At 62.8% G+C, this 55,519-nt stretch carries 54 protein-coding genes, 1 tRNA gene and 1 pseudogene (2 of these 56 only partly in view); 25 read left to right on the top strand and 31 right to left on the bottom strand.

The window, feature by feature from the left end; genetic code table 11:
- Both gltB and NKG60_RS15380 read left to right on the top strand, forming a co-directional pair.
- Positions 1-896, top strand: partial view of a glutamate synthase large subunit gene (gene gltB, locus NKG60_RS15385; protein WP_352975095.1) — the final stretch only. 3,835 nt of this gene lie to the left of the window's left edge; only the last 896 of its 4,731 coding nucleotides appear in the window; the start codon falls outside the window, past its left edge; its stop codon occupies positions 894-896.
- Positions 897-1,038: 142 nt separating this feature from the next.
- A complete protein-coding gene (locus NKG60_RS15380; RefSeq protein ID WP_352975094.1) occupies positions 1,039-2,493 on the top strand; it encodes a glutamate synthase subunit beta in 1,455 nt (484 codons plus the stop codon).
- Positions 2,494-2,515: 22 nt separating this feature from the next.
- Here the strand turns inward: NKG60_RS15380 and NKG60_RS15375 are convergent, their stop codons facing one another.
- Positions 2,516-3,763 carry an SGNH/GDSL hydrolase family protein gene (locus tag NKG60_RS15375; RefSeq protein ID WP_352975093.1) on the bottom strand — a complete coding sequence of 416 codons (1,248 nt, stop codon included), beginning with the start codon at positions 3,761-3,763 and terminating at the stop codon, positions 2,516-2,518.
- Positions 3,764-3,789: 26 nt separating this feature from the next.
- A complete protein-coding gene (locus NKG60_RS15370) occupies positions 3,790-5,016 on the bottom strand; it encodes a lytic murein transglycosylase (RefSeq protein ID WP_352975091.1) in 1,227 nt (408 codons plus the stop codon).
- Positions 5,017-5,223: 207 nt separating this feature from the next.
- Between NKG60_RS15370 and galU the strand changes: the two genes are divergently transcribed.
- On the top strand, positions 5,224-6,129 hold the full coding sequence (galU, locus tag NKG60_RS15365) for a UTP--glucose-1-phosphate uridylyltransferase GalU (RefSeq protein WP_352975090.1): 906 nt from the start codon (positions 5,224-5,226) through the stop codon (positions 6,127-6,129).
- 147 nt (positions 6,130-6,276) lie between these two features.
- Here galU and NKG60_RS15360 read toward each other — a convergent pair whose 3' ends face one another.
- On the bottom strand, positions 6,277-8,043 hold the full coding sequence (locus NKG60_RS15360; protein WP_352975089.1) for an outer membrane beta-barrel protein: 1,767 nt from the start codon (positions 8,041-8,043) through the stop codon (positions 6,277-6,279).
- A gap of 150 nt (positions 8,044-8,193) precedes the next feature.
- Here NKG60_RS15360 and NKG60_RS15355 point away from each other — a divergent pair, with 150 nt between their 5' ends.
- Entirely contained in the window at positions 8,194-9,195 is a 1,002-nt protein-coding gene (locus tag NKG60_RS15355; protein ID WP_352489108.1) for a KpsF/GutQ family sugar-phosphate isomerase, read from the top strand.
- Positions 9,196-9,303: 108 nt separating this feature from the next.
- Here the strand turns inward: NKG60_RS15355 and NKG60_RS15350 are convergent, their stop codons facing one another.
- The 12 genes from NKG60_RS15350 to NKG60_RS15295 all read right to left on the bottom strand — a co-directional run bounded on the left by NKG60_RS15350 (position 9,304) and on the right by NKG60_RS15295 (position 21,591).
- Positions 9,304-9,768: an NfeD family protein gene (locus NKG60_RS15350; protein WP_352975087.1), complete on the bottom strand. Its 465-nt coding sequence runs from the start codon at positions 9,766-9,768 to the stop codon at positions 9,304-9,306.
- A gap of 10 nt (positions 9,769-9,778) precedes the next feature.
- The gene (locus tag NKG60_RS15345) at positions 9,779-10,729 is read right to left on the bottom strand and encodes an SPFH domain-containing protein (protein WP_352975086.1); all 951 of its coding nucleotides are present in this window, start codon (positions 10,727-10,729) and stop codon (positions 9,779-9,781) included.
- Between the two features lie 130 nt (positions 10,730-10,859).
- On the bottom strand, positions 10,860-11,924 hold the full coding sequence (hemH, locus tag NKG60_RS15340) for a ferrochelatase (RefSeq protein WP_352975085.1): 1,065 nt from the start codon (positions 11,922-11,924) through the stop codon (positions 10,860-10,862).
- Between the two features lie 150 nt (positions 11,925-12,074).
- Entirely contained in the window at positions 12,075-14,186 is a 2,112-nt protein-coding gene (locus NKG60_RS15335) for a 5'-nucleotidase C-terminal domain-containing protein (RefSeq protein ID WP_352975084.1), read from the bottom strand.
- A gap of 189 nt (positions 14,187-14,375) precedes the next feature.
- Complete coding sequence (gene omp10 / locus NKG60_RS15330; protein WP_352665656.1) at positions 14,376-14,750, bottom strand: outer membrane lipoprotein Omp10; 375 nt, start codon at positions 14,748-14,750, stop codon at positions 14,376-14,378.
- 85 nt (positions 14,751-14,835) lie between these two features.
- Entirely contained in the window at positions 14,836-16,281 is a 1,446-nt protein-coding gene (locus NKG60_RS15325) for a homospermidine synthase (RefSeq protein ID WP_352665511.1), read from the bottom strand.
- A gap of 122 nt (positions 16,282-16,403) precedes the next feature.
- Positions 16,404-17,642 (bottom strand): hypothetical protein, encoded by a 1,239-nt coding sequence (locus NKG60_RS15320; RefSeq protein WP_352975083.1) that lies wholly within the window; start codon positions 17,640-17,642, stop codon positions 16,404-16,406.
- Positions 17,626-18,582 (bottom strand): heme-dependent oxidative N-demethylase family protein, encoded by a 957-nt coding sequence (locus NKG60_RS15315; RefSeq protein WP_352665507.1) that lies wholly within the window; start codon positions 18,580-18,582, stop codon positions 17,626-17,628. The genes NKG60_RS15320 and NKG60_RS15315 overlap by 17 nt, the downstream gene beginning before the upstream one ends.
- A complete protein-coding gene (locus tag NKG60_RS15310; RefSeq protein ID WP_352665505.1) occupies positions 18,579-18,866 on the bottom strand; it encodes a YciI family protein in 288 nt (95 codons plus the stop codon). The genes NKG60_RS15315 and NKG60_RS15310 overlap by 4 nt, the downstream gene beginning before the upstream one ends.
- Positions 18,867-18,882: 16 nt before the next feature.
- Positions 18,883-19,545 (bottom strand): aminotransferase class IV family protein, encoded by a 663-nt coding sequence (locus tag NKG60_RS15305; RefSeq protein WP_352975082.1) that lies wholly within the window; start codon positions 19,543-19,545, stop codon positions 18,883-18,885.
- The gene (locus NKG60_RS15300; RefSeq protein WP_352975080.1) at positions 19,494-20,645 is read right to left on the bottom strand and encodes an aminodeoxychorismate synthase component I; all 1,152 of its coding nucleotides are present in this window, start codon (positions 20,643-20,645) and stop codon (positions 19,494-19,496) included. Before NKG60_RS15300 ends, NKG60_RS15305 begins: the two co-directional genes overlap by 52 nt.
- Positions 20,646-20,802: 157 nt before the next feature.
- Entirely contained in the window at positions 20,803-21,591 is a 789-nt protein-coding gene (locus tag NKG60_RS15295) for a helix-hairpin-helix domain-containing protein (RefSeq protein ID WP_352975079.1), read from the bottom strand.
- 69 nt (positions 21,592-21,660) lie between these two features.
- On the opposite strand from NKG60_RS15295, the gene NKG60_RS15290 reads away from it, so the two are divergent.
- Entirely contained in the window at positions 21,661-21,900 is a 240-nt protein-coding gene (locus NKG60_RS15290; RefSeq protein WP_352975078.1) for a hypothetical protein, read from the top strand.
- An 81-nt stretch (positions 21,901-21,981) separates the two neighbouring features.
- Here NKG60_RS15290 and NKG60_RS15285 read toward each other — a convergent pair whose 3' ends face one another.
- Positions 21,982-23,817 (bottom strand): M3 family oligoendopeptidase, encoded by a 1,836-nt coding sequence (locus NKG60_RS15285; RefSeq protein ID WP_352975077.1) that lies wholly within the window; start codon positions 23,815-23,817, stop codon positions 21,982-21,984.
- Positions 23,818-23,969: 152 nt separating this feature from the next.
- Between NKG60_RS15285 and NKG60_RS15280 the strand changes: the two genes are divergently transcribed.
- The 3 genes from NKG60_RS15280 (at position 23,970) to NKG60_RS15270 (ending at position 27,929) form a co-directional block, all read left to right on the top strand.
- On the top strand, positions 23,970-25,544 hold the full coding sequence (locus NKG60_RS15280) for a sigma-54-dependent transcriptional regulator (RefSeq protein WP_352975076.1): 1,575 nt from the start codon (positions 23,970-23,972) through the stop codon (positions 25,542-25,544).
- A gap of 360 nt (positions 25,545-25,904) precedes the next feature.
- Positions 25,905-27,773: a peptidoglycan L,D-endopeptidase MepK gene (gene mepK, locus NKG60_RS15275; RefSeq protein WP_352975075.1), complete on the top strand. Its 1,869-nt coding sequence runs from the start codon at positions 25,905-25,907 to the stop codon at positions 27,771-27,773.
- An 82-nt stretch (positions 27,774-27,855) separates the two neighbouring features.
- Positions 27,856-27,929: transfer RNA gene (locus NKG60_RS15270), tRNA-Gln, on the top strand.
- A 42-nt stretch (positions 27,930-27,971) separates the two neighbouring features.
- Here NKG60_RS15270 and NKG60_RS15265 read toward each other — a convergent pair.
- Entirely contained in the window at positions 27,972-28,610 is a 639-nt protein-coding gene (locus NKG60_RS15265) for a 2-dehydro-3-deoxy-phosphogluconate aldolase (RefSeq protein WP_352975074.1), read from the bottom strand.
- 170 nt (positions 28,611-28,780) lie between these two features.
- Between NKG60_RS15265 and trhO the strand changes: the two genes are divergently transcribed.
- The gene (gene trhO / locus NKG60_RS15260; protein WP_502912304.1) at positions 28,781-29,701 is read left to right on the top strand and encodes an oxygen-dependent tRNA uridine(34) hydroxylase TrhO; all 921 of its coding nucleotides are present in this window, start codon (positions 28,781-28,783) and stop codon (positions 29,699-29,701) included.
- A 21-nt stretch (positions 29,702-29,722) separates the two neighbouring features.
- Here the strand turns inward: trhO and NKG60_RS15255 are convergent, their stop codons facing one another.
- Positions 29,723-30,082: a YybH family protein gene (locus tag NKG60_RS15255; protein WP_352975072.1), complete on the bottom strand. Its 360-nt coding sequence runs from the start codon at positions 30,080-30,082 to the stop codon at positions 29,723-29,725.
- A 276-nt stretch (positions 30,083-30,358) separates the two neighbouring features.
- On the opposite strand from NKG60_RS15255, the gene NKG60_RS15250 reads away from it, so the two are divergent.
- Positions 30,359-31,111 carry a tellurite resistance TerB family protein gene (locus NKG60_RS15250; protein WP_352975071.1) on the top strand — a complete coding sequence of 251 codons (753 nt, stop codon included), beginning with the start codon at positions 30,359-30,361 and terminating at the stop codon, positions 31,109-31,111.
- Positions 31,112-31,323: 212 nt separating this feature from the next.
- The gene (locus NKG60_RS15245) at positions 31,324-32,079 is read left to right on the top strand and encodes an SDR family oxidoreductase (protein WP_352665487.1); all 756 of its coding nucleotides are present in this window, start codon (positions 31,324-31,326) and stop codon (positions 32,077-32,079) included.
- A gap of 23 nt (positions 32,080-32,102) precedes the next feature.
- Here the strand turns inward: NKG60_RS15245 and NKG60_RS15240 are convergent, their stop codons facing one another.
- Together NKG60_RS15240 and NKG60_RS15235 are read right to left on the bottom strand one after the other, a co-directional pair.
- Positions 32,103-32,483, bottom strand: a complete 381-nt coding sequence (locus tag NKG60_RS15240) for a YciI family protein (RefSeq protein WP_352975070.1) — start codon at positions 32,481-32,483, stop codon at positions 32,103-32,105.
- Between the two features lie 35 nt (positions 32,484-32,518).
- Positions 32,519-33,703: a pyridoxal phosphate-dependent aminotransferase gene (locus NKG60_RS15235; protein ID WP_352664364.1), complete on the bottom strand. Its 1,185-nt coding sequence runs from the start codon at positions 33,701-33,703 to the stop codon at positions 32,519-32,521.
- Positions 33,704-33,786: 83 nt separating this feature from the next.
- Between NKG60_RS15235 and NKG60_RS15230 the strand changes: the two genes are divergently transcribed.
- The 4 genes from NKG60_RS15230 (at position 33,787) to denD (ending at position 36,819) form a co-directional block, all read left to right on the top strand.
- A complete protein-coding gene (locus tag NKG60_RS15230; protein WP_352975069.1) occupies positions 33,787-34,473 on the top strand; it encodes a GNAT family N-acetyltransferase in 687 nt (228 codons plus the stop codon).
- Between the two features lie 114 nt (positions 34,474-34,587).
- Positions 34,588-35,571: a cation diffusion facilitator family transporter gene (locus NKG60_RS15225; RefSeq protein ID WP_352664367.1), complete on the top strand. Its 984-nt coding sequence runs from the start codon at positions 34,588-34,590 to the stop codon at positions 35,569-35,571.
- Positions 35,572-35,633: 62 nt separating this feature from the next.
- Entirely contained in the window at positions 35,634-35,840 is a 207-nt protein-coding gene (locus tag NKG60_RS15220) for a hypothetical protein (RefSeq protein ID WP_352448198.1), read from the top strand.
- A 1-nt stretch (position 35,841) separates the two neighbouring features.
- Complete coding sequence (denD, locus tag NKG60_RS15215) at positions 35,842-36,819, top strand: D-erythronate dehydrogenase (protein WP_352975068.1); 978 nt, start codon at positions 35,842-35,844, stop codon at positions 36,817-36,819.
- A gap of 24 nt (positions 36,820-36,843) precedes the next feature.
- On the opposite strand, the gene NKG60_RS15210 is transcribed toward denD, so the two are convergent.
- From NKG60_RS15210 to NKG60_RS15195, 4 genes are all read right to left on the bottom strand, one after another.
- A complete protein-coding gene (locus NKG60_RS15210) occupies positions 36,844-37,998 on the bottom strand; it encodes a nickel/cobalt transporter (protein ID WP_352664756.1) in 1,155 nt (384 codons plus the stop codon).
- On the bottom strand, positions 37,995-38,663 hold the full coding sequence (locus NKG60_RS15205; RefSeq protein WP_352664371.1) for a DUF1007 family protein: 669 nt from the start codon (positions 38,661-38,663) through the stop codon (positions 37,995-37,997). Before NKG60_RS15205 ends, NKG60_RS15210 begins: the two co-directional genes overlap by 4 nt.
- Positions 38,664-38,749: 86 nt before the next feature.
- Positions 38,750-39,649 (bottom strand): LysR family transcriptional regulator, encoded by a 900-nt coding sequence (locus NKG60_RS15200; RefSeq protein ID WP_352975067.1) that lies wholly within the window; start codon positions 39,647-39,649, stop codon positions 38,750-38,752.
- A gap of 1 nt (position 39,650) precedes the next feature.
- Positions 39,651-40,850 (bottom strand): amidase, encoded by a 1,200-nt coding sequence (locus NKG60_RS15195; protein ID WP_352975066.1) that lies wholly within the window; start codon positions 40,848-40,850, stop codon positions 39,651-39,653.
- A gap of 563 nt (positions 40,851-41,413) precedes the next feature.
- Here NKG60_RS15195 and odc2 point away from each other — a divergent pair.
- On the top strand, positions 41,414-42,547 hold the full coding sequence (gene odc2 / locus NKG60_RS15190; protein WP_352975065.1) for an ornithine/lysine decarboxylase: 1,134 nt from the start codon (positions 41,414-41,416) through the stop codon (positions 42,545-42,547).
- A gap of 154 nt (positions 42,548-42,701) precedes the next feature.
- Complete coding sequence (locus NKG60_RS15185) at positions 42,702-43,370, top strand: GNAT family N-acetyltransferase (RefSeq protein ID WP_352975064.1); 669 nt, start codon at positions 42,702-42,704, stop codon at positions 43,368-43,370.
- 50 nt (positions 43,371-43,420) lie between these two features.
- Here NKG60_RS15185 and NKG60_RS15180 read toward each other — a convergent pair whose 3' ends face one another.
- A complete protein-coding gene (locus NKG60_RS15180) occupies positions 43,421-43,705 on the bottom strand; it encodes an SCP2 sterol-binding domain-containing protein (RefSeq protein WP_352664381.1) in 285 nt (94 codons plus the stop codon).
- A 339-nt stretch (positions 43,706-44,044) separates the two neighbouring features.
- Here NKG60_RS15180 and NKG60_RS15175 point away from each other — a divergent pair, with 339 nt between their 5' ends.
- Complete coding sequence (locus NKG60_RS15175; protein WP_502912305.1) at positions 44,045-45,787, top strand: chloride channel protein; 1,743 nt, start codon at positions 44,045-44,047, stop codon at positions 45,785-45,787.
- Positions 45,788-45,839: 52 nt separating this feature from the next.
- Here NKG60_RS15175 and NKG60_RS15170 read toward each other — a convergent pair whose 3' ends face one another.
- Positions 45,840-46,850 (bottom strand): nucleoside recognition domain-containing protein, encoded by a 1,011-nt coding sequence (locus NKG60_RS15170; RefSeq protein WP_352975062.1) that lies wholly within the window; start codon positions 46,848-46,850, stop codon positions 45,840-45,842.
- 118 nt (positions 46,851-46,968) lie between these two features.
- On the opposite strand from NKG60_RS15170, the gene NKG60_RS15165 reads away from it, so the two are divergent.
- Entirely contained in the window at positions 46,969-47,421 is a 453-nt protein-coding gene (locus NKG60_RS15165) for an Lrp/AsnC family transcriptional regulator (protein ID WP_352664387.1), read from the top strand.
- A gap of 128 nt (positions 47,422-47,549) precedes the next feature.
- On the opposite strand, the pseudogene NKG60_RS15160 reads toward NKG60_RS15165, so the two are convergent.
- Positions 47,550-47,738 (bottom strand): annotated as a pseudogene (locus tag NKG60_RS15160) (VOC family protein); the annotation flags it as partial.
- 191 nt (positions 47,739-47,929) lie between these two features.
- Between NKG60_RS15160 and NKG60_RS32255 the strand changes: the two are divergent.
- A complete protein-coding gene (locus NKG60_RS32255; RefSeq protein WP_502903378.1) occupies positions 47,930-48,148 on the top strand; it encodes a hypothetical protein in 219 nt (72 codons plus the stop codon).
- A gap of 160 nt (positions 48,149-48,308) precedes the next feature.
- Here NKG60_RS32255 and NKG60_RS15150 read toward each other — a convergent pair whose 3' ends face one another.
- The 3 genes from NKG60_RS15150 to NKG60_RS15140 form a co-directional block, all read right to left on the bottom strand.
- The gene (locus tag NKG60_RS15150; RefSeq protein ID WP_352975121.1) at positions 48,309-49,046 is read right to left on the bottom strand and encodes a GlxA family transcriptional regulator; all 738 of its coding nucleotides are present in this window, start codon (positions 49,044-49,046) and stop codon (positions 48,309-48,311) included.
- A 455-nt stretch (positions 49,047-49,501) separates the two neighbouring features.
- Positions 49,502-50,215 (bottom strand): HAD-IA family hydrolase, encoded by a 714-nt coding sequence (locus NKG60_RS15145; RefSeq protein ID WP_352975061.1) that lies wholly within the window; start codon positions 50,213-50,215, stop codon positions 49,502-49,504.
- A gap of 28 nt (positions 50,216-50,243) precedes the next feature.
- Positions 50,244-51,005: a class II aldolase/adducin family protein gene (locus NKG60_RS15140; RefSeq protein WP_352664393.1), complete on the bottom strand. Its 762-nt coding sequence runs from the start codon at positions 51,003-51,005 to the stop codon at positions 50,244-50,246.
- 131 nt (positions 51,006-51,136) lie between these two features.
- Between NKG60_RS15140 and NKG60_RS15135 the strand changes: the two genes are divergently transcribed.
- Entirely contained in the window at positions 51,137-52,036 is a 900-nt protein-coding gene (locus tag NKG60_RS15135; protein WP_352975060.1) for a LysR substrate-binding domain-containing protein, read from the top strand.
- Between the two features lie 161 nt (positions 52,037-52,197).
- On the opposite strand, the gene NKG60_RS15130 is transcribed toward NKG60_RS15135, so the two are convergent.
- Positions 52,198-52,626, bottom strand: coding sequence for a YybH family protein (locus NKG60_RS15130; RefSeq protein WP_352664397.1), 429 nt, complete (start codon positions 52,624-52,626; stop codon positions 52,198-52,200).
- A 192-nt stretch (positions 52,627-52,818) separates the two neighbouring features.
- Here NKG60_RS15130 and NKG60_RS15125 point away from each other — a divergent pair, with 192 nt between their 5' ends.
- From NKG60_RS15125 to NKG60_RS15110, 4 genes are all read left to right on the top strand, one after another.
- A complete protein-coding gene (locus NKG60_RS15125; protein WP_352664399.1) occupies positions 52,819-53,478 on the top strand; it encodes a L,D-transpeptidase in 660 nt (219 codons plus the stop codon).
- 10 nt (positions 53,479-53,488) lie between these two features.
- Complete coding sequence (locus NKG60_RS15120) at positions 53,489-54,001, top strand: OmpA family protein (protein ID WP_352664401.1); 513 nt, start codon at positions 53,489-53,491, stop codon at positions 53,999-54,001.
- 382 nt (positions 54,002-54,383) lie between these two features.
- Positions 54,384-54,806: a DOPA 4,5-dioxygenase family protein gene (locus NKG60_RS15115; protein WP_352664403.1), complete on the top strand. Its 423-nt coding sequence runs from the start codon at positions 54,384-54,386 to the stop codon at positions 54,804-54,806.
- Positions 54,807-55,008: 202 nt separating this feature from the next.
- Positions 55,009-55,519: the 5' portion of an aminopeptidase gene (locus NKG60_RS15110; RefSeq protein ID WP_352664758.1), read on the top strand. The gene runs 506 nt beyond the window's last position; 511 of the gene's 1,017 nt are visible here — the first part of the coding sequence; its start codon is at positions 55,009-55,011; its stop codon lies beyond the right edge, outside the window.

Below are 55,519 nucleotides of genomic sequence, written 5' to 3'. Positions count from 1 at the left end.
TGCTCGACCGCAAGCTGATCGAACTGGCAAAGCCGGCGCTCGAAGCCAGGCAGCCGGTCAGCATCGAACTGCCGATCCGCAACGTCGACCGTTCGACGGGCGCCATGCTGTCGGGCGAGGTGGCAAAGCGCTTCAAGCACAAAGGCCTGCGCGAGGACACGATCTCGGTCAAGCTCACCGGCACGGCCGGCCAGTCCTTTGGCGCCTTCCTGGCGCGCGGCGTCTCGTTCGAACTGGTGGGCGCTGCCAATGACTATGTCGGCAAGGGCCTGTCGGGCGGCCGCATTGTCATCCGTCCGCCGGAGAACACGAAAATCGTTGCTGCCGAGTCCATTATCGTCGGCAATACCGTGCTCTACGGCGCAACCGAGGGCGAGGCCTATTTCTGCGGCGTTGCCGGCGAGCGTTTTGCCGTGCGCAATTCGGGTGTCGCCGCCGTCGTTGAAGGCGTCGGCGACCATGGCTGCGAATACATGACCGGCGGGATCGTCGTCGTCATCGGCCAGACCGGCCGCAACTTCGCCGCCGGCATGTCGGGCGGCGTCGCCTATGTGCTCGACGAGGCGGGCGATTTCGCCGAGCGCTGCAACATGGCGATGGTCGAGCTGGAGCCCGTTCCGGAAGAGGACGATCTGATGGAAAAGCTGCTTCACCATGGCGGCGATCTCGACCATAAGGGCCGTGTCGACGTATCCGGCGATATGACCAGCCATGACGAGGAGCGGCTCTACCAGCTGATCTCCAACCACGTCCACTACACGGGCTCGGTACGAGGTCGCGAAATCCTCGACGATTGGGCGACTTTCCGGCCGAAATTCCGGAAGATCATGCCGGTCGAATACCGCCGCGCGCTGATCGAGATGGAACGTATGCGCATGAACGTGGCGGCGGAATAGATTGGAAATTGCCGGGAGGCCGTGCGTCCCGGCAACCATCTTCATCAGCAATCCTGACCTCGGACTGAAGGTTGCCACGGCTGCCTTATGAGGTTAACGGGTGCGTCGCCAGGCGTGCCTTCCGGACAGCAGGGACTGGACTATGGGCAAGGTAACAGGGTTTCTCGAGATCGACCGGCAGGTGCACAAGTACCAGCCGGCTTCCGACCGCATCCGGCATTTCCGCGAGTTCACGCTGCCGATGTCGGACAAAGAGGTCGAGAAACAGGCGGCGCGCTGCATGGATTGCGGCATTCCGTATTGCCATGGACCGACCGGCTGCCCGATCCACAACCAGATCCCGGACTGGAACGACCTCGTCTACAATGGCGACTGGGACAACGCGATCCGCAACCTGCATTCGACCAACAATTTTCCGGAATTCACCGGCCGCATCTGTCCGGCACCTTGCGAGGAAGCCTGCACGCTGAACCTCGAGGACATTCCGGTCGCCATCAAGACGATCGAGCAGGCGATTGCCGACAAGGCCTATGAAACCGGCCATATCCGGCCCTATCCGCCGGAACGGAAGACCGGCAAGCGCGTCGCGGTCATCGGCTCGGGGCCGGCGGGAATGGCCGCTGCCCAGCAACTCGGCCGCGCCGGCCATGACGTTCACGTCTATGAGCGCGAGAGCCGGCCGGGCGGGCTGATGCGCTACGGCATCCCCGACTTCAAGATCGAGAAGCATTATATCGACCGACGCATCGAGCAGATGCAGGGCGAGGGTGTCAGCTTCCATTGCGGCGTCAATGTCGGCGTCGACAAGCCGATCGCCGAACTGCTCGCCGAATATGATGCGGTGCTCTATTGCGGCGGTTCCGAAACGCCGCGCCCGGCCAACATCCCGGGCGACGATCTCGACGGCGTGCACGACGCCATGCCCTATCTGGTGCAGCAGAACAAGCGTATCGGCGGCGAGCCGATCCAGTCGGTCGCATGGCCGTCGCGCCCGATCGTCGCCGGCGGCCAGCACGTTGTCGTCGTCGGCGGCGGCGACACTGCCTCAGACTGCGTCGGCACCGCCTTCCGCCAGGGCGCGGTGCGCGTCACCCAGCTCGACATCCGCCCGCAGCCGCCGGAAAAGGAAGACAAGCTGTCGGTCTGGCCCTACTGGGCGACCAAGATGCGCACCTCATCCTCGCAGGCCGAAGGTGCCGAGCGCGAATTCCAGGTGGCGACGCTTGAATTCATCGGCGAAGACGGCCAGCTGACCGGGGTCAAATGCTGCGAAGTCGACGAAAAGCGCAAGCCGATCGCCGGCACCGAATTCGTCATCCGCGCCGATCTCGCGTTCATCGCCATCGGCTTTGCCGGGCCACCCGCTCGCGGGCCGGTGTCGGAACTCGACGGGCAGATGACGATCGTCACCGACAGCCGCCGCTCGAAGAACGTCGAGGCCAATGACCGGGACTACAGGACCACTGTCGAAAAGCTCTATGCGGCTGGCGACGTGCGGCGCGGCCAGTCGCTGGTCGTCTGGGCGATCCGCGAGGGACGCCAGGCGGCGCGCGCCATCGATGAGGCTCTGATGGGATCGAGCGTGCTGCCGCGCTGAGCCGGTTCCGATGAGGTTCTGTTTACTGCCGGATCGCCGTCGTCGTATCGGATGCAGCCGCCGTCGCCGGCTGTGTCTTGGGTGGCCACGAGAAATCGTCGGCGCGGCCCGGTGAGGCGTCGGGCGCCTTGCCCTCCACGACAAGCCTTTCGCCCGGCAAATGCTTGTCCGCTTTTGCCGGCGGGGCGGCGCCGAGAAGTTCCGAGCCGCCGTCCAGCGCCGGATCGCTGAGCAGCATCGGCACGGTGCGATCGACAGCTATCGGTGCGGCAGCAGGTGCCGGCGCCTCGACGGGAGCGCCGGCCGGGGCGGAAGCTGTCACCACGCTTCCCGGCGCGGCCAGCCCAAGGATCTTCATCAGCGGCTTTTCGGTATAGAAGGCGAGCTTGCGCTTGCCGGCCTTCGACATGTTGATGCCGTCGTCGGAGCGCAGGCGCACCGATTGGCCGTTGATGTCCGGACCGCTGGTGATGAAGGCGCCGTTCTCGTCGACGAACCCGTCCCAGACGTCGACGAATTCGCCGCCGTGGCTTTCGGCGGACGAGCGGAAGATGTCGTTGAAGGCCAGCATGTCGGAGGTCATTTTCGAGACCCGGATGGCCGGCATGCCGACCCATAGATACGGCACCTTGGTTGCCGCGATGGCCTTGCCGAACGCTTCGGTCCGGCGCTCGTATTCCTTGGTCCAGTTCTCGGATCGCGGCTGCTCGCGCACATCGCCGACGCGCATCTGCTGCCGGTCGTTGGATCCGAGCATGACGACGACGGCCGCCGGTTTTTCGGCAGCGATCAGCGACTTGACCTGTTCTGGCCAGTTGTAGACATCATCACGCACGAAGCCGGACGATCCGTTGGCACGGACGACGATCCTGACGCCGGTGTTTTCGGCAAAGGCGGCGTCGAGCCCCTCAGCCAGCCCAGATGCCATGAAATCGCCGACCACCAGAACGACGCGTGCATCCGGCGCCTTCTCGGCCACCGGGGTTGTCGGCTCGGCCGGCGGCGGCCGGCGAACTGACCGGGGCTTTCTCAGCTTGGCCCTGGGCTTTGTTCTCTGGAATTCTCTCTGGAATTCGGGCGGCGGCTGCTCAAACCGCTCGCTTCTGCGCGGAAACAACAGGTCGCGCAGCGACCAGCCACGACTTTCCGGCTCCTGCGCCATGGCCGAGGTATGAAAGGCACTGGCGGCGCCGACTGCCAGAACGGCGATCGCCAGAACGAGGATCGGCACGCGACGAACGATTAACCGGATGCGCGCAGCCGAAACCAATCACCCTCTCCATCCCGTAACCGGCCCTAGTTCTGCCTGAGCCATTTGAGCACTTCCTTGCTCGGATACCCGTCCTGGGTCAAGCCGGCCTTTGCCTGGAAGGCCATGATGGCGGTTTTCGATCCGTCACCGATCTTGCCGTCGAACTTGCCGTCGTAATAGCCGTGCTCGGAAAGTCGCTTCTGAAGCTCCTGCCTTTCCTCGAAGGAGAGCTTGGTAAACGGTCGCTTCCAGTCCTGCACAAGCCCGCCATAGCCGGCGATTTCGTCGGCAAGAAGGCCCACGGCGAGCGCATATTTGTCGGCATTGTTGTAACGCTTGATGACCGAGAAATTCTTGATCATCAGGAAGGCTGGCCCGCCGCGGCCGCCGGGCAGCTTCAACGTCGCCTTGTCCGCACCGTTCTTGAACGGCTTGCCGTTGGCACGGCTGACGCCCAGTGCCTGCCATTGCGACAGCGACTTCGAGCCCCCAGGCAGCTTCTTGCCGTCCGGAAGGCTGACTTCATAACCCCAGGTCTTGCCTGCCTGCCAGCCGTTCTTCCGCAGCAAATTGGCGGCTGTCGCCAGTGCATCGGGAATCGAATTCCAGATGTCGCGCTTGCCGTTGCCGTCCATATCGACCGCATAGGACTGGTAGCTGGTGGGGATGAACTGGGTATGGCCCATCGCGCCGGCCCATGAGCCGCTGAGATGGCTTTCGTCGATGTCGCCGGTCTGCAGGATCTTCAGCGCGGCGATCAACTGGGTGCGGGCAAATTTCGCTCGCTTCGGATCGGCATAACCAAGCGTCGCCAGCGAGCGCACGACACTGCGCATGATATCATCGCGCTTGAGGGTTTCGCCATAGTTCGATTCCATCGACCAGATGGCCAGCAGGATGTAGCGGTCGACGCCGTATCTTGCCTCGATCCTGTCCAGCCAAGGCTTCCATTTCCTTGCCATCTGCTGGCCGACGGCGACCGACTGGTCATGGACGCGGTTGTCGAAATAATCCCAGGCGGGTGCGGTGAATTCGGGTTGAGTACGGGCCTTTTCCAGCACCACCGGGTCAGCATCGTTGATGCCCTTGAATGCCTGGTCGTAGACGGAGCCGGAAACGCCGCTCGCCACAGCGGTAGCACGGAAGCTGGCGACCCATTGGCGGAAGCCGGCATCGGCAAAAGCCGGCCCGCTGGGCATGAGCAAGGCAAGCGAGAGGCTGGCGGCCGTCAGGACGCTGGTGAAGCGCCTTGCGGCGTTGCGAACGGACATCTTTTCCTCCTTCTTCATCTCAGGAAGACTATTCATCGCCGAACCCGGTTAGCATTTGGTTTACCATAGGTGCCGTCCGGGGTGAAAAGATGCGTCAATGCTTTACCAGCTGAGATTTCTGACCCGCCGTTCAGTAATCCTCGATTTCGGCATGAAAATGTCTCGAATCGGGATTGCCGAACAGGCATGCAAATGGATAATTGGCACATGAAGAGAGTTCGCAAGGCAGTGTTCCCGGTTGCCGGTCTCGGCACGCGCTTTCTCCCCGCCACCAAGGCCATTCCCAAGGAAATGCTGACGGTCGTCGACAGGCCGGTCATCCAGTATGTGGTCGATGAGGCGCGCGAAGCGGGGATCGAGCATTTCATCTTCGTGACCGGCCGCAACAAGGCGGTCATCGAGGATCACTTCGACGTCCAGTTCGAGCTCTACGACACGCTTGCGCAACGCGGCAAGGACGACCAGCTCGCCCGCCTGCAGCGGCTGCAGCCGGCGCCGGGGCAGACCAGCTTCACCCGCCAGCAGGTACCGCTCGGCCTTGGTCACGCCGTCTGGTGCGCGCGCGAGCTCGTCGGCGACGAGCCCTTTGCGCTGCTGTTGCCTGACATGATCATGCAGTCGGAAAAAAGCTGCATGAAGGATATGGTCGAGCTTTACGCCGAGACCGGCAACAACATCGTCGCCGTGCAGGAATGCGATCCGGCCGAGGCGCACAAATACGGCATTGTCGGCCGCGGCGAGGACGCACATCACGGTTTCCGCATCACCGGCATGGTGGAAAAGCCGAAGACCGGCACGGCGCCGTCGAACCTCTACATCAACGGGCGCTACATCCTGCAGCCCGAGATATTCAAGATACTCGAAGGTCAGGAAAAAGGCGCCGGCAACGAGATCCAGCTCACCGATGCAATGCTGAAGCTGCAGAAGCAACAGCCCTTCTACGGCTACCACTACCGCGGGCGGACGTTCGACTGCGGCTCGCCCGAAGGCTTCGTCGAGGCCAACGTTGCCTTCGCACTGTGGCGCAGAGACATGAATGCCAGCATGGCCGGTGTCATTCGCACACTTCTGGACGAACTCGCGCCGTCAGAACGCCGCGGCGCAGCCTTGTAGTTTCAACACCGGTTGCCGCGCTGATCGGCTAAAGCGCGCCGCGTTCGACCGGCCTTATGCGACGCCCTTCAGGTTGTTGTTTTATGCAAGTCGTTATCGCAAAATCGCTGGACACCCTCGGGTCAAGCCCGAGGGCGCGACATGCATTTAGCGCTGCAACTTCAAGCCGACGAAGATACTGTTGGCCGTGTAGTCGCGCCCAACCAGGTTGCTGGTCAGTTTTTCAGTCCTGGCGCGGGTGGTGAGCCCGGTGTAGCGGTTCAGCCACCACGTCAGCCCAGCCTCGGCGCTCAGCGTCAAATCGTGATCGTCGGAGCCGGTATAGTCGCGCCATTCAAGGCCGAGAGCGGCATTTCCGGTCAGGTTGGCGCGGATCTGCCGCTCGCCGGTGAGGCTGCCGGAATAGAGCATGTCGCCGCTTTTGCCCGCGTTGGTCGTGTTCTCGGCGGTCGTCTGTGCGGTGAGCCCGATCGTGGTGCCGCGTTCCGGCGACCATTTGAGATCGGCATTGATCGTCGCGCCCGAAATCGCCGGCAGGCGGTCGTCGTCGATGGCCTCGCGCAGCCAGCCGACCGAGAACTCGCCGCTAAGCTTCTCGCGGAGATCGAGCTCGACGCCGGCCCGTGCGCCAAGCCTGCTGGAGGAGCGCTGGAAGCCGTTTGGATCGACGCGCAAATCATAAGCGCGCCGGCCGATCTCGATTTCGGTGAACGGAGTGATGGCAGGCGAGATCTCGTAACCAGTGCGCAAAATGGCCGTGTAGAGCGTCGAGTCGCGGCCCTTCTGCGACAGCGATCCGCCCGACGAAAGCTTGGCGTCGCCAAAGATGTCGTGCTCGACCGCGCCGGTCAGCGCGAAGCGCATCTTGCCGGCATCCTTCTCGACGGCGAGACTGCCGTTCACGGTCTGGCGCAGTGGCTGGCCAACGGCGCCGACGATGGCGTCGGGCGCCGAGGCCGATTCGGGCACGGCCTCATAGCCCAGCTTGGCGATGGCGCGCAGATCATTGTCGAGATCGATGTTGAGTGTGCCGTCGACGCGGCCTTGCGCCTCGTGAATGTCATAGCCGGACAAGGTTTCGCGGAAGATGCCATAGCCCTCAACGGTCGCCGAATTCTCCCGCCAGTCGGAGACGGCGTTGAAGCGCAGCGTCGTTTCCGACAGCAAGGCCGGCTTGCCGAGGCTGCTCGAATCGGCGTTTGTTGAAGACGTCAGGCCTTGCTCGAGCGTCGGCCTGATCACGAAGGAACCGAGCTTGATGCCGGTGGCGGCGAACGGGTCGTCCTCGTTCTTTTTGTTCTGGCCTTCGATGGCTTCGGTGCGCTCGGCGCCGGGGTCGAGCTTGAGCCTCTCGGCGGAATCGATGGTGACGGCGCGGCGGTTGGTCGTATCCTGCTCGTCTATGGCGGCGGTGTCGGTGTCATCGGTCGTCGCCGCGGCTGCAGTCGCGGTTTTCCTGCGCTTCTGGCTGTCCGCGGTCTCGTCTTCGGCATTGGCCGCATTGGCGGCGCGTTGCGTTGCGCTCGGCCGCCGTCGTGGGGGCGGAGCAGGGTTGTCGGGAAATGGGTCGCCGCTGGCCGCTGGTGGATCGAAAGTGCCGCCGGTTGTGGCCGCCTTGCCCGTGCCGTCGTCAGGCAACGCCCCTTGGCTGGCCGGACGATAGGTAGGCAGCGGCGTATTGTCGTTGGCGGTCGCAGCAGCCTGCGCGGCTTGGGTTCCGGCTATGCTCGACTGCCTGATCTTGTACTGCTGGTCGTCCAGGATTGTCGATTCCGCAACCTCGCCGCGCAGTTCGGTTTCCTGGGCGCAAAGCAGTGCCGGCCGCGACAACGCAAAGACACTGGTTGCCAGCAGCAAAGCGCAAACCGCCTTGCCCTTTCGTCCCATTTTGTTTTGAGGCTGAAACCCGGACATCGGCACCACTGCTTGCGCGGCGCACGCGCGCCATACTTACGAAACCGTAAATGGGGATGGTTAACGGAGCGTTGAGGGATGGCCCGTCAGGAGGTTCGGGACGGCAATTCCGTTGGACAGGCGCGCGCCGAAGCGCTAATCGCATCGTCCATGGACGTGAAATCCCCAGACAGGAAGCGGCACGACGGGCAGGCCGCGATTGCCTCGGCGCTGAGAACGGTGGCGACGGAGCAGGCCGGCGTCGCGGCACTGGCAGACGCTCTCGAAAACGGGCTGGCCGAGCCGTTCGCACGAGCCGTCGGCATGGTGTCGCAGATCGATGGCCGCGTCATCGTCACCGGGGTAGGCAAAAGCGGCCATATCGGCTCGAAGATTGCCGCAACGCTCGCCTCGACCGGCACGCCGGCCTTCTTCGTCCACCCTGCCGAAGCCAATCACGGCGACCTCGGCATGATCGCCAGGAACGACGCCATAGTCGCGCTGTCGTGGTCGGGGGAAAGCCTCGAGCTCAAAGGCATCATCGCCTATTCGAGGCGCTTCTCGATCCCGCTGGTCGCGGTCACTGCGGGCGAAAAATCGGCTCTGGCGCGCGCGGCCGACGTCGTGCTTCTGCTGCCGCGAGCCCCGGAAGCCTGTCCGCACGGCCTTGCGCCGACGACCTCGACGCTGCTGCAAATGGTGATGGGCGATGCGCTGGCCATCGCGCTGCTCGAGGCACGCGGCTTCACCCCGGACCATTTCCGCACGTTCCATCCCGGCGGCCAGCTCGGAGCCAACCTGACGCAGATCCGCGAGATCATGCATGTCGGCGACAGGCTGCCGCTGGTGTCGTCGGGCACCGGCATGCGCGAGGCGATCCTCGAATTGTCGCGCAAGGGGTTTGGCTGCGTGGCGGTGACTGCCGCGGACGGCAAGCTGATCGGCATCATCACCGACGGTGACATCAGGCGCCATATCGGCAGCGATCTCCTGGCCATGAGCGTCGATCAGGTAATGACCAGAGAGCCGAAAATGGCCGCGCCCGACACGCTTGTTGCGACGGCGCTGCAGACGATCAACGACTCGGCCATCACCAGCCTGATGGTGGTCGAAGGCAGGCGGCCGATCGGGCTCGTCCATCTGCACGACCTGCTGCGCATCGGTGCTGCCTAGAGCGGTTAATCGTTTCACGGAACGCCGAACCGCTCTATCTCTTTGTTTTTGCGCAATTCCGGTCGGAAAACCGTTTCACACTTTTCCTGGAATTGCTTTAGCGGGCTTCTAGACCGCCTCGACCGTCAGTTCCAGGTCGGTATCAGCGCCACCTGTCACGCGCACTTGCGTGCCGGCCGGTAGGTCAGGGCCGGAGACGCGCCACAACGTGTCGCCCAGCTTGATACGGCCGCGCCCGTCCTTGATCGGCTCGGCAAGGGTCGCCGTCCGGCCGACCATCTGCGCGCCGCGACGGTTGAGCAGGGGCTGGTCGGTTTCATCGTGGCGCCCGCCCACCAGCCGCTTGCCGACATAAGCCGAGACCAGCGACAGCGCGAGGAAGGCGAGGACCTGGACTTGCCAGGTCCAGAAAGCGGCATCCCAGATGAGAAGTGAGACGACGCCGATCAACAGCGCGGCAATGCCGATCCACAGCATGAAAATGCCCGGCGCGATGACCTCCATTACCAGCAGGACGAAGCCGAGGACCATCCAGGTCCACGGGCCGAGTTCGGAAACAATACGGTCGAACATGGCGGCGGCCTCAGGTTTCGCTCGGGCGAACCACCGGCGGGCGGGCGGCCTGTCGTGCGGCGCCGGCGGTGCCTTCGCTCCGGAAAACCTCCTTGGCGATTTCACCAATGCCGCCGAGCGTGCCGATCAGCGATGAGGCCTCCATCGGCATCAGAACGAGCTTGCTGTTTGTCGCTGAGCCGATCTTGGTCAGCGCTTCGGTGTATTTCAGCGCGACGAAGTAGTTGAGCGCCTGCACGTCGCCCTTGGAGATCGCCTCCGACACCACCTGCGTGGCACGTGCTTCAGCCTCGGCCGATCGCTCGCGCGCCTCGGCGTCGCGGAAGGCGGCTTCCTTGCGGCCCTCGGCCTCCAGAATCTGCGACTGTTTGAGGCCTTCGGCGGCGAGGATCTGGGCGCGCTTATTGCGCTCGGCCATCATCTGGCGGCCCATCGATTCGACGAGATTGGCCGGCGGGTTGATGTCCTTGATCTCGACACGGGTGATCTTGATACCCCAGGGGTGCGCCGCCTCGTCAACGACGCGCAGCAGGCGCTCGTTGATGGCGTCACGGTTCGACAATAGTTCGTCGAGGTCCATCGAGCCCATCACGGTGCGGATGTTGGTCATCGTGAGATTGAGAATGGCGTTCTGCAGGCCGGAGACCTGGTAGGCGGCCTGCGCCGCATTGAGTACTTGATAGAAGGCGATGCCATCGACGGCAACGGTGGCGTTGTCGCGGGTGATGATCTCCTGCGTCGGAACGTCGAGCACCTGCTCCATCATGTTCATCTTGGCGCCGATACGGTCGATGAATGGAACGATGAGGTTCAGGCCAGGGTTCAAGGTCTTGGTGTAACGGCCGAAGCGTTCGACCGTATAATTATAGCCTTGCGGAATTGTCCGGATGCCCTTGAACAGCACCAGCACGACAAGGGCGACAAGAACAAGAAGCGCGATATCAAAACCACTGAAACCCATTTGGCTCTCCCCTCAAAAGCCGGCCATGTTGGACATTCCACGCGGCCGACTTGACCAAACACTTAAGTGTGTTTCAGCAACGTGACAATCAGGTGATCACGGATTGCCGGTGCATGGACGGGTGATCTGTTCAGGCCCAGCCGGACAACTCGCGCCGCACCATCGCCTCGATCACCGCCATGCCCTCGGCGCTGTCGTTGAGGCAAGGGATGTGTGCGAACTTTTCACCGCCGGCATGGTGGAAGCTCTCGGCCGCTTCCCTGCCGATTTCGTCCAGCGTCTCGATGCAGTCGACGGAAAATCCCGGATTGACGATGGCGATCGATTTCACGCCTTCGCGCCCTAGTCTTTCGACCGTCTTGTCGGTGTAGGGCTGCAGCCATTCCTGCGCGCCGAAGCGCGACTGGAAGGTGGTAATCAGCTTCTTTTCATCCCAGCCGAGCTTTTCGCGCAGCAGCCGCGTCGTCTCGAGGCAATGGGCTTGGTAGGGGTCGCCCTTGTCGGAATAGGGTTTCGGAATGCCGTGATAGGAAGCGATGACAATTTCCGGTTCGAAGTCGAGGCTCGCCAGATGCTTTTCGATCGAACGGGCGAGCGCCTCGATATAGGCCGGCTCGTTGTAATAGGGCGGCACGCTGCGAATGGCCGGGGCGCGGCGCATCTTCATCAGCGCGCGAAACAGTTGGTCGTTGGCAGTCGCAGTCGTCGTCGCCGAATATTGCGGATAGAGCGGGAAAGACAGGACGCGGTCGCAGCCTTGCTCGACCAGTCTGTTGGCCACGCTCTCGGTCGAAGGGTTGCCGTAGCGCATCGCCCAGTCGACGACGACGTTGGGTAAATCGCCGAGCGCAAGCCCGAGCTTCTCGGCCTGGGCACGGGTGTAGGTTCGCAGCGGCGACTCGTTGCGCTCCCGGTTCCATATCCTGGCATAGTTGGCGCCCGATTTCTTCGGCCGGGTGGTGAGGACCACGCCATAGAGGATCGGATACCAGATCGCCTTGTTGAGCTCGATGACGCGCGGATCGGACAGGAACTCCCGGAGGTAGCGCCACATCGGCTTGAAGCCGGTGCCGTCCGGGGTGCCGAGATTGATCAGCATGACACCGACCTTGCCGGTCCTGACCAGAGGGCGCCCTGCCGACGGCGAGGCGGTGGTCCTCTCGGCTTTGATTTCAGCAGGGCTGGCACGCGTCATGAGGTTCTCCAACACCGCGAACCAACGGTGCCGCGGCGAAAGTAGCGATGCCGCGCCGGTTTTCAAATGCAGCGTCTGGCCGCAGCTAATCCCAGAAACGCAACACCCGCCCGGTTTGCCGGGCGGGTGCATTGCGTTCATGCGGCCGGATTACTTCGAGGCCGCCGGGATAGTCAAGGTTGCGCCGACCGGCAGCCGGCGTGGCTCGTAGGCTTTGTTGGCATCGTAGATCATTTTCCATTTGGTGCCGTCGCCATAGGCCTTCACCGCGAGATCCCAATAGGTATCGCCGGCGACGATTACATGGCTGCTTTCGGCTGGTGCCGTCGCAGCCGGCTCGGCAGGTTTTGCCGGCTCACTTGGGGCTGGCTGACTCGGGGCAGGCGCTGTCTCGGCGGGCTTGGCCGGTTCGGCCGGAGCAGGGGTCGCCGGAGCCGGTGTGGCCGGAGCCGCAGGTGCCGCCGGCTGGGCCGGCTCGGCGGGTGCGGGTGTTGCCGGCGCGGTTTCCGCCGGGACGGCCGGCGGCGTTTTGGAAATGTCGCCGGAGCCGGCCGGCATTTCGGGCATTGCCGGCTCAGCAGGCTTTATCGGCGCTGCCTCAGCAGGTTTTGGCGGTTCGGCCGGGTTGGCAGGTTCTGCGGTCGGGGCTCCGGTCGCGGCGATCTCGGTGATGCGGCCATCGAGCTTCGGCGTATAGGGCCGGTGCGCGCCGAGGTAATCGGCAACGACCTGTTCCAGCCCCGGGCCGTAATCATAGGCGTTCTTGGCCTTCTCGGCGAACACCTTGTAGCCGTCGCCGCCCTGGCGGACATAGTTGTTGGTGGCGACCAGGTAGTCCTTCTCCGGTTTGATCGGCGTCCAGGCGCCGCCTTCCATCACCTCGACCGATTTGACGCGTCCGTTAGGCGGCGCCGATTTGTCGAACGCATATTTCAGGCCGGCAACCTGCGGGAAGCGCCCGGCGCCGTCCTCGACCTGGCTGAGGCCGCTTTCGAGGCCGGCAACCAGATCCTTACCGGAGATCTGGAAGGTCGCCAGCGTGTTCTGAAACGGCAGGACGGTGAGAACCTCGCCCATGGTGACGGTGCCCTGGTCGATCGAGGCGCGCAAGCCGCCACCATTCGAGATGACGATCTCTACACCCTGGCCCTTGACCCGGTCGAGGACGGCGTCGGAGACCAGATTGCCCATCTCGCATTCGCGGGCGCGGCAGTTTTCGCGGCTGCCGTCGATCGCCTTGGTGGTCTCGGCGACTTCCTTGTTCTTCAAAGCCTCGATCGGCGCGCCGAGTTCCTTGATACGGGCAAGCACGGCGGGGTCGGGAATGATCGATTTGTCGAGATGGATAGGATCGCCGCTGGCCTCCTTGACGACGCCGTTGTCGTCGAACACGACCTTGAACTCGCCGAGATATTTCGAATAGGACGCCGCCTGCACGACCGGCACTTTGTAGCCGTCCGGATTGTCGACCATCGTCGGATAAGGGCCTTCCGCCTTGGGGTCGGTGTTGGAAAGCAGCGAATGGCTGTGGCCGCCGACCACCACGTCGACGCCCGGGATCTTGGCGATCACGTCGCGCTCGCGCTTGTAGCCGATATGGGTGACCGCGATGATTTTGTTGACGCCCTCTCCCTTCAGTTTCTCGACCTCAGCGGTGATCGACTTGACGTCGTCTTCAATGGCGATGTTCGGGCCAGGGGAGGCAAGCCCCGGCGTGTCGTTGGTGACCGCGCCGACGATGCCGATCTTCTGGCCGCCGACCTCGACCACGATCGACGGCTTGACGCGGTCGCCGAGCTTGGATTGCGCATTGGCCTTCACGTTGGCGCCGAGCACCGGAAACTGGATCATGTCGAGAAACGGCGCCAGCGCCGACTCGCCATCGTCGAACTCATGGTTGCCGACCACCTCGGCATCGAATTTCATCTGGTTGAGGAATTCGCCTTCGGTCTTACCCTTGTAGGTCGTGTAGAAGAGCGAGCCCTGGAAATTGTCGCCGGCGCTGAGCAGCAGCACGTTCTGGCCTTGCAGCTTCTTGCGCTCCTGGGCGATCGCGGTGACCAGGCGGCCGGCGCCGCCGACGCATTCGCCCTTGGTCTCCTCCTCGGCCGAGCAGGTCGATTCATACTTGTTGTTGCTCTCGATGCGGCTGTGCCAGTCGTTGATGTGCAGGATGTTCAGCGTGTAGTCGGCAAAGGATACCCCTGCCGACAGGCCAAGCGCCGATGCCGACAGCGCGGCGATGGCAGCGATCTTCTTCATTCTCGTCTCCCGGATAACTGGACCAGACGCGTTTAACGCTCTTGTTTGACTGGGACGTAACAGCCCTCTCGGGCCATGTTCACATCGCGTTTCAGTCGATGCAAGCGGAAATCGGCATCAGCTTTGCCGGCGCAAGAAGACGGCGGCTTGAAGCCGCCGCCCTTTGCAAAGTCAAGTCGGAATCGAATTTCAGGTGCGCCTGGTCAGCACAAAATTCTGCCCGCTCGCGCTGGTGCAATTGAGCTGGCTGGTGGAGACCATCAAGCAGTTGAAGCTGATCGGCGTCTGGCGGATCAGCGAAGTGCCATGGATCTCGACTGAGGTGCCGCCGGTCATGGTGTAGCTGCCATCGGCAAGCTTCTGGCCGGTATCGGTGGCGACGGTCGCGAAGCTGCCGCCCCTGAAGGTGGACAAGCCCGTGCCCTGCGCGTCGATCCAGGAGCCTTCGACCCCTTTGGCCGTGATCACCGGCGGCTCGCCTGGGCCGGTGGTGGTGCAGGCCGCCAACGTGACGGCAGCGGCTGCGGCAACGCCAGCCGAAAGCAACCTTTGCACAATCGTCATCATCAAATTCCTCTCCTCGGTCCGCCCTCTTCAATCGCCCGATTTCCGGGCGATTGCAAGCTGGCGGAGTGTCGAGGCAACGCTGCTATCGAACGAGGATGTTGCGGAATTGCCACGGGTCTTTGGTGTCGAGGTCCTCGGAAAACAGACCAGGCCGATTGTCGAGCGGTGTCCAGTCCGTATAATAGCTCCTGACCGGCCCGAGATATGGGTTCTGCACGTCGAGGCAGCGCTTGTAATCCATCTCGTCGGCTTCGACGATGCCGGCCTCGGGATTTTCCAGCGCCCAGACCATGCCGGCCAGCACCGCCGACGTGACCTGCATGCCGGTGGCGTTCTGGTAGGGCGCCAGCTTGCGCGCCTCGGCCAGCGACAGCTGCGAGCCGTACCAGTAGGCGTTCTTGGCGTGGCCGTAGAGCAGCACGCCGAGTTCGTCGATGCCATCGACCAGTTCGTTTTCGTCGAGCACGTGATGTACGGGCTGAGCCTCGCCGGCGGCACCGAACATCTCGTGCAGTGACAGCACGGCGTCGTTGCAGGGATGATAGGCGTAATGGCAGGTCGGCCGGTACTGCACCTTGCCCTTCTTGCTGTACAAAGTGAAGAAATCGGCAATCGAAATCGCCTCATTATGCGTCACCAGGAAGCCGTATTGCGGACCGGACGTCGGGCACCATGTGCGCACGCGCGTGTTGGCGCCGGGCTGCTCCAGAAAGATCGCGGCCTTCGAGCCGTTCTTGTGCTTTTTGGCGTTCTTCGGCATCCACGTCTCATGCGTGCCCCAACCGAGCTCGGCCGGCTGCAGGCCTTCCGAAATGAAGCCTTCGACCGACCAGGTGTTCCAGAACACGTTCATCGGCTTGGGTTTCTTGGTGCGCTGGGTGTCGCGCTCGGCGATATGGATGCCCTTGACGCCGGCCTTCTTCATCAGCCTGGCCCAGCCTTCGCGATCGTGCTGCGCGGGTTCCGAGAAGTCGAGGCCAAGATCTGTGGCGAGGTTGACCAGTGCCTGCTTGACGAACCACGAGACCATGCCGGGATTGGCGCCGCAGCACGAGATCGCCGTGGTGCCGCCCGGGTTCTTCGCGATTTCAGTACGCACCGTCTCGCGCAGCGCATAGTTGGTGCGTGAGGCATTGTCGGCCTTTTCGTCGAAATAGAAGCCGAGCCAAGGCTCGACCACCGTGTCGACGTAGAGGACGCCAAGCTTGCGGCAGAGCTTCATCAGCTCGAGCGAGGAAGTGTCGACCGACAGGTTGACGCAAAAGCCCTGGCCGCCGCCATTGGTCAAAAGCGGTGTCAGCAGCTTCTTGTAGTTCTTTTTGGTCACCGCATCCTGCATGAAGGTGATGCCGCGCTCGTCGAGCAATTTGCGGTCGGCGTCGCGCGGGTCGATGACCGTCATGCGCGACTTGTCGAATTTGAAATGGCGCTCGATCAGCGGCAGCGTTCCCCGTCCGATCGAGCCGAAGCCGATCATCACGACAGGGCCGGTGATCTCACCGTAAACGGGCCAGTTTTCATTCGCCATTTATCGATTACTCCCTCAAAAAACGCTTCGGAACAGCGGCTTGGCCGCGGCGCGACAAACCATAGATCATTGTCACAATAAAGCGAAAAGCGGACGGCCGGCCTCACGCCGCGCCATCCCGGCTACGGCTCGACCAGTCTTGCGAATTCAGGCTTGAAGAGGTCACGTGCCTCGGAGACCGGTAGTTCCAGCAGATCGTCGGCGCAGGCCTGGATGGCATGCGGAAGGGTCTGGAGCCCGAACACCAGAACCTGCTTGTCGCCCTCCCGCCAGAGGCTGACCGCCAGATATTCGCCGATGAGATCGTCCATGCCGCATTCGGCTTCGTGATCGATGTCGGTCTGATCGGTCGGTTTCTTGCGCCGCTGCTTGACCAAGGAGGCGAGGGAAGGACCGGGCTTGCCATCCACCGTATCCGAGAAAATGTCCTGAAGGCCAAGCAGGACGCCGCGCCGCACATCCATGATGTAGGCGTCCGAATAGTTGGTCGGATGCGCTCCGCCGCAGAAGATGCTGCCGGACTCCCGCCAGCTCATCAGCCGCGGCGTCAGCGAGCTCACTTCGAATGTGCTGTCCTCACAGCCGCCGAGCGTGCCGTCGTTCACACCGTCAATCGGCCCGCCTTCGTTGAAACCGGCGTATTGCGCAGCCACGCAGCCCAGTGCGCCGATGTTTGCGCGCCAGTGCCTGTCTTGCAGCAGAGCATTCGCGGCCTCGACCGAAACGTTGCCGGACAGTTCGACAATGCGCGGCGTGGCGAATTTGGTGCGGGGGTCGACGACGTAGCGGTAGGTCGCGTCCGGCCAACCAGTGGTCTTGCCGTTATCGAGCTGAGTGTCCATCCGCAGATAGTCATAGGGGGACGTTTCCATGGTGAGCGGCGTGTCATTGCCGAAGAACTTCATGAAGCTGAAATCGTAGAGATCGAGCGGGGTGCTGGGCTCGCTCCCAGTCACCTGCCGACTTGCGACCCGTTCCAATCTGAGCGGCAGCGCCTTCTTTCCGTTCCAGCTGCCTTCAAGGGTCTTGCCGTTACTGGATGAGGCCAGGCGCCACACAGCGGCGATCGGCGCGGCCTTTCCGTCATCGCAATTATCGGCGCCGCATGCCTCCTCCTCGGCCAGTTCGAACTTGCTGCCCTTCTGCGACCTGGCTTGCAGCGGGATGTCGACGCCCTTCGAGCGGTAGAAGTAGCGGCCGGCCAGCGGGCCGTCGGTGGCCGCCGGATCGCCGGTGAATTCGACGACGATATCGCTTTTTCCAAGCTTGCCGGCATAAGTCACCGGCTCCGCTTCGGCTGCTGTCGACAGTACCAGGATCGCGGCCATGAACGTGACCGGACTGCTAAGATGCTGGATCATTGTTCCCCCAAGCCATGACTTTCAGTCGTTCCGTCAGCCGGTCACGGTCGGCGGTCATCCCCTTGTAGTCGAGCTGTGCCTCGTCCAGCGCCAGAAGTTGTTCGGCCAAGGACGCTGAGAGCGCCGCGCGGTCGCGATGGCGTTCCAGCACGGCGAGCGGATCGAGATGGATGCGAATGGTGAAGAGTATGTCGCCCGAAACGGGGAGCTTTCTCAGGGTCTGCCGCTCGACGCGAATAAAGGCATGGGCGTCGATGTCGCCGTCCGGGAATCTCGACGGGCGACTGCTGGCACGGTCGATGCGCTCGAGGTTGGAGAGCGGATGGTAGAGCGCATTGCCCGCCTGGATCGACCAGTTGTAGCGCTCGACGGCTTGGCCCTGGAGGCCGTCGAACATGCGGTTGATGAGATCGGCCGGCCGTGTGCCAGGACCGAAACCCGGTACCGGCGCGTGGATCTGCTGCAGCGGCTTGCCGAATTTTTCGATCAGCGACCATGACGAGGGGAAGCAGAGCGAGCCGGCCGCCAGGCGCCAGCCGCTCTCGTCGCGGCGCATCAGGATCAAATCCTCCTGGACGAGTAACGAGGCCGCGACAAGCGGCGCATCGCTGAAAGGAGCTGAGGTGCCTGAGCCCTCGAGATTGTCGGTGCCGCCGATCACCTCGATCGCGTTGTCGGTACGCCTGTGGGTCTCAGGAAAGTTCGCCGCCAAATGCGCACCGAGCAGATCGAGCACTTCGCGCTGGGCCTCGCGCGTTGTTTGCTCCTCGACAAAAACCTTGCCGGGAATTTCCGCGTAAAGCCGGCGTTTCTCGGCAAGATAGGGCAGCAGATATTCGTCGACCTCGATCCAGCTATCGAGATTGAGCGGTTTCAGCCCGATGGTGAACAGTTTCGACGAGCCGTCATAGGGTGTGTGGGTCGGTGGGCGGAAACTCATGCTTCTTTGTAGGCTTCCAGTGCGGCAGTGGCCATTCTCGCCGTGAATTCGGTGATTTCGTAATCGGCGGCACCTGCCTTGGCGAAGGGATCGTCAGCCAGTCTGGCATCGAGCACTTCGCGTGGACCGTGCGCGATGATGATGCCGCCGGTCCTTGGCCGCTTTGGCCCCGAGGCGACAAAGATACCTTGCGCGTAGCAGGCCTTCAGCCACTCGACATGCGCTTGCTGCAGGCGGTCGATCTCGGTCAGCGGCACCTTGTAGTTCAGCGAAACCACGAACATTGTTGTCTCCGATGCTTCAGCCCAGCCGCGCCGGGATCAATCCGCGCAGCGAGTTGCCGACGAACAGCGCCTTGGCCGATTTCAGTTCGTTCCACGTGTAGACCGCTTCACCGGCGCGGCCTTGATCCAGCAGTTCACCGCGCAGGACGCCAGGCAGCAGGCCGCAATCGAGCCGGGGCGTGGCCAGCACGCCCTCGCCGAAATCGGCAAAGACGTTGGTGATCGTGCCCTCGCAGATTTCGCCGCGCTCATTGGCGAGCAGCACCTCGTCGGCCCGGCCGGCAAGATATTCGGCGCGGGCGCGCGTAAAGGTTTGGCGGCGGCTGGTCTTGTGGCGCAGCAGCGTGTCGCTCGAGTCAAGCAGCACCCGTGCCAGCTGCAGTGTCCAGACCTTGTCGGCGGCAAGCGGCTCGTAGGGCTGCACCGAAACCGCGACTTCGCCATTGCGCGACAGGACGAGGCGTGTGCGCAACGCGATCTGTTGGGGACCAACCGCGTTCATCAGCGCTTCGCCGACCCTTTGCGGATCGCAGGCGAAGCCGAGTTCGTTTGCCGAGCCGTAAAGCCGCGCGAGATGGCGGTCGAAACGGAGGAAACCCGAGTCGGGTTCCCAGCGCATTGTTTCGATCAGTTCGAAATCGGCAGTGTTCCCGTCGCGAAACGGGCTTTCAGCAGACACTCCTGGTACTCCTCTTCGGCCGTCGAATCGAAGACGACGCCACCGCCGACATTGTAGACCGCCTCGCCATTGGCAAAGAGCGAGATGGTGCGGATCGCCACGGAAAAGCGCATCCGGCCGCCGGGCGCGATCCAGCCTATGGCGCCGCAATATACATCGCGCGGGCCAGCTTCCAGCTCACGCAGGATCTCCATGGCGCGGATCTTCGGTGCGCCGGTAATCGAGCCGCAGGGGAACAGCGCGGCGAAAATCTGGCGGATGGCGAGGCCGGGCAAGAGTTTCGCCCGCACACGGCTCACCATCTGGTGGACTGTCGGGTAGCTCTCGATGCGGAAAAGCTCCGGCACATCGAGCGTGCCAACCTCGCTGATCAGTGAGATGTCGTTGCGCAGGAGATCGACAATCATCCGGTTCTCGGCCTGGTTCTTCTCGTCGTTGCGCAAGAACGCTTTCAGGCGGTCGTCCTCCGCCTTGGTGGCGCCGCGCGGCGCGGTGCCCTTCATCGGATGCGTCTCGATCATGCCTTCCGCGTCGACCTCGAAGAACAGTTCGGGCGAACGCGACAAGACGATCGGATCGCCGAACGCGACCAGCGCCCCGTACTTCACCGGCTGGCGTTCGGTCAGCGCGTTGAAGGCGGCCAGCGGATCGCCCGACCATTGCGCATGGATCGGAAAGGTCAGATTGCCCTGGTAGCAGTCGCCCTTGCGTATGTGGTCATGCAGCCTGGCAAAGCGTTTGGCGTAGTCGTCCGAAGACCAGGCTGCCTTGGCGTCGAAGATCGGGCCGTTGCTAGCCGGCGGATCGCCTGGCGCGACCGTCTCCTCGACCGGCGCGTCGAACACGCCGAGGCAGAAAAGCGGGGCGCGACGGCCGGCCGGCAGCAGCGGAACGAGCTTGGGTTCGAGCAGGTAACCGGCCTCGTAGGAGAAATAGCCGGCCAGCCATTTGCCGCCGTCATGTGCTGCCTGCGCGGCTTCCAGCGCCGGCAAAAAATCCGCCTCGCCATGCGCTGCGATTATCTCGGCCGGCCGGTCGAAAACGAGCTGACGCGCGGTCTCGTCGTTCCTGAAAATTGCAAAGGGCAGGGGCAGGGACATAAGGCTCGGATGCTGCGGTCACCAGCGATCGATCTATATGGGGGCTCGACCGTTCGCAATCGAGGGAACGGCGTCTCAAGACGCAAAGGCGCGGGAGGCAAAAACAAAAGCGGCGCCAGAGGACGCCGCCTTGTTCCAGATGCCGCCTTGCAATGGCTCAGGTATTGCTGGCTTCTCCCGCGGTCGGGAAGCGGCGCGCAAATTCCTTTTCGTCGCCGGCGGCAAGCAGTTTCGCCTGCTCGATCCAGCGTTCACGTTCGATGCGGCCGTCGAAATTCAACGTCGCCTCGATCCGCTTGACATCGTCGGGTGTCCAGGCGGCGATCTGGGCATAGGTCGTGACCCCAAGCCCTTTGAGCAGCCGCTCGTTGGTCGGGCCGATGCCGATCAGGCGACGCAGATCGTTGGCTTTGCCTGGGGCAGTCGCTGTTGCCTTGCTGGTCGCGGCTTTCTTTGCAGCTGGCGCAGCCTTGCTTGCTGCCGGCGCGGTCCTGGGCACGGCGCTCGCTTTCGATGCAGGCGGTTTCGGTGTTGCCGTTTTCGCCGCACTTGCGCGTGCCGCGGTCGCGGCCTTTGCCGTTGCAGATTTCTTCGGCGCCGGTTTGGCTGGTGCGGATGTCGACATCAGGGTTGACGGCGCCTGCATCGCCGTCTTGGTCGCGCCTGCCTTGGCAGCTGGCGCCTTGGCTGTTGCCGCCTTCGCGGTTGGCGCCTGGGTGGTTTTCGCCTCGCCCAGCCGGCGTTCGAGGTCGGCGCGGGCGCGGCCGCATGCATCCAACTCACCGGTCAGACGGTCGCTATCGGCCCGCAACCTGTCCCGTTCGCTGCGCGTGCGGTCGAGATCGCCGCGCAAACTGTCGAGTTCGCCACGCAGGCGTCCCCAAATGAACCAGCCAACCAACACACCTACCAAGAACGCCAGGAGCATGTAGAAAAAAGTGCCCATTGTCTTTCTCTCTCCAGTCCGATCCGTCCGCCCTGGCCTGTGGAGCCATGACCGGCGAAGGATCATTCGATGGTGATTCCGCAATTTGCAGAACAGCCGGCTTCGATCGAGCTGTCGGCGACCGGTTTGCCCCTGGCCAACAACCGTTGTCGCATCCGCCGGCATGCCATGAACGGGTCGGGATTTTCCGACCGGATCCATTCGTGCCCGGCTGAGCTTGAGGGCGGACGCTATCATACAGCTTACGGGAATCTAACGGAAAACTTCCATGGAAAGTTATTTAAGAACAAATATCCAAGACAAGAATAGAATCGTCGCCAATATGCATTGCAGCTAAACTGTTCTGGAAAACCCGGTCATCCGGTGTTGCGCATCACCCAGTGTTGGTCATCAATTGTCCAGTGCTTCCAGCTCGTCGATCAGTCCGCTGATCACGCCAAGCCCGATCTGCCAGAAGGCAGGGTCGGCCGCGTCGAGGCCGAACGGCGCCAGAAGCTCGGAATGATGCTTGGTGCCGCCGGCGCGCAGCATGGCAAAATATTTCTCCTGAAAACCGCGCTCGGCGTTCTGGTAGACCGCGTAGAGCGAGTTCACCAGGCAATCGCCGAATGCATAGGCATAGACATAGAAAGGCGAGTGGATGAAGTGCGGGATATAGGTCCAGAAAACCTCGTACCCGTCGCGCAGCTTGATCGCCGGCCCGAGGCTTTCCGCCTGCACTTCCAACCAGAACTGGCCGAGCCTGTCGGAGGTCAATTCGCCGCTCTTGCGCTCGGCATGCACCTTGCGCTCGAACTCGTAGAAGGCGATCTGGCGCACGACCGTGTTGATCATGTCCTCGACCTTCTGGGCGAGCATGGCCTTGCGTTCGCGCTTGTCGGTGGTCTGCTCGAGCAGCGAGCGGAACGTCAGCATCTCGCCGAACACCGATGCGGTTTCGGCCAGCGTCAGTGGCGTCGATGCCATCAAGGCGCCCTGGCCGCCGGCCAGCACCTGGTGCACGCCGTGGCCGAGCTCGTGCGCCAGCGTCATCACGTCGCGCGGCTTGCCCCTGTAGTTGAGCAGCACATAGGGATGCGCCGAAGGCACGGTCGGATGGGCGAAGGCACCAGGCGACTTGCCGGGTCTCACCGGTGCGTCGATCCAGTTACGGTCGAAGAAAGTTCTGGCGATCTCCGCCATGTCGGGCGAAAAGCGCTGGTAGGCGGAAAGCACGGTGTTCTTGGCCTCGTCCCAGCCGATGACCGCCTGTGGGGTCTCCGGCAGGGGCGCATTGCGGTCCCAGTGGTTCATCACCTCCATGCCGAGCCAGCGCGCCTTCATCGCATAATAGCGATGCGACAGGCGCGGATAGGCGTCGCGGACCGCGGCGGCGAGTGCATCCACCACGCTGCGTTCGACGCGGTTGGCGAGATGGCGGGAATCGGCAATGTCCTCGAAGCCGCGCCAGCGGTCGGAGATCTCCTTGTCCTTGGCCAGCGTGTTGGTGACCAGCGTAAAGACGCGCAAATTCTTGCGGAAGGTCGTGGCCAGCGCCTCGGACGCCCGGCGGCGCACCTCGCCATCGGCGTCCTGCAGACGATTGAGTGCCGGCTCCAGCGTCAGCTCCTCGCCGTCGACGTCGAAGCGCAAATCGGTCATCGTCTCGTCGAACAGGCGGTTCCAGGCCCCGCGCCCGGTGATCGATTTTTCATGGAAGAGCTGCTCGATGCGGTCTTCGAGCTGATAGGGCTTGTCCTTGCGCAGATCGAGCACCCAGGGCCGGTAATGGGCGAAGGCCGAATCGGCGGCGAGCGCATTTTCGATCGCGCCATCGTCGATGAGGTTCAGCTCGAGCGCGAAAAATAGCAGGTGCGCGCTGGCATCGGTCATCTTTTCCTGGATGTCGCCATAGAGCTTGGCGCGCTGCGGATCCGACGTGTTGCCGGCATAGACAAGCCCGGCATAGGAGACGATGCGGCCGATCAACTCCTCCAGCGCTTCATAGGCCTGAAGCACCTCGCCCAGCCTGCCGGCGCTGCCACGCCCTGCCTCGGCGGCGAGCGTGCCTTTCCAACGGCTTTCGAAGGCGATGGCATCGGCGGCGGCCTGGACGATGTCGCGCTTCAGCTCGGGCGCTTCCATGCCCGAATAGAGATCGGCCAGATTCCATTCCGGCAGGTCGCCAAGCTCCGCCACGCCCTGACCGGGCGCTGCCGCCAGCTTTCGAGCAAAAACCATGCGCATTGCCGATCCTTCCAGATACGAAAATTCGAGGAAACGAGAAGCCGGTCAAATCCTAAGGAATTCATTCACCGGGTTTTTTGAAAGCTTATTTAGAACCCTGTGCCAAGATGATCCATAGGGCGCATTCTCGGGCGGGCACGGGCGGATCAGTCATGGCAGCTTCCATACTCATAGTCGATGACGATCCCGTGCAGCGCCGGCTGCTCGAGGCGGCGGTGACGAAATTCGGCCACACCGCGATCGTCGCCGATGGCGGCGAGGCCGGTCTTGATCTCGTCGACGGACCCAATGCGCGCGACGTGTCGGTGGTCATCCTCGATCTGATGATGCCCGGCCTCGACGGCATCGGCGTGCTGAAGGCGATGCGCGAGCGTGGCATCCACATTCCCGTCATCGTGCAGACCGCGCAGGGCGGCATCGAAACCGTCGTTTCGGCAATGCGTCACGGCGCCTTCGATTTCGTCGTCAAGCCGGCCTCTCCCGACAGGCTGCAGGCGTCGATCGGCAACGCCCTCAAGGTCGAAGCGCTCGAAGGCGAGGTGAAGCGCTCGTCACGGCAGCGCGGCGGCCATCTGACGTTCAAGGACATGATCACCCAAAGTCCGGCGATGGATCGGGTGATCCGGCTCGGCCGCAAGGCTGCGGCGTCCAACATTCCGATCCTGATCGAGGGTGAATCCGGCGTCGGCAAGGAACTGGTGGCGCGCGCCATCCAGGGCAGCGGCGACCGCCGCTCGAAACCGTTCGTCACCGTGAATTGCGGCGCCATCCCCGACAATCTGGTCGAATCGATCCTGTTCGGGCACGAGAAGGGCTCGTTCACCGGCGCCACCGAAAAACATACCGGCAAGTTCGTCGAAGCGCACACCGGCACGCTGTTCCTTGACGAAATCGGCGACCTGCCGCTCGACGTGCAGGTCAAGCTGTTGCGCGCCGTGCAGGACGGCGAAGTCGATCCGGTTGGCGGGCGCTCGACCGTCAGGGTCGACATCAGGCTGATCTCAGCAACCCATCGCAACCTGCTGCAGCAGGTCAAGGACGGCAAGTTCCGCGAGGACCTGTTCTATCGGCTGAACGTCTATCCGATCTTCGTGCCGCCATTGCGCGACCGTCGCGACGACATCCCCTATCTGGTCGAGCACTTCATGGAGAAGGTGGCGCCCACCGATCCGCGCCACCGTCTGCGAGGCATCTCGGCTGCGGCGCTTGCCATGCTGCAGGCCTACGACTGGCCGGGCAACATAAGGCAGCTCGAAAACGCCGTCTTCCGGGCTTCGGTGCTTGCCGACGGCGACATGCTGACCGAAGAAGAATTCCCGCAGATCCGGGCGCAGGTCGAGGGCACGGTCAATCTCGATTCGGGTATCGCCTTGCCAGATTCAGGGGGGCCAGCTTCAGGGGGACCAGGTCCAGGGTGGCCAGCTTCCGGCTTGGCTTCGGGCAGCCAGCCGCGCGACAACTTGGCCGTTGGCGGCATAGCAACCGCCGATCCCGACGCGCCGGCCAGGCCTCGCTTCGGCACGCTGCGGGCGCTCGACGAGCGCGGCAATGTGCGTGCTCTGGCCGACGTCGAACTCGAAATGATCAAGCTCGCCATCGACCACTACAACGGCCAGATGAGCGAAGTCGCCCGCCGCCTCGGCATCGGCCGGTCGACGCTCTACCGCAAGCTCAAGGAATATGGCATCGACCCGGAAACCGGCCGCGTCGAACGGCTCGCTTCCTGAGTCACAGGGCCAAGCTGGTTCTCATCCGGGCATCCATTCGAAGCAAGCACGCCTCGAAACGAGGTATTCGCCGCAGTGTTCACGTATTAAGGCGGACGGTAACAGATCGTGTTTCGAGCTAGCGCCAAAACATGATCTAAACCAGCGGTTTACCACGATATCCTGCGCAATATTTTTGGCGGGATATCGCCACCGTGTTACCGCATTTCGGCTTCAATAAGCGATGATTAACCATTAGGATCGATATTCGGATGCATACACCACGCATCCGTTTGGTCAAATCCGGGGACAAAACGGCAGCCTGCAAGGCCTTTTGATTTGAACAGAATCGAACGACACAAAAACGGGCGGCATTATCACATGAGCGTCTGGCCGAGATGGCTGGCAGCGGCGATTGTTGCCGTCGGGTTCCTTGCAGCGGCGGCATCCGGCGCCAGCGCCGAGACACGTTCGCTGAAGCTCTATCATCTCCACACGCATGAAAAGGCGGAGATCGTCTACAAGCGCAATGGCCGCTACGACCAGGCGGGCTTGCGAAAGATCAACATCATCCTGCGCGACTGGCGCCGCAACGAGCCGACCAAGATGGATCCGCGCCTGCTGGACCTGGTCTGGGAGGCGTATCGGGAGAGCGGCGCCACCGATTACATCCAGGTCGTCTGCGGCTATCGTTCGCCGGCCACGAATTCGATGCTGCGCAGCCGCAGCAGGGGCGTCGCCGAGAAGAGCCAGCACATGCTCGGCAGGGCGATGGATTTCTACATTCCCGGCGTCCCGCTGAAGAAGCTGCGCGACATCGGCCTCAGGATGCAGGGCGGCGGCGTCGGCTACTATCCCAGCTCCGGTTCGCCTTTCGTGCATATGGATGTCGGCAATGTGCGCCACTGGCCCGGCATCAGCCGCCAGGAACTGGCGCGCGTGTTCCCCAACGGCAAGACGCTGCATGTACCGAGCGACGGCAAGCCGCTGCCTGGTTATCAACAGGCGCTCGCCTCCTATAAGGCCCGCAAGGGCGCCGGCGCGCCGGCCATCGAACTGGCCAGCGCAAGCGGCGGTGCAAAAAAATCCCGCGGGTTCCTGGCAGCCCTCTTCGGCGGCGGCGACGACGAGGCGGACGACAGCGCCGATGTGGCGATGGCCGAGCAAGCGCCAAAGCCCCGTAACGTGAAGCCGGCGCCGTCCGCCAAGAGCAGCAACCTGCCTGGCATTGCCATCGTGGCGCCTCAGGATGCCAAGCGCGCCGAGATTCCGGAAGTCGCCGATGCTCCGGCGCCGGCGCCTGAACCGGAGAATGACACGCCGGAGACGATCATCGCGGCATTGCCGGCGCGCAGTATCCCGCTGCCGGATTTTGCTCCGCGCCCGAAGACCGACGTCGGCGCCCAGCCGCCTGAAAATGTTCCGTTCGGCGTGGCGGATGCGGCTGGATCGACCGAACAGGCGGTGGCGACCGCGCAAGCGTCGGCAAGTGTGGCGCCGGCAAGCGTGGCACCTGAAAACGTTCCGTTCGGCGTGGCAGACCCGTCTGCCGCAGCCGGCCCGGTGCAGGCCGCGGCCAATACCATTCCCGTGCCGAGCTGGCGGCCCGATCATTCGCTGCCGGCCGATCTTTCGCAGGCGGGTCTTGCACCGCAGGACAAGCAAGTGTTGCTGGCGCTGGCGAGTGCGGCCGAGCGGAGCAACACCGCCACCGACGCATTCTCCGTATTGCCGTCGGCGCGGCCAGACAGTTCGCAGCCCGACGAGGTCAAGGCCGTTCTGGAACGGGTCAGCGCGACCGACGAATACAAGGTCGCGTCGCTTTCCGAGCAAGCATCGGTATTCGAGGAACCGGCGAACGACGACGGCGCATCGAGCGACGGGGCATCGCCGCGCGAGGCCATCGTTGCCCGCCCGGCCGGCTCCGATCCGGCTGCCGTCATCGGAGCAGGCGTGAAGACCACACGCAAGGAACCCAGGGCTACCGCCCGCGACCTGAAGCCCGGCCCCAAGCCGGTGGTGGTCGCCGCCGCGCCGCAGGCCGCCCGGTGGGCGCTGCACAGCGGTGAGTATGTCGCAACCGTTTCGGATGCGACAACGGCGCCGCGCCACGCCTACGACTTCGTCCGTACGGCACCGAGCGAGGTCTATACCGTGGGCTTCCAGCCGGGCAACGAAATGGCCGACGCCAACCGGTTCACCGGTAAGGCCGTCAAGTTCATGTCAGTGGCCCGCTTCAAGACCGAGTAGGCCGCGCTCGGCATCCCCGCGCGGCCTTCACCGCCGGCACTGGCTTCCTTCATCCCGGGATGCTAACCAATGGTCGGCATTCTCCCGCTTCGTCTAATGGTAGGACAGCGCCCTTTGAAGGCGTGAATCGTGGTTCGAGCCCATGAGCGGGAACCAGCCGGCGAACCAGATCGGCGGCAGGCCAGATCGGCGGCGATGTTAGCGCCCGAGCTTGCTTGCAGCGCGCGCCAAGGCTTCGATCTCGTCCCATCTGCCGGCCTTGACCAGATCGTCCGGCGCCACCCAGGAACCGCCGACGCAGATGACGTTGGGCAGGCTGAGGTAGTCGGCGGCGTTCTTGCCGGTGATACCGCCGGTCGGGCAGAATTTCACGTCGGCAAGCGGCGAGGCGAAAGCCTTGAGCGAGGCGATGCCGCCCGACTGTTCGGCCGGGAAGAATTTCAGAAAGCGCAGGCCGGCTTCGCGCGCGGCCATGACCTCTCCCGGCGTGATGGCGCCAGGCAGCAACGGCACATCGCTGTCCCTGGCTGCCGCGAGAAGCTCGCGGGTGATGCCGGGGCTGACGATGAACTTCGAGCCGGCGGCCGCCGCCTCGCCGAACTGGCGGGCGTCCAGGATGGTGCCGGCGCCGACGACGGCGTCTTCGACCTCGCCTGCCACCCGGCGGATCGCCTCCAGCGCGTCGGCGGTGCGCAGCGTGATTTCGATCGCCGGCAGGCCACCGCGGGCCAGCGCCCGGGCCAGCGGCACCGCATCGGCGGGATTGGCGATCTTCAGCACCGGTATGACCGGCTGGCCGTTGAGGAGCGACAGGAGCTTTTCGGTCGTGCTGGGCATTCGTCGTCTCTCCTCTGTTGATCAAGTCGACCGGTTAGCAGAAGGCGGTTTTTCTGTCCACGAAACGCGGCGTGTCGCGATGTCACGCGTGGTGTTCGAAACGCACCCGCGGTCAGACCGCTCCCGGCTCTGCCTTGATCCGGCTGTCGTGAGCGTTTAGTGGCTTGGTGATGACACTGCCCAGCCAAGGCTTCCGCGTTGCCGCGCTTTACCGCTTCGCCCGGCTCGACACCTTCGAGGCGCTGCGCGCGCCGCTCGCCGCCTTCTGCCGCGCACGCGGCATCAAGGGCACGCTGCTGCTGGCGCGTGAGGGCATCAACGGCACGGTCGCCGGCAGTGAAGCGGCAATCGCGGCGCTCATCGGTCATCTCGAATCCATCGACGGTCTCGCCGGCCTCGAGATCAAATACAGCAGCGCCGCAGCGATGCCGTTCCACCGCATGAAGGTACGGTTGAAGCGCGAGATCGTCACCATGGGCGTGGACAATATCGATCCGGCGGCAGGTGCAGGCACCTATGTTGCGCCAGCTGACTGGAACGCACTGATCTCGGATACAGGCACCATCGTCATCGACACGCGTAACGCCTACGAGGTGTCGCTCGGCACCTTTAAGGGCGCTGTCGATCCCGCCACCACCAGCTTCCGCGAATTCCCGGCCTGGGTCGAGCAGCATCGGCATGAGCTCGAGGGGCGCAAGGTCGCCATGTTCTGCACCGGCGGCATACGCTGCGAGAAGGCGACGGCCTATGTGAAGTCGCTCGGCTTCGAGGATGTGTTCCACCTCAAGGGCGGCATTCTGAAATATCTCGAGGACGTCCCCGCGGAACAGAGCCTGTGGCAAGGCGAATGCTTCGTCTTCGACGAGCGCGTTTCGGTGTCGCACGGGCTGCTCGAAGGCGAGGCCGAACTCTGCCGCGCCTGCCGGCATCCGCTGGTGGCAGAAGACCGGCTGTCGCCGAAATATGCTACCGGCGTTTCATGCCCGCATTGCTTCGATGCCCGCTTGGACGAAGATCGCTCCCGTTATGCCGAGCGCCAGCGCCAGGTCGAGCTGGCGCAAGCGCGCGGCGATCGCCATATCGGAAGTTAGCTCACGTCAATCAACTTCACGTTAAGCAACAGAGAAGCGATCGATGACCCATAGCCATGTCCCGTCGTTCTGCCGGCGCGCGACCTCGGTGGTGATCGTGCCGTCGGGAAGCCGGGTCGAGGTGAGCGCCAGGTCGCCATTGATGACAGCCGGACGCTGATCTCCGGACTGAAATTTTCGGCCGGTTGCGGTGATCTCCGCGAACAGCGCCCGGATGGCTTCGCGCCCGAGCGTCAGTTGTCCGCCACCGCTGTCGATGACTGCATGCGGCTCAAAAAGCGCCGCCATGCCGTCAATGTCTCCGGCCCACTGCCGCGAAATCAGCAGGCGCTCCAGCTCTTGGGGATCGCGTGCCGGCTGGCGGTCTGTCTCATCGGTCATGCCAGGCTCCTCCCAAGCGACATGCCGCGACATTAGTCGAAGTCGAGGGCGGTTTCGACACATCCAATGTCCACAGCGCCGCGTGTTGTTCGGGCGCGGAAGGAGGCTGCAGCACTTTGATTTCGCGTGAAATCCCAGCAGATGTCGGTGCGAGGTCATGCGTCGCAGCGGGCAAAAGGATGCGCCGCGTCATTGTAATGTCAAACTGCGGGACCTAGGTCTTCGACGTGCAAACCTGCCCGCGCACCTTCGGCCGGGCCAATTCTGGAGGCATAGATGTTCGATCCCAAGAAGCTCCTCGACGATCTGCTCGGCTCGCAAGTTCCAGGCACCGGATCGACCGTCCGCGACAAGGCCGGGCAGGCGGTGCAGATGGCCAAGGACAATCCGCTTGCCGCCGGTGCGCTGGCCGCGGTGCTGCTCGGAACCGGCCCAGGCCGCCAGGTCACCGGTGCGGCGGTGAAGCTTGGTGGGTTGGCTGCGATCGGCGGCCTCGCCTACAAGGCCTACCAGAACTACAAGAACGGCAACGCGCCAGCCGAGACACAAGCTGCCGGCGAACCGGAATTGCTGCCGCCGCCGGCCGATACCGCCTTCCATCCGTCGCAAGCGCCGCAGGGCGAAGACGAATTCACGCTGACGCTGGTCAGGGCGATGATCTCGGCGGCGAAGGCCGACGGTCACGTCGATGATGAAGAGCGGCAGAAGATCGCCGGCAAGCTCAGCCTCGCCGGCGTCGGCGCCGAAGCGGAGAAATTCCTGATGTCGGAACTGGAGGCGCCGCTCGATCTGGATGTGCTGATCGCCGGGGCCAAGACCGATGCGCAAAAGCTGGAACTCTACACCGCCTCGCGTCTTGCCATCGATCCGGACACGCGGGCCGAACGCGGCTATCTCGACCTGCTTGCCGGCCGCCTCGGCCTGCCGGACGCGCTGGTCGACCATGTCGAGGCGACGGTGACGGCGGCGAAGGTACCGGCGGCATCCACGGGCGAGGCAGCCAAGCCGGCCGTCAATTCGCGCTGGTAAAAGCGGGCTGCGACACGGCCGTCCGACGTTAGCTTCTCGTTAACCGAGGAAGCGCATGATTTTACATAGTCGGATCGGCTTTCCTCCTCCCAAGCCCGGTTCGGATCAGGGGCGGTCGCCAATGGCCGCCCTTTTTGTGAGCACAGGCTTTGGGCCGGCTTGCCATGGTTCCCGTCATTTGCGATGGCTCATCCCTTTCAGGGAGTACAGCCATGACCGACTATAAAACCGCCATCGTCACCGGCGCCGGCACGGGCATCGGCAAAAGCGTCGCCACGGCGCTGCTCAAGGCCGGCTGGAACACGGTCTTCTGCGGCCGCCGCAAGCCGGTGCTGGATGAGGCGATCGCCGCGGCCGGGCCGACGCAGGCTAAGGCATTGGCCTTCGCCTGCGACATCAGCAAAGCCGATCAGGTCGACGATCTGTTCGAGACGGTGGCTGCGGCTTTCGGGCGCGTCGACCTGCTCTTCAACAATGCCGGCACGAGCTACAAATCGACATTGATCGACGACATCCCGGTCGAGGTGTGGAACGACATCGTCGGGGTCAATCTCACCGGCTCGTTCCTGTGTGCTCGCGCCGCCTTCGGCGCCATGCGCAGGCAGCAGCCGATGGGCGGCCGCATCATCAACAACGGCTCGGTATCGGCCTATGCGCCACGGCCGGGTTCGGTGCCCTATACCGCGACCAAGCACGCCATCACCGGGCTGACCAAGACGCTGGCGCTGGACGGCAGGCCCTTCGACATTGCTTGCGGCCAGATCGACATCGGCAACGCGCTGACCGACATGGCGCAGGCGATGACGGTCGGCGTGCCGCAGGCCAACGGCACCATTGCCGCCGAAGCGGTGATGGATGTCGAGCGCGTTGCCGACGCCGTCCTCCATATGGCCAGCCTGCCGCTCGACGCCAACGTGCTGTTCATGACCGTGATGGCGACGAAGATGCCGTTTGTCGGGCGAGGCTAAGTTAGTCTCAACCGGATCCTAAATCAGGGCCGCGTGACCGGAAGCGGCACGCCGGGAAGATAGAGCGAAATCGGACGGATTTCGTAGACCGCGGTCGGATTGACGCGGCGAAGATCGCGCGCAATGTCGATAGCGGCGTCACGGTTGGCGCAGTCGACGACATAGAGCCCCAGCAATTGTTCCTTGGTCTCGGCGAAGGGGCCGTCGATAATCATTCCGGTGCCTGGCCCGCGCAAGGTACAGGCGTCCTGTGTCGCGCCGAGCCGGGCCGCCGCCCCAAGGGTGCCTTGCCGGTAGAGCCGATCGTTGATCTGGAGAAGATCGGTCATCAGCGCCGCATCCTGCTCAGGCGTCAGTGCCGTAATCGCTTCTTCCTCGTGATAGGCAAGAATGGCATAGAACATCTGGCGTCTCCTTTCGTCCGTCGTGTACCTCGTCCTCACTTGGCCAGGAACGCCTCGATCCGCTCCAGCGCGCGCAGGATGTTCTCCTCGGAATTGGCGTAGGACAGCCTGACATAGCCTTCGCCGAGAATGCCGAAGTCGGGGCCGCCGATCAGCGCCACGCCGGCATCCTCGAGCAGCGCCGAGGCGAGCTTCTTGGCCTTCCAGCCGGTTTTGGAAATATTGGGGAAGGCATAGAAAGCACCTTTCGGCGTGATGCAGGAAATGCCGGGCAAGGCATTCAGCCCCTCGACCACGACCTTCCTGCGGCGGTCGAAGGCGCGCATCATCCTGTCGACGTCGTCCTGCGGGCCGTCGATGGCGGCTATGCCGGCATACTGGCTCGGCGCGTTGACGCAGGACCAGCAATTGACCGCCAGCTTGCGCACCTTGTCGTAGAGATGCGCGCCCTTGTCACCGTTCGGCCAGATCGACCAGCCCATGCGCCAGCCGGTCATCGCCCAGGTCTTCGACCAGCCGTTGAGCACGATCAGCCGATCACGGATTTCGGGGAAGGTGAGCAGCGAACAATGCGTCTCGCCGTCATAGGTCATCACGTCGTAGATCTCGTCGGAGAGGATGGCGACGTCCGGGTGTGCTTGCAGCCCTTGGACCAGCTTCTCGATCTCGGCGCGAGGCGTGACGCCGCCGGTCGGATTGGCGGGCGAGTTGAGGATCAGCAGCCTGGTCTTCGGGCTGATCAGCGCCAGTGTCTCCTCGGCGGAAAAGGCGAAGCCGTTCTCCTCGCGCATCGGCACCGGGATGGGGGCAGCGCCGGTGAACTCGATCATCGAGCGGTAGATCGGAAAGCCCGGATCGGGATAGAGAATTTCGGCGCCCGGCTCGCCGAACATCAGGATCGCCGCGAACATGGTCGGCTTGCCGCCGGGCAGGATCATCACCGCTTCCGGCGAGACTTCGACGCCGGTGGTGGCCAGTGTGCGGCGGACCACCGCTTCGCGCGTCGCCAGCAGGCCGTTGGCCGGCGTATAGCCGTGATGGCCGTCGCGCAGCGCCTTGATCGCGGCCTCGACGATGTGCTGCGGCGTCTTGAAGTCGGGCTGGCCGATGCCGAGATTGACGATATCGCGGCCCTGATGGGCAAGTGCCGTGGCACGCGCCAGCACCGCGAATGCATTTTCCTCGCCGAGGCGGTCGAAGGCCGAAATCGTGTGGAGCATTTTTCCCGTCCGTGTGGTTCTTTCAGCGAGCGTGCGTTTTTGTGAGCGTCCGCCCGCAAAAGTCAAACGGATTGGAGTTTTCGGTGTCGGAAAATCTCAAGAATTGGCAACCGCGCCCGCGGCCCGGACGCAAGGTGCTGGAGGGCCGCACTGTCAGGCTGGAGCCGCTCAACGCCGAAAAACACGGCGACGGCCTGTTCGAGGCCTCGTCGGTGGTCGATGCCGGCGATCGCTTCGCCTGGCTGTTCGACTACCCGCCCCAGACCCGCGCCGACTTCCAGCCATGGCTGGACAAGGCCGAAGCCAGCGATGACCCGCTGTTCTTTACCGTCATCGACAAGGCCAGCGGCAAGGTCGCCGGACGCCAGACGCTGATGCGTATCGACGCCGCCTACGGCGTCATCGAGATCGGCAACATCTATTGGGGCCCGCTGATCTCGCGCAAGCCGGCGGCGACGGAAGCGCAGTTCCTGTTCATGAAGTACGTCTTCGACGAGCTTGGCTACCGCCGTTACGAATGGAAATGCAACAATCGCAACGAGCCGTCGAAGCGCGCGGCGGAACGTTTCGGCTTCAAGTTCGAAGGCATTTTCCGTCAGCATCTTGTGGTCAAAGGCGAAAACCGCGATACCGCGTGGTATTCGATCATCGACAAGGAATGGCCTGATCTGCGCAGAGCCTATGAGGCGTGGCTCGATCCGGCTAATTTCGACAGCGATGGCCAGCAGAGGCGGCGGCTCGAGGATTTTCGCGCTGAGTTCGGCGCCTGACCATGATCCCGAAAAGTGGACGCCGGTTTTCGGATAAGATCATGGTCAAACAAGAAGACAGAGCCTCCATCCCGATTCTGCCGGGATGGATCAGGCTTTAGCAGAGGCTCGTAGATGGCGCATACCCACGACCACGCTTCGCAAGGGCATGACGACAGCCATGGCGCAGGGCATGTGCACGGCTCGACCGACAAGAAGCGCGTGCTGATCGCTGCCTGCCTGACCGCCGGCTTCATGGTTGCGGAGACGCTGGGCGCCATCTTCACCGGCTCACTGGCGCTGCTGGCGGATGCCGGCCATATGCTTGCCGATTGCGTCGCGCTCGGCCTTGCCTGGTATGCCTTTCATCTTGCGAGCCGGCCGGCGACCGTGCGCCTCACCTATGGTTTCGGCCGGGTCAAGACGCTGGTCGCCTACACCAACGGCATCGCCATCTTCGCCATCGCGCTGTGGATCGTCTACGAGGCTTGGGGCCGCTTGCAAGCGCCGGCTCCGGTGCTCGGCGGGCCGATGCTGGTCGTGGCGATCGCCGGCCTGCTGGTCAATCTCGGCTCGTTCTACGTGCTGCATGGCGGCGACCGCGGCAGCCTGAATATGCGCGGTGCCATCCTGCACGTGCTCGGCGACCTGCTCGGCTCGGCGGCGGCGATCGTCGCGGCGCTGGTGATCCTGGCGACGGGCTGGACGCCAATCGACCCGATCCTGTCGATCCTGGTCTCGCTGCTGATCCTGTCCACGGCCTGGTCGCTGATGCGCGAGGCAGCGCACGTCCTGCTCGAGGGCGTGCCGGTAAGCCTCGACCGCGACCTGATCGCGAGGGACATCGAAGGCTCGGTCAAGGGCGTGCGTGAGGTGCATCACATGCATGTCTGGTCGCTCGATGGCTCCAGCAACATGGCGACGTTGCATGCCTGCCTCAATGACGGCGTCGATGCGCATATGGCGGTCAGCGCGATCAAGAAACGGCTTGCGGCGGAACATGGCATAGCCCATGCCACCGTCGAACCGGAATTCGGCCAATGTGCAGACAGCCATGAGCATGATGACGAGCACGATCATGCGCATGACACGGCACCGCACCGCGGCCATTATCACTGACTTCGGGAGTTCTGGGTATTGGCAACGATCGACATGAACTCCTGCCACCTTCGGACCACGTGATGGACCGCGACACCCGCAATGCGGCGATCGGCGCCGCCTGGGTTTTGCTGCTGTTCGGCATCGCGGCCTATTATCTTCCAACCGTGATGCTGGCCGTCGGCAAGGTCTCGACGGTGCTAGCCGGCGTCGTCGCCGCGATCTTCATGGTGGCAATCTTCGTCGTGTTCTGGCTGCGTAGCCGCAGCCAGCGCAAAAAAGGAAAATGACATGCGCATTCTGATTACCGGCGCGGCAGGCATGGTCGGCCGCAAGCTCATCGCCAGGCTGGCCAAGGACGGGACGCTCGGCGGCCGCAAGATCGCCGCGCTCGACCTTCACGACATCGTGCCATCGCAGGCGCCGGTCCTCGACGGCGTCAGCATCGGCGTCCACACCGGCGACCTTGCCGCGCCGGGGGCGACGGCAGATCTGGTCGCGCCGCGCCCTGACGTGATCTTCCATCTCGCCGGCGTGGTGTCGGGTGAGGCGGAGGCCAATTTCGATCTCGGCTATCGCGTCAATCTCGACGGCACGAGGGCGCTGTTCGATGCCGTCCGGCTGGCGGCATTTGCGCCGCGCCTCGTATTCACCTCGTCGATCGCCGTGTTTGGCGCGCCGTTTCCCGACATCATTCCGGACGAGTTCCACCCGACGCCGCTGACCTCCTACGGCACGCAGAAGCTGATCGGCGAGGCGCTGCTTGCCGACTATACCAGGCGCGGCTTCTTCGACGGCATCGGCATCAGGCTGCCGACCATCTGCGTCAGGCCGGGAAAGCCGAACAAGGCGGCCTCAGGGTTCTTCTCCGGTATCATCCGCGAGCCGCTGAGCGGCCATGAAGCGATCCTGCCGGTGCCGCGCTCGGTCGTCCACACACACGCCAGCCCGCGTTCGGCGGTGAATTTCCTCATCCATGCGGCGCAGATCGACGGCGCCGCCGTCGGGCCGCGCCGCAACCTGACGATGCCGGGCGTCGCCGTCACTGTCGGCGAACAGATCGAAGCGCTGGAACGCGTCGCCGGCGCCAAGGCGGTGAAACTGATCCGCGAGGAGCCCGACGAGACGATCTGGGCGATCGTCAAGGGCTGGCCGACACGCTTCGAGGCGCGGCGCTCGAGGGAGCTTGGCTTTGCCGCCGAAACGAGCTTCGACGACATCATCCGCGTCCATATCGAGGACGAGTTGGGTGGCAAGATCCCTAGTTAAGCGCCCTGATCGGACGCAACGAGGTCAGGCGCCAGTCAGGCTGGCCGAAAGCAGCAGCAGTCCGAACAGGAAGACGAAGGCGGCGCCGCCGATCTCGACGAAGGAATGGATGCGATTGCCCATGCGGCCATCGCCGGCGAAATACACCGCCCAGTTCTTCGCGGTTACTGCAAGCGTCGCCAGGGCCGAGACGGTGATTGCGGTGCCGAGCGCCATGGCCAGCACCGACAGGATGCCGCCGAACCACAGGCCGTTGAGCAACGCAAAGCTCAGCACGATCAGCGCGCCGGAACAGGGGCGGATACCGACGGCAGCCACCGCCGACCAGGCCGTGCGCCAATCGAAGCGATCGCCGGAAAGCAGCGCCGGGTCGGGCGCATGCGAGTGCCCGCAGGTCTCGCAGATCTCGCCCGCCGCGTGGCTGTGGTGGTCGTGCGCAGCATGGGTATGATCGTGGGCGCCGTGATCGTGATGGTCATGCGCATGATCATGGTGGTCATGCGCATGAAGCGCGTGCGAATGTGCCGCATGGGCATGCGCGGAATGTGAATGGCCGGCATGTGAATGGCCGGCATGGGCAGCCGAGAGGCTGTAGCCGGGGCTTGCCCCGAACAGGCGCAGGATGGCCGGACCGGCCTTGCGCCACAGCAGCCAGGCGCCGAACAGAGTGACGAAGACATAGCTCATGATTTCGAGGAACCATGCGGCGTCGGTCATCGACACAGCAGTGCCGCGCAGCACGAAGTAGGCCACCAGCATCACCACGATCGCGGTCAGCGCCTGCAGCAGGGCCGAGACGAAGGACAACATGATGCCGCGCCGGAGCGCCACTTCATTGGCCACCATGTAGGACGAGATCACCGCCTTGCCGTGACCGGGGCCGGCGGCGTGGAAAATGCCATAGGCAAAGGACAGGCCGATGAGCAGCCACAACTTGCTGCCGTCCTGGCGCATCGCCTTCATCGCGCCGGCCAACGCATGATAGAATTCCTGCTGGCGCAGATTGATCCACATCAGGATGTGGGCGAACGGACCGGTGGCGGTTGGAGCCATGCCGTCATTGGTGCCGATGCCGAGTGAGCTCTGGGCGTGGGCGGAGCCGAGAAAGTGCGTCATCACAAAGGCGACGGCCAGAAGACCGACTGCCAAACGCAGGGGCGGTTTGCTCACTGGATCTATCCTTCCGGCTGACAGGTCAGTTCAAGCTTGGTGGCAAAGATCTTGCTCATGTCGGTGCCTGTCGGATCGTTGAAGAAGGCCTCGGTCAGGGTCTTCTGGTTCTGGGCGATCGCCTCGTCCGGGTTGGGGCGGACGACCTTGCTGGTGCAGGTCGTCGGCAAGCCATCGACCTGCAGATTGGCATCCTCGGTAAAATCGATCGCGGTGTAGAAGGTCGGGTCGTAGACGCCGATATCTATCTTGCCGCTCAGTTTGATCGGCACCTTCGGTTCAGATTCAAACAGGATGATCAACTGGTCATTGTCGAAATTGGCCATCAAATGCGGCGGCGGGGTCATTGCCACGTCCTTGCCGTCGACGGTGACGAGCTGGAAATAGTTGAATTCGGCAAGCGAGGCATGGACGGTGTCGGCGACATCCTTCAGCTCCTTGTCATCGAGTTTCAGGTCGGAATTCTTGTCGAACTCCATCATCACCGTGCTCGAAAACAAATCATCGAAGCGCCAGACATGGCGCAATGCCTTCACAGTTTGGTGATCCGGGCTAAGGACCACTTCGAGGCGAGCTTCAGCGAAGACGTGGGGATGCACCTCAGCCGGTCCGACGGCGGCAAACGTCGCGGTCAGGGCCGAAGCCAGCATGATTGCTTGCCGTTTCAGGTGCATTCTCGGTCGCGATTCAATCGGCTTCGGTGAATTGCCGACAGTTACCAGAAAGCGGGCGAAAATGGGACCGCAACGCGGCTGAACGCTCATGTGTTGTCCAGCGTCTTGAACCACTGCACCAGGAAGTCTACGAAAACGCGAACTTTTGCAGGCAGATAGCGCCGGTGCGGATAGACGGCAAAAATGCCGCCGCCGGGCAGGATGCGGTCGTCCAGCACAGTCACCAGATTGCCGTTTTCGATGTCGGGCGCGGCGATGAAATCCGGCAGGACGGAAAACCCCAATCCCGCGACGGCGGCCGCCCTTGCCGCCATCGGGCTGTTGACCTCGATCGGGCCGGAAACCGAAACGCTCACCGTATCGCCGCCGTCGCCCTTGAACGGCCAGTTGGTGAGCCAGCGGCCATTGGTGTCGATGATGCAAGGCACGCGGGCAAGGTCTTGCGGCCTGACCGGCATGCCATGCTTGGCGATCAGTTCGGGAGACGCGCAAAGCCGTACCGAAAACGGGGCCAGGCGTCTGGCGATCAGCGAGGAACTTTCCAGCCGCGAAATGCGCACCGCGAGATCGAAACCCTCCTCGACCAGATCGACGAAACGGTCATCGAGATGGATGTCGAGCACGATGTCGGGATGCTGCTTGGCGAAATCGATCAGAGACTGGCCGATCGGCGCGTCGGCAAAGGTGCGCGGCGCGGACAGCTTGATCCTGCCGCGCACGTCGCCTGAGGATTCGCGCACCGCATCGGCAAGGCTATCGACCTCGCGCACGATCTCCGAGGCGCGCCGGTAATAGGTGTGGCCGGCCTCGGTCAGGGAAAACTGCCTGGTGGTGCGGTTGAGCAGCAGCGCGCCGAGCTCGTCCTCCAACTCGCGCACATATTTCGACAACAGCGCCTTCGAGCGGCCGATCTTGCGCGCCGCCGCCGAAAAGCCTTCGGCCTCGACCACGTCGATGAAGGCGCGCATGCGGGTCAGCGTATCCATGTCATGCGCCTCCTTGGTGGGCCGAAAGGATGCGGGCGGCCAGCGCAATCAGCTGCCGGTCGCTGTTCTTCGGGCCGAGCAGCGAAAGGCCGAACGGCGCCCCGCCGGTCTTGCCGAGCGGCAGCGCGATTTGCGGAAAACCGGACAGGCCGGAAAGGCATAGCAGTCTCAGCGCGCGCTCGCGATAGGTCTGCAAATCGTCGAACGACGCCGCCTTGAGCGGCGCGGCACCCGGAACGGTCGGAAGCACAAGAACGCCGTCCTCGCCAAGCAGGCCGGCAAGCTCGAGGCGAAACGAAACGCGACGTTCCGTTTCACGTTGCGCGGTTGCCGCGTCGACGGTCGCGCCGTGCTCGAAACGCTCCTTGACACCGGGTCCCAGCATGCGGTCGCCGCCGGCGATCCAGGCGCCGTGATTTTGCCATGCTTCATAGCCCTGCAGCTTGCGGAAGCACCAATAGAGATCGTCGGTCGAATGAGACAGCGGGCCGACGCTGCGCGGCGCGCCCAGCACCGAAGCGACGCTGCGGAGCATGGCGCGATATTCGTCGGCCTCGTGCGGGCCAAGCACGAGGCCGTCCAGCGCAGCGAGGGCGACGGGGCGTCTCAGTTCGTGGGAATGCGGATCGTCGCCGAGCAGCACCGTGCCGACCTTTTCGTAGGTGACGATATCCTTGGCGAACCAGCCGAACGTGTCCAGCGAAGGCGCCAGCGGCATGGCTCCGTCGAGCGGAATGCGGCCATGCGTGGTCCTGAGGCCGACCAGGCCGCAGAAGCTTGCCGGCGCACGGATCGAGCCGCCGGTGTCGGACCCGGTGGCGATGTCGGCAAGCCCGCCGGCAACCGCCGCGGCAGAACCCGAGGATGAACCGCCGGTGACGCGATCGGGTGCCGCCGGATTGACCGGCGACGGGAAATGCGCGTTCAGCCCCAACAGGGAAAACGCCAGCTCGTCGGTCTGCGTCTTGCCGACGAAACGCGCACCCGAATCAAGCAGCGCCTGGACGGCCGGCGCAGTCGCCGTGGCCGGTGAAGCTTCCCGGTATTTCTGCGGATTGCCGCAGCCGGTGCGATAGCCGGCGACGTCGAAGATATCCTTGACGGCAAGCCGCAAGCCGGCAAGCGGGCCGGATTTCGTATTGGCTACAGGGGTTTGATCAAGGTCGAGAAAAGCGTTCAGCGGGCCGCGAGTGCCTGTCATGCGTTCGATATCCGGATGTGCTTGCCGCAGCATTGTTCTTCTGGTTGCCGCAGCATTGTTCGATGCCACAAATTTTACAACCTGCCATACGATTTTTATTGATTGTGAAATCTTTCGATCTTATATCGCGCTTGCCCAAAGTCGCACGTGCCTGTGGGTGTCCGCCGATCCTCGAATGGTGAGGGCAATCGGTAAGGTAACTGGAGCCAACCCCTCCAGTCGGTTTAGCGGCCAACCGCCAACCGAGGACACCTTGAAGCAACGACGGTGCGGGCCTTTCTGGTGTTCTGCCGGTCGTCCAAAGACCGGGGTTACTGAAGAGGCACACCTTCATTGCCGGCAGTGCGGACGGGTCTCCCATCCAAGCCAAGGCAGACAAAGCGAACCGAGGCCGGGCAAGGCCAAGGTTCACCGCCGCGAGACGGCGCTTCATGGTTCCGGGGTCTCCACCGGCTGGTTCCATGGATTTCCGTCCCGCCTTTGTCCACCGCGTGTTCGCGAGGCCGAGAGCCCGCGTCCGCAAGCCTTTGTGCGCGCCGCAAGGCGCTGATGGAGAGACCCCGATGGCTACCCAGCGCATCCTTGACTTTCTCGCCACCCGACGTCCGAACGGCCCGTGCCTCGTCGTCGACCTCGATGTCGTGCGCGACAATTTCCGCGCTTTCGAGAAGGCGCTTCCCGATTCCAAGATCTACTATGCGGTGAAAGCAAATCCGGCACCGGAAATCCTGCGCCTGCTTGCTGCGATGGGCTCGTCCTTCGACACCGCTTCCGTTGCCGAAGTCGAGATGGCGATGGACGCCGGTGCGCCGGCGGACCGCATCTCCTTCGGCAACACCATCAAGAAGGAGCGCGACATCCAGCGCGCCTACCAGCTCGGCATCAAGCTGTTTGCAGTGGACTGCGTCGAGGAGGTCGAGAAGATCGCCCGCGTCGCTCCCGGCGCTCGCGTGTTCTGCCGCGTCCTGACCGACGGCGAGGGCGCCGAATGGCCGCTGTCGCGCAAGTTCGGCTGTGTGCCGGCGATGGCGGTCGACGTGCTGCGCCATGCCAGGGCGCTCGGTCTCGACGCTTATGGCGTGTCGTTCCATGTCGGCTCGCAGCAGACCGACCTGACCGCCTGGGACCGCGCGCTCGCCGACGCCAAGAAGGTGTTCGCGACGCTGGCCGACGAAGGCATCGTGCTGAAGATGGTCAACATGGGCGGCGGTTTCCCGACCCGCTATCTCAGGGATGTGCCGGCGGCGCAAGCCTATGGCCAGGCGATCTTCTCGGCGCTCAGGAAGCATTTCGGCAACGCCATCCCCGAGACGATCATCGAGCCGGGCCGCGGCATGGTCGGCAATGCCGGCGTCATCAAGTCGGAAGTCGTGCTGATCTCGAAGAAGGCCGACAACGACAATGTGCGCTGGGTGTTCCTCGACATCGGCAAGTTCGGCGGTCTCGCCGAGACGATGGACGAGGCGATCCGCTATCCGATCGTCACCGCGCATGACGGCAGCGAGACCGCGCCTTGCGTGCTCGCCGGCCCGACCTGCGATTCGGCCGACGTGATGTACGAAAAGACGCCGTACCCGCTGCCCTTGTCGCTGACCATCGGCGACGAGGTGCTGATCGAGGGCACCGGCGCCTACACGACGACCTACGCCTCGGTCGCCTTCAACGGCTTCGAACCTCTCCGATCCTACGTGATCTGACGGTTCGAAAGAACCGATCAGATCATCCCAGGTGGGCGCCTGTCGCCCGCCCGGGCTCGCCTGTGGAACAATCCGCTCGTGAAGGATCGCGGAAATGGACGTTGTAGATCTCATTGTTGAAGGCGCCGCAGGAATCTCCCCCCTTGAGGGGGAGATGGCCGGTAGGTCAGAGGGGGTCGGTTCGACTGGGCGCGACATCTTGCGGCAGATGGAGATCGGCGCTTCACGCGCGGCGACCCCCTCTGTCGCCTTCGGCGACATCTCCCCCTCGAGGGGGGAGATTGCCGGCGCTTTTGTCATCACCGCCGAAACCGCCGCCGACGTTGGCGCTCGCGAAGCTTTGCTCGATCGCGCCATGGGGCCGAAGCGCCGGAAGAAGTCGTCGGAAAAGCTGCGGCGCGGCCGCCGGCCTTCGGAGGGTCTGGCCTTTGTCGCGCGCGATGCGTCGGGCACTGTTGCCGGCACCGTGCGGCTGTGGGACGTGGTGCTGGGCGAGGGCGGCAAGGCAGCGCTGCTGCTCGGCCCGCTTGCGGTCGACCCGGCGCTCAAGAATGCCGGCATCGGCTCGGCGCTGATGCGCCATGCGGTCACTGAGGCCGAGCGGCTTGGCCATGCGGCGATCCTGCTGGTCGGCGACGCGCCCTATTACGAGCGCTTCGGGTTTTCGGCCGCAAAGACCGGCTCGCTGGCCATGCCGGGGCCTTACGAGCGGCACCGCCTGCTGGCACGGGAACTGGTTGTCGGCGCGCTCGATGGCGCGCAAGGCACGCTGAAGGCGGCCGGGCGCAAGCTGAAGGCGCAGCGACTGCCGCTTGCTGCCTGATGGTTCGAAACAAGCCGCCGATCGTGGCGGCTTGTTTCGCCTTAGCTGGATCAGCCGATCAGCTGGCTGAGCGCCATGGCGACTGTCATGTCGCCTTCGACCTTTATCTTGCCGGACATGAAGGCCATGGTCGGGTTGAGATCGCCCGAGATCAGCGAGTCCAAATCGTCGAGTGACAGCTTTATCGTGCAATCGGCCGGCGCATCGGTGGTCGAGACATCGGCGCCGTCGATGACGATGACGCCGTCGCTGCCGGTGTCGAATTTCACCGAACGATCGAACCCGGCACTCGCCACGCGCGACCTGATGTTGTCGGCAATCTCCTGAACGCTCATGGCGGTTCTCCTCGTCTGGTTGCGTTTGTCGCGCCTCGAGGCTTCGACTTGGGGCGCTTCGATCTGGGGCGCTTCGACCTGGCCGAAGCCGCTTGCCTGGTTTTACAGCCACGGCCGCCGGCGCATATAGCTTCGGGTTGACGTTTACGTCAACGCAGTTCCCCGAGCCGAAGATGGGCTTTATCGCCGCAGCATCACGCGGGCATGACACCTCGGCGGCCGGCATGTTGCCATGCGATGTTGCCGGGCGTATCAGGCACCCACGAATATCGGCGAGCCGCCCCGGTGCTTTCCAGAAACGAACCGCCCAGAAACGGACCGCAAGTCTATGCCCGCCGGTTGCGCGCGGTGCTGATCCGATCGATCCCGCTGCTCGAGGCGCGCGGCATTGCCGTCGTCATTCTGGCGGCCCTGGTCGGGGTGATGGCGGGTGCGCTGGTCACCGGCATGAGCGGGCTGGTGCAGGTCCTGCATGGGCTTATGTTCGGCGTTCAGCCCGGCGGTCGGCTATCGGCAATGTTTTCGCTGCAAAGGCCGGAGCAGGCGCTGATACCGGCGATCGGCGGCATCCTGCTCGGGCTGACGGTGATCTGGCTGAGAAAGCGGAAATTCCGCACGCCGGTCGATCCGATCGAAGCCAACGCGCTTTATGGCGGCCGCATGTCGCTGACCGACACCTTCATCATCGCCGGGCAGACGATGATCTCGAGCGGCTTCGGCGCTTCGGTCGGGCTCGAGGCCGGCTATACGCAGGTGGGTTCGGGCCTGGCGTCGCGGCTGGCGCGCTTGTTCAGGCTGCGCCGCAACGATGTCCGCATCCTCGTCGGCTGCGGTGCCGCCGGCGCGATCGCCGCCGCCTTCGACGCGCCGCTGACCGGCGCCTTCTACGGTTTCGAGCTGGTCATCGGCATCTATTCGGTCGCCAATGTCGCGCCGGTGATGGCCGCCGCGATCTCGGCCTCGCTGACCGCGGAGGTGTTCGGCGGCGTGCCGTTTCCGCTGGAGCTCGCCGGCCTGCCGCAGCTCACCGTCAGCCAGTATTTACCGTTCATGCTGCTCGGGCTTCTGGGCGGCGGTGCTTCGATCGCCATCATGCATCTGGTGAGCCTGATCGAGCGCCTCTTTGCCCGGCTGTCGATCGACGCCTCGCTGCGCCCAGCCATCGGCGGCGTAATGGTCGGGCTGCTGGGGCTGGTCACGCCGCAGGTTCTGTCCAGCGGCCATGGCGCGCTGCACCGCGAATTCGCGATGAATTACGGGCTGGCCGTAGTGGCCAGCGTCTTCGTGCTGAAGCTGGCGGCCTCGGCGATCTCGCTCGGCTCCGGCTTCCGCGGCGGCCTGTTCTTTGCCTCGCTGTTCCTCGGCGCGCTGCTCGGCAAGATGTTTGCCGGTGCGATGGCGTTCGTCTCGCCGGCGACCGGCATCGACCCGGCCGTCGCCGCCGTCGTCGGCATGACCTCGCTCGCCGTCGGCGTCGTTGGCGGCCCGTTGACGATGACCTTCCTGGCGCTGGAATCGACCCGCGACCTGACGCTGACCGGCGTGGTGCTGGCCGCCTCGCTCATGGCGGCGATCCTGGTGCGCGAAACGTTCGGCTATTCCTTCTCGACATGGCGCTTTCACCTACGCGGCGAAACGATCCGCAGCGCGCATGATGTCGGCTGGATGCGCAGCCTGACTGTCGGCTCGATGATGCGAAAGGATGTCCGCACCATCGACGCCTCGACGACGCTTGCGGAATTCCGCAAGCAGGTGCCGCTCGGTGCCTCGCAGCGCGTCATCGCGGTCGACGCCGACCTGCACTATGTCGGCGTGCTGATCGTCGCCGAATTGCACAGCCATTTGTCGGATGACGAGATGCCGGTTAAGTCCTTCGCCAAATTCAAGGATGCCGTGCTGGTGCCGAGCATGAACGTGCAGTCGGCGGCCGAGACCTTCCAGCGCGCCGGCGCCGAGGAATTGGCGGTGGTCGAGGATTTCACCGACCGCAAGGTCGTCGGTCTGCTGACCGAGGGCCATCTGATGCGGCGTTATGCCGAGGAACTTGACAAGGCGCGGCGCGATCTGTCGGGCGAGGGATAGGTGCGTCCCGATAGCGATGCGACACACATGTCGGCTGTTGCGTAAGGAGGGCTCACATCAACGGCCCGCTAATCGCCGGCTCCGAAATCCGATTGCGCGAACTGTCTTCTTCCTTGTGGAAGAGTGTCTTGAAGAAAAGAGCGTCGGGAACCGCCTTGATTACTTTTGCGATCACGGCGGTCGCGAGCACGGCAAATGCCAGGCGACCGAGAAGCACGCTCGTAACATCGGCGCCAACTGCGACAACGACCAACGTATCCTCAACGAGGCTATGGGCAAAACCCATGAACACGCAGGCGAGGAATATCTGGCGCGGCTCCGCGCTAGGCGTGCGCGCCTCGCGGATCAGCAGTCCTGCGCCATAGGAAATCCCGAGAAACAGGCCGACAGCGGCGAAAGGTACCGTCTGCCTTTCGATGCCGGCGTGCCGAAAGAGCGGTGCAAGCCCTCTGTTCATCCAATCCAAAATGCCCGACATCTTGAGAAACTCGATCACCCAGCTCAGCGCAAGCAGAACGACGAGCATGATGCCCAGAGTTTTGAGCGTACCCAGGAGAAAGCCGCTCCAGCCGGTGCTTTCATTCGCCGGCATCCACGCCGGCTTCACCGGTCCTGACAGCCATCCGGTCACGGCGAGTATCTGATGCAGAAGGACAGCAAAGACCAAACCCCCGCCAATACGAAGCGCCGCGGTGACCAGGAAGCTCGGCCCGGCCTTCTGAATGATGCGTTGCTCGATCGGAATGGCATGTGCAAACAGCAAGAGAGCCGAAAGAACCGTCATGTCGGCAGTGCTGAGCGCCGAAACCGGAACCAAGGTGAATACGATCACAATCGCGCCCCAGATCCCGACCAGCAACCCCGTCAGCCAGGCAAAGGCGAGTTCAGGTGGCAGCCCCACCTGCAACATGAGCGAGGAGAAGAACGGAGAAATCGCCTGGATGACGCCAAGATCCTGCAGGAGCCGCGTGGCTATCGCAACCGGAATGATCACGCGAACCAGTTCCCAATAGATTTCAAGCGTTTCCAATGTCTTGCGATAGAAGGCGGCGCAAATTGCCATCATGCTGCTCCATCATCCCTGGAGCCATCTGCGTAACCTGAGACGCTTCGCATTTGTGGTCAAAGTTTGCGATTCCGTGCAATAAAATTGCAATACAGCGAGGATGAGTGCGACCGATATGGACAAGATCGACAGAAGGCTTCTTAACCTGCTCCAGGATGATGCGTCACGAACGAACGCCAAACTGGCGGGGTTAGTCGGGCTTTCCCCTTCGAGCTGCCTGCGCCGCATACGACGACTGAAGAAAAGCGGCGTCATCAGCCGCGTTGTCGCGCTTCTCGCACCGGCAAAGGCTGGCCGGGGCTTGAAGGCGATCGTCACCGTCGAACTGGAGCGTCATGGCGAGCAGTATATGCGGGACTTTCTCGAGTTGGCCGCTCAGGAACCGGCCGTCACTCAGGCCTACAGCGTGAGCGGCGAAACCGACGCCGTCCTCATGCTCCGCCTGACGGATATCGAAGAGTTCGATGCGCTATGCGAGCGACTGTTCCGAGACCAAAGCAACGTCGCGCGATACCAAACGATGTTCGTGATCCGAACGGCCAAAGAAGTGACCGCAATTCCACTGTAGTGTTCGGGTTGCGATAGACTTGCTAGTCCGTGAATTCGTAAACGAGCATTGCCAGTTCTGTAACACGGCTGTTCTTCTCGCATCGCGGAGGGTCGCAAAGATGCCGGCTGCTGGGCTGGCACTATCTCTGGGCCAGCAAAAAGCAGCAGATGCCCGTCCGGGTCCTTGACGATGAAATCTCGCGCGCCCCACGGCTCGCTGTTGAGGGGCTGCAAGAAGGGCACGCCGGCGGCTTGAAACTCGAGAAAAAGCTGCTTGATTTCTTCCGCCGTAGCGACGGTGAGCGAGGCGGAGAGTAGTTCCTCGCGTTCTCGTAGCCCCGGATCGATCACAGCACCGCCAAAGTGGTCCCGGCTAATAAGGGCTATGTCTTGACTCAAACTCTGCCAAAGACAACGTTCGGCAGGTCGATACGCAATCGGTGGTGCTGTCGTTCGACTCGCTGCTGGTGCCGAACGTGTAATCGGCGGCCGAGACCTTCCAGCGCGCCGGCGCCGAGGAATTGGCGGTGGTCGAGGATTTCACCGACCGCAAGGTGGTCGGTTTGCTGACCGAAGGCCATCTGATGCAGCGCTATGCCGAAGAACTCGACAAGGCGCGGCGCGATCTGTCGGGCGGGGGAGAGCCAACGTCTGGATACGAGCCGACGTTGACCTTCGCAGACCGAATCCTGAGTGGCTGCTTGCGCCTCATATCGGCCGCTCAGCATCCCCTCGCCATTGCCTGAAAGCGGACGTTGTCGACAGCGAAGTTCCGTTCGAGGGTACGCACTCGGTCTCAACTAATCGGGCGACTGCTGCCAGTTGAATTGCCTTGGCCCGTTCCATTTGCCGCTGGCCGCCAGGTCCAGCAGAGTTCCACGGCATAGGGCCTCGACCGTCAGCGATTCAGCTGGCAAGTATCATTCTGTCATTTTGCGGCATCAAGCTCGGCGGAAAAGAGCTAGTTCGGCTGATGCGTGTCTTCTGCGGTGTGCGACCATACGCCTCTCGGTATACCTTCGAAAAATGCGATGCCGATACAAATCCGCACGCGACAGCGATATCGACAATCGGCAGTTTCGTCTGAACAATGAGCCCATCGGCATGCTCAAGTCTCAAATTCATGTAGTACCTAGCCGGCGAACAGCTGAACTCATTTCGGAACAACCGCTCAAGCTGCCGACGCGAGAGACGAGTAGCGGCAGCCAAAGTGCCCATTGCAATCGGATCTGCGAGATTTTCTTCCATCCTCCGAACAACATGCAGTACCACCTCGTTACATGGCCCTAGCCGTTTTGACAGAGGCAACCTCTGCCGAGCTGTTGCCCCCCGAATCTGGTCGGCGACGAGATGTTGACATACCCGCGCAAACACATCCTCCCCGAAGTCTCGGCCGATGATGCAGGCCATCATGTCTATCGAAGAGGCGCCTCCCGCCGAGGTGTAAATGTCTCCATCGATCTCGTAGATACCCAGACTGACGTTAACCCAAGTGTTATGTTCAACGAACGCGGGAAAATTCCGCCAATGAATGACGCATCTGCGGCCTTCAAGCAGGCCTGCCGTTGTTAGCACCTGAGCGCCGGAGGATAGCGCAGCGAGAACAACGCCGCGATGACTGCATTCTCGCAGCCACGCATCCACTGCACGATCGCGATACCTGTCAACATTAGGACCTGAGCAGACAATCACTTTGTCTGGACGCTTGCCGCCAACCAGGTAGGATCTCGCGATAAATCGAATTGACCGTCTGAATATCCAGACCGCAGCTTGCCCTGACGTCACTCCCGTCTGCAGAGAGAAGCCTCCAGCTGTAAGCCTCGTAGCCCAACACCAGGTTCGTAAGGCGGAACACCTCAAGCGCGCCTCCGAACGACAGAATATCGAACTCCGGTACCAGATAAAAAACTACATCTCGGGGTACGATGTTTAAGTTGGCCACAGTTTCCCCTGGCATTTAGGTCAGTTGGCCTTTGTCTAAGCTCGACATCGATGTCGGCAGCATCCGGTGTCCGTTGCGGCGGCAACAGGACTAGCTCGTCGACCGATCGATGAGCTGGAGCCGGACGGCCAACTTGGAAGGGACGCATACTGCGTGGCTATTGGAGCATGTCGGCGAGTTCGAGCAGGTTCTTCGCTTTGTAGTCCCAGCCGTCCTGTGCCTTCTGGTTACCTACCTTGGATGGGTCTTCAGCATTGGCGCGAACGATGTAGGCGGTCGTCAATCCGCAACGACGGGCCGCTTCCAGGTCGTAGTCATGCGCCGCCACCAGCATGGCATTCTCCGGCTGGACCTCGAGCAACTCGCAGGCCCGCAGGTAGACCTGCGGCATGGGCTTATAAGCCTGAGACATATCGGCGCCGACGATAAAATCCCACGGCAGATTGTTGAATTTCGACAGGTTCACCAGAAGGCGGGCGTGTCCATCGGACAGCGGAGCGACGATAAAACGTGACTTCAAGCGAGAGAGACCATCGCCCAGGTCCGGCCAGGCCTTCAGGCGGTGCCAAGACAGATTGAGGTCTTCAAGTTCCTCCGGTGGCAACGATGCAGAGGACAAGCCGAATTCCTCGAGGCTGGCAACGAGATTTTCTCTGTTTACCTGATCGAGGGAAACGAATGATCGCTTACCTGCCCGGATCGGGTCGACCGAAGCGTCGTAGCGTCCTACCCACGCGTCGGCAAAACGAGCAGGGTCTATGCGGCCAAGGTTGTGGCGTTTCAGAAACTCTCCGACCTCGGCCGTGATGCTGCCACGCCAGTCGACCGTCGTCCCCAGGACGTCAAAGAACAGAACTTCAATATTACGCACGTTTTCTCCTTTTGCCCTGAATTTAGGATTAGTCGCGATATGAGGAGTCGGTTTTGTCCAACTGCCGCTTCAGATAGTCGAAGTGTGCGAATGCCTGGTCATTGTAGGGAAGCCAGCCATCGGCTGTCTTCTGGGCGAGGTCTTCGGACATGACATTCAGAGGCTCGCCAGTTGAATATGCGAGCACAAGGATCTTGGCCGCGCGCTCTACGAAATAGAGGTCTTCAAAAGCCTCGGCGACTGTTCGGCCCGTGACGGTGACACCATGGTTGCCCATGATGATGACGCTCTTGTTGCCGAAAGCCGCCGCCAAGCGCTGCCCTTCGGCGGCATCGTCAGCAATACCGCCGAAGCCGAGATCAAAGCCGAGCTTGCCAAAGAAACGGGCCGTGTTCTGGTCGACAGGCTTCATGTCAGGATCTTTCAGGCTGGCTAGCGCCGTCGTATACGGCGGATGGCAATGCAGCATAACCCTGACTTCCGGGCGCGCGCCGTGCACGGAACCGTGGATTGTCCACGCGGAAGGATCTGGAGCGTCAGGCCGAGTCATCACCTCGCTGTCGCCAGCGTTAAGAACCAAGAGATCGCTCGCCCGAATCTCCCCGAAGTGCCGCCAGCGTGGGTTCATGAGAAATTTCTTCCCGTCAGCGGAAAGTGCGGCACTGAAATGATTTCCCACCGATTCATGCCAATCGAACTGAGCTGCCAGACGAAAAGCTGCAGCAAGATCGACCCGGAGCGACTGTGTCTCTTCCGCAGTCAGTTCGGAGGGATGGGGATGGGCGTTCATGAACTCGCTCTGGTTAAGGTGTGCTTATATTGTGACGGTGGATCGGCCCTCGCTAGTTGCGATAATTGCGTTATTTGATTAGGTTTTGAAGATCTGAAAGTCTAATCTGACATAAGCAAGGGATTATGATATTGCGTCGACATCTCCCTCCCCTCCGGCTTCTGACAGCCTTTGAAACCGTGGTTCGTGCCGGCGGTGTCCAGAGCGCGGCGGCGGAGTTGAATGTCACGCAACCCGCCGTCAGCCAAGCACTTCGGAATCTCGAGGACCACATCGGCACGAAGCTGCTCGATCGACGGATGCGTCCTTCTGTGTTGACAGACGCAGGCCGGGTTCTGCTTCACGCAGTTTCGGACGGAATGGACCGGATCGAGAGCGCAATCGGAAAAATTAGAGCATTAGAGCGAAGCGAGCAGAACGTCGTTACGATCGCTTGCACCGTCTGTACTGGCACATATTGGCTAATGCCACGTTTGGCGACGTTCTACACTCGACACCCCGACATTGTTGTACGGGTTGTATCAACATCCGGCAGCCCGCAGTTTACGCCCGAAGCCGACCTGGTGATTCGCTATGGGGCGGGCGACTGGCTTGATGGCAAATGCGAACCGCTGTTCGATGAGCGCTTGATCCCAGTCTGTAGCCCGAAGGCCGTTGAACGGCTCGGCTCTGGCAATTTCGCGCGAGCTACCCTCCTCCACGTTAACGCCGACGAGGAATTTTCGCCCGGCTGGGACGAATATTTCGATGCGGTCGGTCTACCGCATGACCGGGAAGGAGATCTCTCATTTGACAACCACGTTCAGGCAACTCAGGCTGCGCTAGCAGGGATGGGAGTGATGCTCGGATGGATTGCGAACACCGGTGACCTTGTCCGGGAAGAGCGGTTGGTGATCTTCCGTAATCAGTCCATCATTCCCGGTGGCGCCTACTACTTAATGAGCCCGTTGCAGAGCCCGAGCAAGCCCGCGTCTGAAGTATTGGCGTCTCACCTGCGGACTTGCGTGGCCGCCTCGCAAATACGGTCATGAGCTGAATGGCCGCTTTTGCCAACTAGATGCTCGAAAGCCGCCAATCTGCTTACGGCCCCAAGGCTGACTGTCAGCAACGGGCCGCCAAATCGACCGTTCACCTACGAACCCTTGCCGCGTGAAAGCCGACATCCCTGTTGAGGACGTTAGGCGTTCCGGAACTACGGCAAGAGATCCGTCACAGCGCGCCCACTTCCGTCCATTGCCATAGGGAAGCTGGCATGTTCGTGGATGATTTTCCAAGAACCGGCGATGCGCCTTAGCACGATGGTTCGCCGGCTCCAGGAGTCGACCTTTGTGCCATCGGTCTTAATGCCAGTCATGCGCGACAGCCCGAAGGCCACTGCAAGATCGCCGTCGATCATGAGCTGCGGGTCAGCAATGTGAACGGTGACGCCGTTGCGCCAAGTTGCAAACCAAGCATTTATCCCTTCGATGTCGCGTGCCTGTTCGCCTCGATAGGCAAGCGGCGGCGGCAGATCGAAAACCACGACATCCGGGTCCATGGCATCGACGTTGGCGCGGGCGTCCCCCTTGGCAGTTGCGTCTTCCTGGCCCCGGATGACAGACAAGACTTCCTTTTCAGACATATCGTTGCTCCTTCATTTTCTGGAACGACGCGGCCGGGGCGATCAATCCGACATCGTCACCATTCGTAACGAATATGGCCGGTCCTAGCTTTCCGCTTTCGGCGGACTGAAGCAACGCAGCATTTTCCACTTTGAGGCGAAATAATTCTCAACTATGGTTCGCCAGGCTTTAGGCATGGGGGGATATTGCCGATGGTTTTGTCACGCAGGGGTGTCGTGCTTGGCGGCCTGGCGCTGGTCGCGGTGGGTGCAACCAGCAATATTGCTCAAGCCGCGGCGGCAAAATCCTTTTTCGCCGGTACCGCCAGCGACAACAATTTTGTCTATCGCAAGACCAACTTCGCCAAGATCGACAAGAGATGGCATCGCCAGATCGTCAAGTATTTCAGCAGCGAGCCGGTCGGCACCGTCGTGGTCGATACCCGCCACCACTTCCTCTACGTCATCATGGAAAACAAGACCGCCATCCGCTACGGCGTCGGCGTCGGCAAGGACGGCTTCAAATGGTACGGCCGCGCGACGATCGACCGCCGCGCGCTCTGGCCGGAATGGGTCCCGCCCCCCGAAATGCGTAAGCGCAGGCCGGACCTACCACCCATGATCGCAGGCGGCGCGTCCAACAATCCGCTCGGGCCGCGCGCGCTCTATCTGCACCGCGACGGCGCCGACACCGGCTACCGCCTGCATGGCACGCTGGAGCCATGGAGCATCGGCACCGACGCTTCCAGCGGCTGCATCCGCATGTTTCCGGAAGACATCATCGACCTCTACCAGCGCTGCCCGATCGGCACCGCGGTGCAGGTCCTGCCGCACATCGCCGACCAGGCGCCCGCTTCCACCACTGTCGAATGATTGGCGCCTCATGAACCGCATGATTGAAAACACGCGCCGGCTACTCGCCGCCGGCCTGCTGGTGTTGGTCGCATCCTGCTCGACCAGCAACACGCTGGCCCCTTCCACGCCCGACGTCACCAACACCGAGGTTGCCGGCTTCCAGAACGTGCAGCCGGGCAGCGAGGAGGATTTTATCCTCAATGTCGGCCGCCGCACCTATTTCACGCAAGGTTCGGCCGCGCTCGATTCTGTCGCCAAGGCCACCCTCGACACCCAGATCGCCTGGTTAGCAAAGCATCCGCGCTGGCTGCTCAAGCTGCAGGGTTTCGCCGACGATCCCGGCGCAAGTGAAACGGCGCTGTCGCAGCAGCGCGCCGATGCGGTGATGGACTATCTCGCCGCCGGCGGCATAGACCGCAACCGCATGTGGGCCAAGGGCTACGGCAAGGACAGGCTCGTCCGCGAGTGCCCCGACACCGCCTGCAGGTCGCAGAACCGCCGCGTTGTGTCTAATTTGCGCGATGTGAGGGACGAGCCGTAGGGGGCTGCTGTTTTGCCTGTCACCAAATCAGTGTCTCACACCCGACGGCGGCATGGCTGCTTTGCGCCTCATCTCGGACATTGAGACCAGCGTCGCTGGGCGCTCAGAACGGACCCTCGCTATCCAGAAGCGGAACTCGATGGACCAGCAAGCCGACGAGCAAGCGCGCCGAGCCGCAGACGCGCTCGGCCGAAATGCCTAGCACCTGGTCAGATCGGTTGGGTGCTAGCCAGTTTCTTGGCCATCGCCAGCGAGGGCGGCGTCGACCAGGTGACGGTGCGCGAGGCCGGCAAAACGGCCGGGGTGTCGGGAGTGCCGTTCCGGCATTTTCCGACCAAGACCACCCTGATGACCGCCGCGATAGGCATCGAAGGAGAGCATTATGGTGAACGAAGACGCCGCCAGTCCAAGGCCGCTTTCGGAAATTGCCAGTTATCACGCGCATATCTACTATGATGGGCCGGCCGAGCGGCAGCATGCCGAATGGCTGCGCCTGCGCATCGGCGAGCGTTTCCGCGTGCGCCTGGGCAACTGGCGCGACGAGCCGGTCGGCCCGCACGAGCAGGCCATGCACCAGGTCTCCTTCGCCACCGGGGTTTTCGCTACCCTCGTTCCGTGGCTGATGCTCAACCATGGCGGCCTGAGCATCCTCATCCACCCCAACACCACCAACCCCAAGCGCGACCATCTGGTCGACCCGATCTGGATCGGGCGGGCGTTGGGGGTGCATGGGGAGGTGCTTGGCGAGGACGATGAAGCGGAGGAGGCGCTGGAGGTGAATACGGAGCCGACGCTGGGGGCTTAGGGGGCAATCGCGTAGCCGGCAGCGGCCGGAGTGGGGGAGCGCATATGCGATTGTCTGGGCGGGCGAATGAGCGCGGTAACTTGAGGTCGGTGTCTGCTTGACGAAAATCGGTGCGCCTGTGAGAGCAAGAGCTCCTTTGGCGAGACAAGCAAGCGGTGGGCAAACGGTGAGGCGCGTTCTTCGAATACTGGCCGCGCTGACCATGGCGTTCGGGGTGAGCGGCTGCACCAGCATCTCCTACTACGCGCAGTCGCTGGAAGGTCATGTACAGATCATGGCGGCGCGCAAAAATGTTGGAAAACTGATCCGCGACCCTTCGACGCCTCAGGCATTGCGCAGCAAGCTGACGTCGGCGAGCGCCATAAGACGGTTTGCGACAGATGAACTGTCACTGCCCGACAACAGCAGCTATCGCAGCTATGTCGACATTCACCGGGACGCTGTGACATGGGCCGTTTTTGCCGCGCCGCAATTCTCCCTCACGCCGCGCACATGGTGCTTTCCGGTTTTCGGCTGTGTTCCCTACCGGGGTTACTTTTCCCGGAAATCCGCGACGCAAAGCGCTGTCGAGCTTCAGAGACAGGGGCTGGACGTCTTTGTCACCGGCATCACCGCCTATTCCACACTGGGCTGGTCCAGCGACCCGCTGCTCAGCACCATGCTCCGTCAGGACGACACCTATCTCGCCAGCCTGATCTTCCATGAATTGGCGC

Source organism: Mesorhizobium sp. M1428 (assembly GCF_040317515.1).
Lineage (GTDB): Bacteria > Pseudomonadota > Alphaproteobacteria > Rhizobiales > Rhizobiaceae > Mesorhizobium.
The sequence above is the reverse complement of the archived record's forward strand: the minus strand, read 5'-3'. Positions and strand labels throughout refer to the sequence as shown.

What these genes read in the sequence shown, in the direction of transcription:
- NKG60_RS15240 (WP_352975070.1), bottom strand. Translation starts at nt 32,483, where the DNA reads ATGTTCTATGCCATTCTTGCCTATCACGAGGAAGAAGCGATTACGGCA.
- NKG60_RS15320 (WP_352975083.1), bottom strand. Translation starts at nt 17,642, where the DNA reads ATGATCCAGCATCTTAGCAGTCCGGTCACGTTCATGGCCGCGATCCTG.
- NKG60_RS15310 (WP_352665505.1), bottom strand. Translation starts at nt 18,866, where the DNA reads ATGTTCGTGGTTTCGCTGAACTACAAGGTGCCGCTGACCGAGATCGAC.
- NKG60_RS15295 (WP_352975079.1), bottom strand. Translation starts at nt 21,591, where the DNA reads ATGGGCACTTTTTTCTACATGCTCCTGGCGTTCTTGGTAGGTGTGTTG.
- NKG60_RS15380 (WP_352975094.1), top strand. Translation starts at nt 1,039, where the DNA reads ATGGGCAAGGTAACAGGGTTTCTCGAGATCGACCGGCAGGTGCACAAG.
- NKG60_RS15115 (WP_352664403.1), top strand. Translation starts at nt 54,384, where the DNA reads ATGGTGAACGAAGACGCCGCCAGTCCAAGGCCGCTTTCGGAAATTGCC.
- NKG60_RS15220 (WP_352448198.1), top strand. Translation starts at nt 35,634, where the DNA reads ATGGACCGCGACACCCGCAATGCGGCGATCGGCGCCGCCTGGGTTTTG.
- NKG60_RS15170 (WP_352975062.1), bottom strand. Translation starts at nt 46,850, where the DNA reads ATGGCAATTTGCGCCGCCTTCTATCGCAAGACATTGGAAACGCTTGAA.
- NKG60_RS15285 (WP_352975077.1), bottom strand. Translation starts at nt 23,817, where the DNA reads ATGCGCATGGTTTTTGCTCGAAAGCTGGCGGCAGCGCCCGGTCAGGGC.
- NKG60_RS15350 (WP_352975087.1), bottom strand. Translation starts at nt 9,768, where the DNA reads ATGTTCGACCGTATTGTTTCCGAACTCGGCCCGTGGACCTGGATGGTC.
- NKG60_RS15290 (WP_352975078.1), top strand. Translation starts at nt 21,661, where the DNA reads ATGGTGATTCCGCAATTTGCAGAACAGCCGGCTTCGATCGAGCTGTCG.
- NKG60_RS15345 (WP_352975086.1), bottom strand. Translation starts at nt 10,729, where the DNA reads ATGGGTTTCAGTGGTTTTGATATCGCGCTTCTTGTTCTTGTCGCCCTT.
- NKG60_RS15205 (WP_352664371.1), bottom strand. Translation starts at nt 38,663, where the DNA reads ATGCACCTGAAACGGCAAGCAATCATGCTGGCTTCGGCCCTGACCGCG.
- NKG60_RS15195 (WP_352975066.1), bottom strand. Translation starts at nt 40,850, where the DNA reads ATGACAGGCACTCGCGGCCCGCTGAACGCTTTTCTCGACCTTGATCAA.
- mepK (WP_352975075.1), top strand. Translation starts at nt 25,905, where the DNA reads ATGAGCGTCTGGCCGAGATGGCTGGCAGCGGCGATTGTTGCCGTCGGG.
- omp10 (WP_352665656.1), bottom strand. Translation starts at nt 14,750, where the DNA reads ATGACGATTGTGCAAAGGTTGCTTTCGGCTGGCGTTGCCGCAGCCGCT.
- NKG60_RS15250 (WP_352975071.1), top strand. Translation starts at nt 30,359, where the DNA reads ATGTTCGATCCCAAGAAGCTCCTCGACGATCTGCTCGGCTCGCAAGTT.
- NKG60_RS15255 (WP_352975072.1), bottom strand. Translation starts at nt 30,082, where the DNA reads ATGACCGATGAGACAGACCGCCAGCCGGCACGCGATCCCCAAGAGCTG.
- NKG60_RS15325 (WP_352665511.1), bottom strand. Translation starts at nt 16,281, where the DNA reads ATGGCGAATGAAAACTGGCCCGTTTACGGTGAGATCACCGGCCCTGTC.
- NKG60_RS15360 (WP_352975089.1), bottom strand. Translation starts at nt 8,043, where the DNA reads ATGTCCGGGTTTCAGCCTCAAAACAAAATGGGACGAAAGGGCAAGGCG.
- NKG60_RS15280 (WP_352975076.1), top strand. Translation starts at nt 23,970, where the DNA reads ATGGCAGCTTCCATACTCATAGTCGATGACGATCCCGTGCAGCGCCGG.
- NKG60_RS15225 (WP_352664367.1), top strand. Translation starts at nt 34,588, where the DNA reads ATGGCGCATACCCACGACCACGCTTCGCAAGGGCATGACGACAGCCAT.
- NKG60_RS15235 (WP_352664364.1), bottom strand. Translation starts at nt 33,703, where the DNA reads ATGCTCCACACGATTTCGGCCTTCGACCGCCTCGGCGAGGAAAATGCA.
- odc2 (WP_352975065.1), top strand. Translation starts at nt 41,414, where the DNA reads ATGGCTACCCAGCGCATCCTTGACTTTCTCGCCACCCGACGTCCGAAC.
- NKG60_RS15140 (WP_352664393.1), bottom strand. Translation starts at nt 51,005, where the DNA reads ATGAACGCCCATCCCCATCCCTCCGAACTGACTGCGGAAGAGACACAG.
- NKG60_RS15165 (WP_352664387.1), top strand. Translation starts at nt 46,969, where the DNA reads ATGGACAAGATCGACAGAAGGCTTCTTAACCTGCTCCAGGATGATGCG.
- NKG60_RS15200 (WP_352975067.1), bottom strand. Translation starts at nt 39,649, where the DNA reads ATGGATACGCTGACCCGCATGCGCGCCTTCATCGACGTGGTCGAGGCC.
- NKG60_RS15300 (WP_352975080.1), bottom strand. Translation starts at nt 20,645, where the DNA reads ATGTCCCTGCCCCTGCCCTTTGCAATTTTCAGGAACGACGAGACCGCG.
- NKG60_RS15125 (WP_352664399.1), top strand. Translation starts at nt 52,819, where the DNA reads ATGGTTTTGTCACGCAGGGGTGTCGTGCTTGGCGGCCTGGCGCTGGTC.
- NKG60_RS15130 (WP_352664397.1), bottom strand. Translation starts at nt 52,626, where the DNA reads ATGTCTGAAAAGGAAGTCTTGTCTGTCATCCGGGGCCAGGAAGACGCA.
- NKG60_RS15315 (WP_352665507.1), bottom strand. Translation starts at nt 18,582, where the DNA reads ATGAGTTTCCGCCCACCGACCCACACACCCTATGACGGCTCGTCGAAA.
- NKG60_RS15370 (WP_352975091.1), bottom strand. Translation starts at nt 5,016, where the DNA reads ATGTCCGTTCGCAACGCCGCAAGGCGCTTCACCAGCGTCCTGACGGCC.
- NKG60_RS15265 (WP_352975074.1), bottom strand. Translation starts at nt 28,610, where the DNA reads ATGCCCAGCACGACCGAAAAGCTCCTGTCGCTCCTCAACGGCCAGCCG.
- hemH (WP_352975085.1), bottom strand. Translation starts at nt 11,924, where the DNA reads ATGACGCGTGCCAGCCCTGCTGAAATCAAAGCCGAGAGGACCACCGCC.
- NKG60_RS15120 (WP_352664401.1), top strand. Translation starts at nt 53,489, where the DNA reads ATGAACCGCATGATTGAAAACACGCGCCGGCTACTCGCCGCCGGCCTG.
- NKG60_RS15180 (WP_352664381.1), bottom strand. Translation starts at nt 43,705, where the DNA reads ATGAGCGTTCAGGAGATTGCCGACAACATCAGGTCGCGCGTGGCGAGT.
- NKG60_RS15335 (WP_352975084.1), bottom strand. Translation starts at nt 14,186, where the DNA reads ATGAAGAAGATCGCTGCCATCGCCGCGCTGTCGGCATCGGCGCTTGGC.
- NKG60_RS15185 (WP_352975064.1), top strand. Translation starts at nt 42,702, where the DNA reads ATGGCCGGTAGGTCAGAGGGGGTCGGTTCGACTGGGCGCGACATCTTG.
- denD (WP_352975068.1), top strand. Translation starts at nt 35,842, where the DNA reads ATGCGCATTCTGATTACCGGCGCGGCAGGCATGGTCGGCCGCAAGCTC.
- NKG60_RS15355 (WP_352489108.1), top strand. Translation starts at nt 8,194, where the DNA reads ATGGACGTGAAATCCCCAGACAGGAAGCGGCACGACGGGCAGGCCGCG.
- trhO (WP_502912304.1), top strand. Translation starts at nt 28,781, where the DNA reads ATGACACTGCCCAGCCAAGGCTTCCGCGTTGCCGCGCTTTACCGCTTC.
- galU (WP_352975090.1), top strand. Translation starts at nt 5,224, where the DNA reads ATGAAGAGAGTTCGCAAGGCAGTGTTCCCGGTTGCCGGTCTCGGCACG.
- NKG60_RS15245 (WP_352665487.1), top strand. Translation starts at nt 31,324, where the DNA reads ATGACCGACTATAAAACCGCCATCGTCACCGGCGCCGGCACGGGCATC.